Raw genomic sequence first — 56,900 nt, 5'->3', positions numbered from 1 at the left:
GCTTCAAAAATCTTGCTGATGGCATTGGCTACCTGCGGGGCGTCCATGATCGCCCCGTCCACCACCGTATCCTGCGCCAGGGCCTCGATGCCGAAACTCACCAGCTCATAGCCGGCTTTCGTGGATTTCAATTCCACGGCTTTGATGGAATTGGACCCGATGTCCAGTCCCACCAGCTGCTTGCTCCCTTTTCCGATGCCGAACAACATAGTGCGGCCTCTCTCCCCGATCGCCCGCGCCAGGCTAATGGCGCCGGGCGTGTACCTGGCTCATCTTGCGTTCCATCCAGCGGTCCAGGATCGTCTTCCTGAGTTTCCAACGATTTCCAAGCTTGAACGCGGGGATTTCGCCCTCGGTGATGTAACGGTACAGAGTATCCGGTGAGATCCCCAGATACTGCGACGCCTGCCGGACGTTCATCACTTCGCGCGACTCATTCACGGGAAACGCCACCCCAGGCGTTCAGCACTGCTTCGCCCGTACTCTTTACTTTGTCGGCCTTCCGGCGCACCCGCTCCTGCTTTGTGGCCCCCGCGGGCATTTGCCGTGCACCCCTTATGACATTCGCCAATAGCGGGCGTCAAGGGAATGATTGCCGTAGTTGTCCTAAGAATAGGGGTAATTGCAGGTAGTTGTGGGGGGATTGCCGCAAGCAATTCACAGATATTGGGTCATGAGGGACCTAGTACCACTACAGGTTGTATTTTTCCATAGACCCCCTACCTGCCCGCAGGGACGGTTATCCTTTGAAACCAAACGACATCCAAAGTGCCCGGATCCGCGCCTTCGTCGCTTCGTCCATGCGGATTTCGTCCGGCCACGGCCGCGCGAATCCTTCCGCCGCCCACTTGCGCGTGGCATCAATGCCCATCTTCGAGCCGTAGTCCTGCATCCGCGCCGCGTGGTCCAGCGTATCCACGGGACCCAGCACAAACTGCACATCGCGCTCGGGATCCAGCGCGCACAGGGCTTTCCAGGTGACCTCCCGGGCGTCGTGCACGTTCACGTCGTGGTCCACCACCACAATCACCTTGGTGAACATCGCTTGGCCCAGCGACCAGATGGCGTTCATGATCTTGCGCGCGTGCCCCGGGTAGGATTTGCGGATGGCCACGATCATCAGGTTGTGGAAGATGCCTTCGGCGGGCATGGCCACGTCCACGATCTCCGGGTACTGCATCTTCATTACCGGCAGGAAGATGCGCTCCACGGCGTAGCCCATCCAGTAGTCCTCTTGCGGCGGCGGGCCCACGATGGTAGTCAGGTAGACGGGGTCTATGCGGTGGGTGATGCACTCCACGTGGAAGACCGGGTAATCCCCTTCCAGTGAATAAAATCCGGTATGGTCGCCAAAGGGCCCTTCCACGCGCATCTCGTTCAAGCTGACGTAGCCTTCCAGGACGATCTCCGAGTTGGCTGGCACTTCCAGGTCGCAGGTTTCGCAGGCTACCATCTCCACCGGCTCGCGCCGCAGAAAGCCCGCGAACATCATTTCATCCATATCCGGCGGAATCGGCAGCATGCCCGCCAGCGCCGTGGAGGGGTCCGAGCCGATGGCCACCGCTACGGGAATGCGTCCCTGGGGATCCTTGGCCTGCGCCCGGCGGAAATGCTCGGCGCCGTGCTTCTGTGTCTGCCAGTGCATGCCCGTGGTGCGCTCGTCATATACCTGCATGCGGTACATGCCCACGTTGCGCTTGCCGTTTTCCGGATTCTTGGTGAATACCAGCGGAAAGGTGATAAAGCGCCCGCCATCCTGCGGCCAGCACTTCAGGATCGGGAATTCGTTGAGATTGACGTCCTTGCCGTGCTTGATTACTTCCTTGCACGGCCCGGACTTCACTGTCTTCGGGAAGAAGGACCCCAGCTCGGCCAGCTTCGGCAGCATCTTAAGCTTGTCAAAGAGTCCCTGCGGCGACTGCATATCCAGAAAGCCGCGGATACGCGCCGCAATCTCATCCAGCTTCTCCACCTCGAAAGCCAGCTCCATCCGCCGCAAGCTGCCGAAGGCATTGATCAGCACGGGATAGCGCGAGCCTTTGGGCTTCTCGAAAAGCAGCGCCGGGCCGTTGGCCCGCGTCACGCGGTCAGTGACCTCGGTGATCTCCAGGACCGGGTCCACCTCCACGGTGATGCGCTTCAGCTCTCCTGCCTTCTCCAGCTTGTGGACGAACTCCCGCAAATCGCGATAGGCCACGTCATCCTCTCCACATCCGGCCGCGCAGCGGTCGATCCTCAATTCCGCATAACGGGGGGCGCCCGGAACTGGAGACTGTAGCACGGACGAACGGCGGCAAGATATTCCAAGATGTTTGGCAGGGTGCTGGTTTTCGAACGCCTGGCACAGCCCATTCGAAAACCATTTAGTTATCTATTGACTTATAGTAACTCCACTGCTATCATTTGTCGTGTTTGCGGCAAACATTCCCGCTCAACCTGCGCGACACTCCGCCACCCCGCATCCGGCATGTCTGCGAATCCCGCCCGGACCTAAGTATGCGAATGATGCCCTCCTTCCCCCTTCTCACCCGCGCAACCCCTTTGCATTCTGCACTTCCACAAAATGCGCCCCTAACCCCTTTATCATCTGCAGTTCCAAAACAAAGGACTTAAAACTATTTAGAATCTGCAGTTACAAAAAACCCGAGGGGGTGGGGGTCATATCGTTAACTAACTCCTCCTCTGCCACTCCTCCCTCGCCACTTCCCTCCCGCTCCTGCTATCCTAAAAGCACAGCCATGAAGCGGGTTTACATGGATTACAACGCCACCACCCCGGTCGAGCCGGGGGTGCTCGAGGCGATGCTGCCCTACTTCTCCGCGGAGTACGGGAATGCCGCATCCATCCACAGCTTTGGGCAGAAGGCCCGGGCGGCGGTGGAGTCGGCGCGGGAAGCGGTGGCGGCGCTGATCGGCGCGCGCCCGCAGGAGATCGTCTTTACCAGCGGGGGGACAGAGTCGGACAATCACGCGATTTTTGGGATGGCACAGCCGCTTCTGGCGATGCGTTCGTCCTCTGCTTCTCTCGCTGATTTTTCTCCCCACATCGTGACGACCGCCATCGAGCACGAAGCGGTCCTGAACACCTGCCAGGCGCTGGAAAAGCAGGGCGTGGCGGTAACCTATCTGGCCGTGGATGGCGCGGGGCGCGTGGACCCCCCGGCGGTGCGCCGGGCGTTGCGGCCGGAGACGGCGCTGATCACGGTAATGCACGCCAACAATGAACTGGGCACCATTCAGCCGCTCGAAGAGATTGGCAAGATCGCAGCCGGGGGGGATGTGTACTTCCATACGGATGCGGTGCAGAGCGCGGGCAAGATTCCGGTGGACGTGGAGCGGCTGGGCGTGGACCTGCTCTCGCTTTCGGGGCACAAATTCTATGCGCCGAAGGGCGTGGGCGCGCTGTACATCCGGCGGGGGACGCGGCTGCGGCAGCTGCTTTACGGCGGGCGGCACCAGCACGGCTTCCGGCCGGGGACGGAAAACGTGCCGGGGATCGTGGGGCTGGGCAAAGCGGCGGAGATGGCGCGCGCGGCGCTGGCGGAAGACGCGCGGCGGGTGGGCGCGCTGCGCGACCGGCTGGAGCGCGGGCTACTGGAGCGGGTGCCGCAGGCGCGGGTGAATGGAGGCGGCGCGGCACGCACTCCGAATACCACGAACATCCTATTCCCCGGGGTGGAGGGCGAGGCGCTGGTGATTGCGCTGGACCTGAAGGGGCTGGCGTGCTCGACGGGGGCGGCGTGCTCTTCCGGGGCGCTGGAGCCGTCGCATGTGCTCACGGCGATCGGTTTGCCGGCCGAAGAGGCGCGGGCGAGTTTGCGCTTCAGCCTGGGGCGGCACACGACCGAGGCGGAGGTCGATTTCGCGCTTGAAGTGGTACCCGCGGCGGTGGCGCAGTTGCGGGAGTTGTCGCCACGGTATGGCAAATCCGGGCAAGCCCTGTAGCGCGGGGCGGCAGCCGCGCGGTTTTCCGATGGGGCCGGAGGAACGGAAACGGAATACGAGATGAAGACGTTCACACAAAACGGAGATGCGACCGGGCGGGCCGCAGGGGCGCGCGGCATGGTCGCGCTGGCCATGAGCGGGGGTGTGGACAGCTCGACGGTGGCGGCCCTGCTGTGCGGGCAGGGGCGGGCGGTGGTGGGGCTGACAATGCAGCTGTGGAACCAGCGGCGGCTGCCGGAACTGCAAGGCCCCGAAGTAGCAGGACCGGCGGCGGGGCGCTGCTGCTCGCTGGACGACGTGTATGACGCGAAGCGCGTGGCGCAGCATCTGGGGTTTCCGCACTACGTGGTGAATTTCGAGGAGCAGTTCGAGGAGCGCGTGGTGCGGCCGTTCGTGGCGGACTATCTCGCGGGGCGCACGCCGATCGCCTGCGCCAGGTGCAACACCGACGTGAAGTTCGCGCCGCTGCTGCGCATGGCGCGGCAGGTGGGTGCGGAGCGCCTGGCCACCGGGCACTACGTGCGGGTGCGGGAGAATCGCAAGACGGGGCGGTTCGAGCTGCTGCGCGCGAAGGATGAAAGCAAGGACCAGTCGTATTTTCTCTTTGGATTGACGCAGGAGCAGCTCTGCCGCAGCGAGTTCCCTCTCGGCGAGCTGACGAAGGAAGAGGTGCGCGAGCTGGCGCGGTGCGCGGCGCTGCCCGTGGCCGAAAAGGCGGAGAGCATGGAGCTGTGCTTCGTGCCCAACGGGAATTACGCGCAGTTCATCGAGGCGTATTCACGGGAGCGCGGCGCTCCGCTGGCCGCCGAAGAAGGCGAGATACGCACGCAGGGCGGCGAAGTTCTGGGACGGCACAGCGGGCTGCATCAGTTCACGGTGGGACAGCGCAAGGGGCTGGGCATCGCCACGGGCGAGGCGTTATACGTGATTGCGCTGGACACCGCAGCCAACCGGGTGATCGTGGGCGAGGACGCGGCGCTGCGCGAGACGGTGTGCGCCGTAGAGGGCGTGAACTGGATTGCCGGCGCAGCGCCGGAGCAGCCGCTGCGCGCGGAAGTGAAGATCCGCCACAAGCACGAAGCCGCGCCGGCGACCGTGGAGCCGCTGGGGGCGGCCGGCGCGCGGGTCACCTTCGATGCGCCGCAGCGGGCGATCACCCCGGGGCAGGCGGCGGTTTTCTACGCGGGCGAAGTAGTGCTGGGCGGCGGGTGGATCGCGCGGCAGGACTAGTCAGCTGAACGAAGAGAGATTCCTCGCTTCGCTCGGAATGACGTGTTCGTTTTTTTACAAACTGCCGGACAGCCGCCGGCGGGTCAGATGAAGAGTTCGTCTTCCTGGGGTTCCGGGGCTTCGGGGGGCGAGTCGCCGCGGCGGCGCGAACGGAAGAAATCCAGGCCGACCTTGACGCCCTGCACCACCGCGGAAACCTTCTGCATGGGGCCGAGGAAGCTGCGGCGGAACTGCGAGCCGGCATCCTCGAGGGTTTCCAGGGTGCCGGTGAGAATGCGGTCAAAGTGGTTGAGCTGGCCGCGCAGGTGGTCGGCGGTTTCCGTGAAGATGCGGTCCACCTTCTGCGCCTGGGTGCGCGCGAGATAGACGAAGTGCGCGGCGTCGGCCACCAGATCGGAAATGCGCGGCTGGGTATCTTCCAGCAGGATCTGCACGCGGGTGAGGATGGGCCCGATGCGCGTCTGCAGATCGGTGAGGATGCGCTGGGTCTGCTCCAGGCGGCGCTTAAGCTGAAAATAGAGGGCGGCCAGGATAACCGTCTGAAGAATAACGGCAACCGACATCGCCACCACGAACACGGCTAGCCAGGTTTGCATACGCACCCCACAGGCCCCGCTGCACGGCGGGCCCTATTCCGCTGAGCTGCTCGATCCCGAACGACTGTCACTAGGACCGCGAAACGGTCAACTGTCAGCGTGACCGCAAAGCGGTCAACTACGACTTGGACTTTTCGCGCTGGTAAGCCTCGCGCCCGGCTTCCACCGCCGCGCTCAGCGAATCCTTCTGCCGGGACGCCACTTCCTTGCCGCGCTCAAGGAGATCGTCGGCGCGCTCGCGCAATTCGCGGGCCTTGCGCTGCGCGTAGTCGCGGCCATCATCGGCGCGCTTGGCGAGATATTCGCGGGTTTCTTCACCCGACTTGGGGGCAAACAGAACGCCGACGAGAGCGCCGACGCCAAGCCCGACGAGAAAATAACTGACTTTGGAGCCTACGTTGTCTGCCATAAGAGCCTCCATGTGCAAGCTAGCACAGGGGTCTGGGTGGCGCAAGACGCGCTAACCGCTATTCCACAACAGAGTGGTTCTGGCTCTCCTGCAGATGCTGCAGGATTTTTTCGGCGCGCTTGCGTGGCAGCACGCGGCTCAAGGCGTCCAGGCCGGCGCGGCGCAGGTTGGCGACGCTGCCAAATTCGCGAAGGAGTTTCTGCGCGGTGCGCGGGCCGACGCCTGGTATTTCGCCGAGGGCACTGTGGGTCTGGCGCTGGCCGCGGCGCTGGCGGTGGAAAGCCACGGCGAAGCGGTGGGTTTCGTCGCGAATTTGCTGGACGAGGTGCAGAACGGGAGAGTGCCGATCGAGGACGATGGGCTCGTGCTCCCGGCCGTAGACGTAGAGGATTTCTTCTTTCTTGGCGATGCTGACCAGGGGCTGGTTGATGATCTGCAGGGATTCGAGGGCCTGCACGGCGGCGTGGAGCTGGCCGATACCACCATCGATCAGCACCAGGCCGGGGAGCGGCTGTTTCTCTTCCTGGAGGCGGCGATAGCGGCGGGAGACGGCTTCGCGCATGCTGGCGAAATCGTCGTTGAGGACGGGCGCGCCGTCCGGGCCGGGGACGCCGCGGATGATGAACTTGCGATAGCCGGATTTTTTCATGCGGCCGTTTTCCCAGACGACCATGGAAGCCACGGTGTCGGTGCCCTGAATGTGCGAGACGTCGAAGCTCTCGATGCGCTGGGGCGGCTCGGGAAGATCGAGAGCGCTCTGCAGGGCTTCGGCAATGGCGCGGGAAGTGGGTTTGAGCACGCGGAAGCGCTGCGTGAAGGAGTGCTGGGCGTTAGTTTCCACCAGGTCGAGGAAGGCGCGCTTGGGACCGCGTTGCGGCGCGAGGATTTCCACTTTGTGGCCGGCGCGCTCGGAGAGGGTCTCCTCGAGGAGCGCGCGGTCCTCGAAATCGGCGGGGACGTGGATGGCGCGGGGAAGATATTCGGCTTCGAGGTAAAGCTGCTTGAGGAGCGCGGGGACGAACTCGCGGGGGTCGAACTCGGCGAGATCCTCCCAGTAGAATTCGCGGCGGTCCACGACGCGGCCGCCGCGCAGGTGGAAGAGATTGGCGGCGACAAGGGGCGGCTCGGCGTAGCAGGCGAGAACGTCGGTATCGTCGCCCTGCGCGGCGGCGATGCGCTGACGCTCTTCGATGTCCTCGAGGGTGCGGAGAAGATCCCGATAGGCGGCGGCCTGCTCGAAGCGCTCTTCGCGGGAGGCGGCGGCCATGCGCGCTTCGAGACTTTTGATGAGGTCGTGGCGGCGGCCTTCGAGGAACATGCGGGTGTCGCGGGCGGCTTCGGAGTAGCGCTCGTCGCTGGTGAGGCCGGGGACGCAGGGGCCGAGGCAGCGCTGGATATAGTGCTGCAGACAGGGGCGCGGGTGAGGGCGGGTGAGGTCCACGGTGCAGGAGGGGACCTGGAAGCGTTTGTGGATGAAGTGGAGGATGCGCCGGGCGAGGCTGGACGGGAAATAGGGGCCGAAATAGAGCGAGCCGTCTTTTATGATGCGACGGGTGAAATAGACGCGGGGATATTTTTCGGCGGCGGTGAATTTGAGGTAGGGATAGGTCTTGTCATCGCGAAGAAGGACGTTGAACTTGGGGCGGTACTGCTTGATGAGATTGTGCTCGAGGGCCAGGGCTTCGCGCTCGTTGCCGACGACGATGGTTTCGAGGTCGGCAATTTCGCGGACGAGCGAGCCGGTCTTGGCGTCGGTCCAGCGGGATTCGAGGAAATAGGAGCGGACGCGGTTGCGGAGAGAGAGGGCCTTCCCGACATAGAGGACGGTTCCCGCGGCGTCCTTGAAGAGGTAGACGCCCGGGCTTTCGGGGAGACTGGCGGCTTTTTGCTGTGGATCCATGGAAAGTGGACCGGAAGGCGCGGAGAAAGCTGCGCGGGCCGGACATCTTCCATCATACTAGAGCGAATCGGATAGAAGGGAGGGAGCCGAATGAAGAAGGGGTTTGCAGGGCGCTGGGTGCTGACGCTGGCCGCAGTGGGGGCATTGGGCGCGCCGGGCGCGCGGGGCATGGCGCAGGAGCCGCAGGAATCGTCGTCGAAGAGGCCCCTGGAAGAGGGCGAAACGCGACCGAAGGCTGCGCCCCTGCCGGCGCGGCCAGCGGCGCCGGAGCAGCCGAAGTTCGATCCGCTGCGCGCGGAAAAGGACATTGAGGTGGGGCGATATTACATGCGCAAGGGGGACGTGGACGCGGCCATGGACCGCTTCCGGGACGCCATCGAGTCGCGGCCCAATTATGCCCTGCCCTACCTGCTACTGGGCGAGGCGCAGCAGAAGAAGGGGCTGAAGCGGGAGGCGGTGCGGTCGTTCACGCGGTATCTGGAAGTATTTCCGCACGCGGAAGACGCCGCGAAGGTGCGCAAACGGATCGGGAAACTCCAGAGTGAGCTGGAGAAGAAGCGCGGGAAAGCGGAGTAGCCCGGACAATTCACGCGCCTGCGATCACACTCTGCGGAATAGCCGCATGCCGCGGTCAGGAGGATTGCTTCGCCAGCGGTAATCACGGAAGTAGCGTGGAAATAGGCGCGCGGTTTGTTGGCGCTTCGGTCACACAATCTTGATTGCACTTTCGCGCGTTCCTTTGCGGGTTCACACTGTCATTTGGACCCTTCCCCTCCTCGACCTTTCGGCTTGGAGAACTACGCCATGGGCAAGAAATGGATTGACAGAGCCGCGGAGACCAACAAAGAGCTGCTGCTGATTTTCAGCATTATTGCATTTGCAGGGATCGTGAACCGCTTCGTCGCGGGCCAGCGGTTGATTCTGACTTTTTACTGTCTGCCAACGCTTTTTGCCGCCTACTATTTTGGGCGGCGGCGGGCCGTGCAAACGGCCATTGCCTCCATCCTGATCGTTTGCTGGATAGATGTTCTCAACCCTGCGACGCTGAGCAGCAATCTGCACGCCGAACTGGGCCACCTCATGGCTTTGTCGGATCTCACGATCTGGGGCAGTTTCCTCCTGATCACCGCGTATGCGGCGGGAACACTGCACGAAAAGGAAGAACGGGCACTGCGGGAAGTTCGAGATACGTACTACGGCGTTTTGCAAATTCTCAACCAGTTTATCTCCAACGACAAATACACGCAGAATCACTCGTTCCGCGTGTCCGTCTACGCCACCCAGATTGCCCAGAACATGGGCTTTTCCGGGGACCGGGTGGAGGACGTGCGCGCGGCCGCGCTCCTGCACGACATCGGGAAGCTGGAAACCAGCCGCGAAGTGCTCTACAAAGCGGCGCGGCTGACCGACGATGAAATGATAGAAATCAAGACCCATGTGGAGAAAGGAGTCGCCTTCCTCAGCCCGGTGGGCAGTTCGCTGCGGCGAATCTTACCGATCATCCTTGCGCACCACGACAAGTTTGACGGCACAGGCTACCACGCGACGCAGGGCGAGGACATCCCCCTGGAGGCGCGGATTATCAGTGTCGCCGATGTTTATGATTCGCTGATCAGTGACCGGCCGTACCGCAAAGGAATGTCGCCTTACGAGGCCCGCGATATCCTGCTGCAAGGATCGGGCAAAGACTTCGATCCTGCCGTCCTCAAGGCCTTTGACGCAGCCTTCCGCAACCAGCAGATGGAAGTTCCGGAAGTGCTGGCCTAGAAGAAGTCCGCCTTCCCGGGGGAAAGCATCCCCCTTGCTCTTCGTTCACCGGACTCTGTGATGCGTATCACTGAATCCGGGAGGGCAAAAGAGTTCCACTGTTAGGGGTTCCCTTCCCGCTCATACCGGCCGTTTTCGCCAAGAAACGATCGCCAAACAATCCACAAGGAGGCCGGAAGGGTCCTAACAAGGAGAACGAAGCATGCTACGGAAAACGCGACTACAAACAGCGGCAGTGAAAATCGGGACCGCAGCGGGGCGAGCCAATCACGCAGCCCACAAAGTGGCCAAGGCAGCAGAGGTGGCCAGAGAGGAACTGACGCAGCTGTCGAAGCGGGTCGAGAATCTGGCATACGACCTGAAGAAGGCCGGCACACGCCTGAGAAAAACCCTGCGCTGAACGGGCGGGAAGGGCTGTTGCGAACCGGTTATTTTCCGGAACGGGTCTTCCAGACGATCTGGCGGAGCATGCCCAGCCAGAGGCCGGCGTCGCGTGCGGGCAGATGGAGGCGGCGGACGAGGCGGCGCACTTTCTCCTCGGCGGAAGGCACGGGGCGCGGGGGCAAATAGCCGCTGGAGCGCAGAGCGTCGAGGAGCAGAGCGGTGATGCGCTCGAGCTCGCCGGCAGTGGCGAGCTTCTCTTTCTCGGGCTGGCGCGCGGCGCCGGAATGGCGCACGAGTTCGTACAGACAGAGGGCGACCGCCTGGCCCAGGTTCATCGAGGGATGCTCCTCGCGCGCCGGGATGCGCAGCAGCCAGTGGCAGTGGCTGAGGTCTTCGTTCCTGAGGCCCACTTTCTCCGAACCGAACAAAAGAGCGACGCGGCTGGAGGCGAGTTGCTTGCGAATGAGGCGCGCGCCGTCTTCCAGGCGGCGAAGGGAGTGCTGCAATTCGCGGCGGGTGACCGCGGTGGCGCCCACGACGAGGGAGCAATCGGCGACGGCTTCGGCCACGGTTTTGAACTCTTCGGCGGCGGCGAGCAGCGCGGAGGCGCCGACGGCGGAACGGGCTTCGCGAAAGGCGACTTCGTAGGGGTTGACCACGCGCAGACGAAGGAAGCCGAAGTTGCTCATGGCGCGGGCTGCGGCGCCGATGTTAAGAGGGTTGCGCGTGGCCACCAGGACGACGCGCAGACGGCCGAGTTCAGGCAGAGTCAACAAGGACGCCTATTCTACGACACGCTGGGAACCGGCGCTCATGCGGATGCCCGAGAAATCCCACGAACAGCTTTCCCGAGAGCTGCCCCCGGCCGATTGCCGCGGCGCAGAGGAAGCCAGCGATCAAGACGCCTCGTTTCTTCCTGGACCACGCCCCGCAGCGCGGCGGTGATTACGCCAACTCCTTTTGCGGACGCAAGACCTTTTCGCCGCCAGGCAATTCGGGGCCGATCTCTTCGAGGCGGCGCTTCCTGGGCTCGATGCCAAAGAAGAGAACAACCACAATCTGCACGATCAGAAGGCCGATCATCAGGCTGAGGACTCCGCCGACGCCGTGGGAGCGGAGCAAGGCGACGACGAGGAAGGGCGTGACGATGGTCGAGCCGCGCCCGAACGTATTGCAAATCCCGGTGGCGCGCAGGCGAACTTCGGTGGGGAAGAGTTCGGGAATATAAATGGCGAAGAGCAGCGTGACCAGCACATAGATGGGGATCATCAACAAGAAGCCGACGAGAAGCAGCAGGACAGGATCCTGGATGAAAGGATAGATACCGCCGAGCAGGATGGTGAGCAGGGACGCGCCGATGATGGTTGGCCTGCGCCCCCAGGAATCCGCCGTAAACGCGCCAATGGACGACCCGACAGGCGCGCCAATGGACATGATCAGGGAATAGCCGAAGGAAGTGGCGATGCTGCGGCCTTCCTGGACGAAGAACGTGGGCAGCCAGGTGACAAATCCATAGATCAAGGTGTTGGCGACGATGAGGGTAACGGCTCCCACGACCATGCGAGTGAAGAGCACGGGGCTAAACAGCGAAGCGAGGCTCCGCGATGGGGGAGCGGAAACGACTTGCACCGGCGGAGGAAGCGGGCCGCGCTGGAACGAGACTTCGCGCTCGATCGCTTGCAGGATGGCCTCCGCTTCTTCGGTTTTACCGACCGATTCGAGCCAACGGGGCGACTCCGGAAGTGACTTGCGCAAATACCAAACCACGAGAGCACCCAAGCCACCGATAACAAACATGACGCGCCAGCCGAAGCGCGGGATGAGCAGCGTGGCGACGAGCGCGGAGATGGGCAAGCTGGATACGACGGTGACGGAGAGGGCGCCCAGCCATCTGCCGCGGGCTTGCGGGGGGACAAACTCCGTCAGCGTTGAAAAGCCAACGACGATTTCGGCGCCAAGCCCCAGACCCATGATGCCGCGAAGCAGGATCAGCACGTGCATGGAGGGGACAAAAGCGGAAGCGAGGGAGGCGAGACCGAAGATGGCGAGATTGGCTTGATAGGTGAAGCGGCGGCCGTAGCGGTCTCCGAGGAAACCGGTCAGAAAGGACCCCAGCATCATGCCGAGAAAGGTCACGGAGACGAACTGGGCGCTCTGCTGGATGGTGGAGAAACCGCTTTTGAGGGTGGCGCCAAGAACGGTTGCGGCAACGTAGACGTCAAAACCATCGAAGAACATGCCGATGCCGATCAACGCCAGGATGCGGCGATGAAACGAAGAAGGCGGGAGGCGGTCGAGGCGCGCGGCGGCATTGGCCTGCAGAGCCAATTCAGTCTTGCCTCGCAAGCAGGGCCATGCTGCCCAGGGTCAGGGCTTCCACGGCGAGGCGGCAATTCTCGTCGAAAGAGTGCTGCTGGGCGATCTGGAAGAATTCCTTGCAGCGGCGGGTGGCAGCGGGGTCGAGGCGCAGGATGCGCCGGACGAGAGCGTCAGCGTTTAGGGCGAGACGTTTGGCCGGGCAGACTTGCGAGATGAGGCCGATTTGCAGCGCGTGTTGCGGGGTGATGGGATCGCCGAAGAGGACCAGGGGAAAGGCGAAGCGCGGCAGGGCGTACTCGCCGAGGTAGGCCATGATGGCGGCCGGGGCGAGCCCGTTGCGCATCTCGGGAAAACCCAGGGCCGCGTGCTGCGCGACAAGAACGAAGTCACAAACGATGGCCAGGCCGAAGCCGAAACCGAGGGCATCCCCCTGGACCTCCGCGACGCTGATCAAGGGGGAGGCACGGAGAGCGCGCTTGAGGCCGATGAGACGCGTTACTTCGTGCCGGATGGCCGCGGCGTCGCGGCCGGCGCGCTCGCGCCCGGTGCAGAAGACATTGCCGCGCGCGCGAATGCGCAGAACCCGGGCGGTGGGGCGAGCGGCTTCGGAGCCCAGCTCGGCCAGCATGGCGTCGAACATCGGACCAGTGACCTCATTGCCGCGCGCGGAATTGTCCAGGGTGAAGGTGAGGACATCGGCGGCGCGTTCGATCCGCACGCCGATTGGGGCCGTGGTGCGCGCCAAGGCGAGCGGTTTCTTGGATGACATGCGGGCACGGTATAGAAGGAATACGGGCCTGTCAACTCGCCGGGCGCAGCCGGGAATTACCACACGCCGGGAATGAGGGCCGGCACTTTGGCGCGATACCGCGCGAATTCGGCGCCGAACTGCGCGCGCAACAACTGCTCTTCCAAACGCACTCGCCAGATCGTTCCGGCGAGAAAGAGAACGATTCCCAGGAGCAAACCGAGCCCGTGGCTTACCACGAGACCCGTGGCAAGGAGCATGCCGAACATGCCCGTATAGATGGGATTGCGAACGAAACGGTAGGGGCCCGCGGTGATGAGTGCATGGCCTTCGATGAGGCGCGCCGCGATGGCCCATTGCCGCCCGAGCGTGCGCACACTGACCAGAACCAGGCTGACAGAAGACGCTGCCAACAGAACGGCAAGAATACCGAGGACGGGAGTCCAGGCGGGAGTGAAAAGAGGCGATGCGGGGTGGCGGTGCGCCGCCCCGACTGCGGCGTAGGCGATGGCCTGGAGGGCGATGGGCCCGAGGGCGCGCCGCTCGCGAATGCTTTCCTGCGGGGCGGGCGGGCGTTTGCGGAACAGGAATACGGCGGCGAAAGCGAACCAGCAGAAGATCACGGCGTAGAACGGAGTGAATGTCCAGTCGGAAAGCAAGGGATGATCTCCGAACGAAATTCGCAGCCTCGAACCGCTGGGCTGAGAATACGCCTGAATAGCCCGAAGGTTACAGGTGTTTGAGCGAACCGGATAGCGCTGGCTGCATTTCTTTCCTGTGCTGGAAGTGCCCGACGGGAAACAAACGGGTGTAAACTTACGGCTGCCGGGAGGCCGAAATGGACATCCCTGGTAAGGAATGCTGCATCAGAAGCATGGATGTAATTGAAATCGGATTCCAATCGAAGGGAGATCATCGAATGACACGCGTGAAGCTTTTGGCCGGACTTGCCTTGCTGCTTCTTCTTACTTTGCTGCTGCAGATTCCATTTGCCGGCGCCTCTCCTGCGGCGAGTGATGCCATCCTCAAGGCAAACGACATTGGCGCAAAACTTTTCCCCGAGAAAATCTTCTTCCATGGGCAGGTCACGTCCGTCCAGCTGCGCAATACCGGGGGAATCCGTTTTAGCGATGACGCCTACACTCTGGCGGGGGCGGTCGACGCCTCCGGCTATTCCAGCGGAATTCGCGAGAAATGGCAGGGGTATCTGATCAGCGAGGTTGCGCTGGAAATCGGCGGACAGAAGCTGCCGGCTGGTGCCTACGGCTTTGGTTTCCCGAAAGATGGCAAGTTTGTGGTGATGGATCTCGGTGCGCACGACCTGTTTCAGGTTGCTTCCTCCAAAGATGCAGAGATGAAGCGGCCGGTGCCTCTCCAGGTTGTGAGCGCGCCATCGGCGGGCGCGTACCGGCTCTACATGGGCCGCGATTTTGTCGAGTTTGCGCGCAGCAAGTAACGGTTCGCTCTGCTGAACGCAACGCGCGGGACGGGTAATCGTTGCCGATCGCACCATGCCGAGGCAGCCGGTGAACACGGCTGTGGCGGATGAAGAAGTCGAGTTCCCCCTAAAAATAGAGAAGATGCGGGCGAAGGGCGGAACAAACCGCTTGCGGCAGGAGGTCACATTTGGTCAGCGAGCAACCGGGAAGGAGGTCGAAGCCTCGCTCTGAGGCTGGGTTTGCGGAATTTGCTTGCTGCGGAGGAGTTCCACGATTTCGTGATAGAGGCGCGATCGAACTTCATGCCGTTCCTGAGCGCGCGTGATATAACGGACAATCACATTCACGCCAAGGTTTGTGGGCCGCACGCTGATTGACGGCGATGCCGAAAAAGAGCGTCCGGCAGGGGCAGGCACGACGCGCTGCCATTCCTGCTCGGCCAGCTGCATATTGGCCAGTGTCTCCGCGGCGACGCTTTTCTGAATCGCTTCGGCAATGGGATAGGGATCAGTACCTGGAGGGATGGGTACCTGAATTTCGTCCCAAAGCCACTGCCCGGAGGTTGAAAAGTTAAAGTAATGGCCTTCGATGGCAAAGCTGTTTGAGAAGTTCACCTTGCGGCCCGTGGGGTGGCCCGCGTCAGACCAATTTCCGGTCTCCAAGAGGACCGTGTGGAGCAGGCCGACCTCCAGCACTTCGCCGCCAATGCCGCTAATTTCCACCCAGTCACCCGGCCGGATGCCATTGCGTCCCATGAGTGCAAACCAACCGAAGAAGCCAATAATGAAATCCTTGAGAGCCACGGTTAGACCCGCACCGGCAAGAGCGACGACCGTCGCCAACTGATTTGGCGGCCCGAAGAGGACCAGCAAAATCAAGGCGATTCCGATGGCCTGCGTGGCGAAACGCGCCACGGTGCGGATGGTCAGCAGGCGTTTATTTTCTGGAGCGACCCGGGAAAGTATGGCCCGCAGCAAGGGGTCCGCTAAAAACACCAGAAGAAGGGCGGCGAGTATCCAGAGTGCCGACTCGAGCAGTCCGGTCACATAGACGCGCTCCTGTGCCTTGACCAAGCCACTCCAGTTCCCATAAATGATATCGAGTTGCTGGAGATCCTGAATCCGTTTGTCCAGCTCCGCCAGGTTTTTCTGTTCCTCCGCAACGCGCTTCAAGATGGAAAAAATCTCCGCTGAGTTCGACTGCTTGCTTGTTGCAGCGTCACTCACTTGCGGAGTGCCGGGTGCCGGCTGGCTGGTATCCGGCGCGCTATCCCCTGCCGCCGCTCGTTCGAACGCTTGATGTTTCCCGGCCAGCTCCGCCGAGCGGCGCTTCACTTCTTCCTTTGCCCGCGCCAGCTCCCGTTGTTTTGCCGACAGTTGCCGCCAAACGCGGAATTGCGCGATGACGCTTCGAGATTCGGGTTCTACGGTTTTTACCCGCGAGTCTCCAGGAACCAGCCCACCGGCGGCACTGCCCTCCAGACGCTGGCGCCACGCCTCGTGCTGTTCCAGCAACCGTTGAATGATGCTCCGCGGATCACCTCCGGCGCGGATAAGTTCCTGCCGGTTAGCACCGAGGTCCTCCTGGTCGACCTCCAAGACTGCTTGTTCGAGTTGAAGCTCCTGTTCGAGAGCTTCCCTGCGGTCTCCTTCCGCCTTGGGCAGAAGCTGCTGCAGACGGGCAATGTCAGCCTGCTCCGCTTTCACGCGGTCCTGGATTTCCTCTACGCGCGTCAAGATCGCACGGGCTGCCGGGGTCAGGGAAGGAGGATGCAAAGTCAGATTACGAAGTGCGGAGGTGAAGGTCAGATCCACTTCATGATCAGCCACTCGCACGGCCTCATGCGCGAAGTCCATTTCTTCCGAGGTCACGGCAAGCGCCGCCAGCCTTTGCGCCGTCACCAGGGGTTGTTCGTCCACAAGACCCGGCCGGCCGTTCAGCGTAGCATCGGCCGTATTCTGCTGCTTCGGGCCGGTGACCCAGTATCTGACCAATACGATTCCCACCATCGCCAGGGCCACGAGCGACAGCAAAACAATGGGGATCGTCCGATGCAAAGTTTTCATGGAGGTCTCGCAGCTTCAGCAAATCCCTACAGGACAGAAGCAACTTCCCCACATACAAGGAGCACGTCTCCCGCTCCGCCGCTTTATCTCAAGAAACAGAAGTAAATACTGTGACCCGTATCACAACTTCCTGCGCGGAGCGAGGCAGCGAAGAGCGCACTCTCGGAGTGGCACCCGGGACAGGGGGTTGCTCGTGCTGCAGCGGGCGGAGTCCCGACGGCTGTCCGGGGCCTGGCCGGGGCGAGGCAAGCTTCGCTCCTACAAGGTGACTCTCTTGAAAAAGGCGGGCTAGAGGCGGTCGAGGTAGCGGCGGGCGCGGACATAGGCGGGGAAGAGTTTTTCTTCGGCGCGGAAGGCGGGGGAGTGGGAGACGAGGCTGCAACCGGCGCGGCGGGTGGGATGCTTCACGTGGAGCATTTCGTGGTAGAGGACGTACTCGACGGCGCATGGGGGAACGCCGGGGCGGTCGAGGCGGCGATTGAGGAGGATCTGGTTGGGGCCGGGGTCGTAGCAGCCGAACTGGCGGCGCCAGGAGCGGGTGCTCCAGCCGAGATGGGGGCGGGCGAGGGCGGCGGAAAAATATTCGCGGTTCAGGCGCTCGAACATGGCATCGAGGTCGAAGACCAGGCCGCGGGGATGGGCGGCGCGGGGCACGACGCGCCGGCGGCGCATGCGGTGCATGCGGTCGCGGGTGCGGCCGGAGCGGGCGTAGTCGAGATACGGGGCGATGAGGGAAGCGGAGGGCTTCTTGCGGTAGAGACGGGCGAGCAGGAGCGCCGCGGCGCCTTCCAGGACCGCGCGGGGGGCGCGGGCCAGGAGATCAGAGAAGCGGACGAGGACGGTATCCTCGCGGCGGCGAATGGTGAGGACCAGACTGGAGTAGGGATAGAACTCGATGCGGAAGCGCGGGGGGCGGCCGTCACAGCCGAGGCGGGTGTAGAGGCGCAGGCAGAGGGCATCGCCGCCAGGGATAAGCTGCGAGCGCTGGCGCTGTTTCACGGCCGGTTCCTGCGGCGCACGGGGGGGGGCGCAATTTCTTTCTTGGCCTTTTCGGCGTCGCTCAGGGCGTCGTGGGTGCCTTCGATGGCGTCGTCGAGATTGTCCTTGTAGAGGTCGCGCTCGGCGCCGCTGGCGGCCAACTGCTCGAGAGTGGCCAGGAACTCCTTGGAGCGCGCGATCATCAGGTCAATTCCCTGCCGGATGTTCTGCTGCTTCTCCTTGCCAAGCTGGATGAGGTCGGCGGCGTCGTCCACGCAACTGACATAGGAATTCATCAGGGTGTTGAGGATTTCCGGATGGCGGTAGGGCGAAGGGTGGGCGAGCTCGTACTGGAATTTCTTCAGGCGGTCCTCGGCGAAGGAGAGAAAGAGCTTGATGCGCTCGTTGGGGGTCTCGGCGTCGCGAATCTTGTCGGCTTCCATGGCGGAGAGATAGTCCTTGATTTGTGTGACCGCAAAGCGGTCAACCTGCCGGGGCGCGGCAGCGCCCAGCAGGGGAAAGAGGATTCCCAGAAAAACAGAGAGAGCCAAGCTTCGCATAGGGATCATGGCAGCCTCACGGCGCGGGAGGTTTCTGGGGGACGGGCTGCTCGCCCGGCCGCCGCGGAAACAGCAGGCGCAGCAATTCCTCCTCGATCTCCTGCAAATCATTGCGCACGATGTGCAGGGGCGGCCGGTATGGCGGGGGCGCTACCAGGAGCGTCTCGTCCAGCTCGCGCAGGCCTCTGCGCACGTGCACTTCCATCCTCTTGTATTCGCCGGGATTCTTCTCCGCCTGGGGATGCTGGCGGCGCACGGCGGCGAGGGCCGCGCGCACGTTATCGCGATACTTTTCCAGGAGCAGGCCGACGGTCTGGTAATCCCCGGCATTGCCGGCACGGCGGGATTCGGCAAACTGGGCGTCGCCGAGCTTTTGCAAGAGCTTGGCTTTACGCCCGGAATGGGTCTCGCGGTCAAAGCGGGCTTGCAGCTCCGCGATCTTGGCCGCGGGAGCGGCTTGCTGCGCGGCGCCGGCGCCGCCAGCCAGTGCCAGCCAAGCAAAAACAACGGCCGCAAATGCGCGTCGCGAGGTCATGGAGTCAGCGCTTGTTCTCGAGCATGTGGCGCAAGACAGCGATGCGCTGCTGCGCCTGCCAGTCCTGATTGGAGTTCTGCCCCTTGTCGAGGCTCAGAAATTTCTGATAGGCCTCGATCGCCTGGGGCATCTTCCGGAGTTTATCGTAGCAGGTGGCGCGGACAAACCAAGCACCGGAGTTCAAATCCTGGCGGCGGGCGAGTTCGTCGAGGGCCGTCAGGGCCGCGGGGCAGTCGCCCTGGAGATAATAGGCGGAGCTCAGGTCCTTCCACGCCGTCAAGTCGCTGGCATCCGCGCGCAGGACGGCCAGGAGTTCGCGCTCGGCGGAGGGAAAATCGCGCTTTTGGAGATAGAGGCGGCCGAGGCCGGCGCGGAGGTCGCGCTGCTCGGGAGCGAGAGCGATGGCGCGCTGCAGGGTGGCGATGGCATCGTCCCAGCGGGATTGCGCGATCAGGATGTCGGCGCGGAGGCGCAGAAGGAGGACGTCCGGGGGCTGCGCGGCGTCCATGCGGTCGAGCTCCGCCAGCGCGGCGTCATATTCCTTCTGTTCGAAAAGAAAGCGCAAGACGCGGGCGCGGGCCGCGCGGTCGGCGGGCTGAAGCTGGAGATAGCCGCGGTAGGCCTCGACGGCCTCCGGCTTCTGCTGGGCGTCGAGCGCCTGGGCGAGGCCCAGGCGCGCCGGAGCGGAGTCCGGCTGGAGGGCCAGGGCTTCGCGGAAGTTTGCTTCGGCAGGCGCGAATTGATTGGCGCGGAGAAGGACGCGGGCGAGGGCCAGATGGGTTTCGAAATCGCGCGGGTCGAGTTTAGCGGCGCCTTCCAGTGCTTCCCGCGCGCCGGACAGATCGTTGGTGCGCTCCAGGGCCAGGCCCAGCAGAAAGCGCGGGCGGCTCTGCGCGGGAAGCAGTTCGACGGCTTTGCGGAGTGGAACGACAGCGGCGGCGGGGTCGCGGTCCAGGAGGAGCAGGCCGAGATTGAGGTGGGCTTCGGCGAGTTTGGGGTCGAGCGCGGCGGCGCGCTGGTATTCCGCGCGGGCGTCGTCCCAGCGCTGGAGGGCGGTGAAAACGTAGGCGAGCTGAAAATGGCCGTAGGCAAAGTCAGGCTGCTGGGCGACGACGTTCTGCAGCGGAGCCAGCGCGGCCGGGAAGTCCTGGCGTTCGATGGCGCGCTGCGCCTCATCGAGGAGATCGTTCAGGGGGTTGCGGAGTTTCTGGGTGGCAGCCGGGCGAGGCTTGCGCGGCGCGGGGGTCTGGGCGTGCGCGCTTGCCGCGCCGGACAGGAGCGCGAGAAGCGAGACGCGGAGGAGGCGTGCGGCGTTCATTATTTTCCGGCGCCGTTGCCGGCTTTGTCTCCGGGATTGGATGCGCCGTTGGACGGGCGCTTTGCCTGAGCGCTGGCCTGCAAGACCCGGGCGAGGTAGCGGCCGGTGTGCGACTGGGCGTTGCGCGCAACCTGCTCCGGGGTTCCGGTGGCAATAATGCGGCCACCCAGATCACCGCCCTCGGGGCCGAGGTCGACAAGCCAGTCGGCGCACTTGATGACGTCGAGGTTGTGCTCGATGACGAGGAGGGAGGCGCCGCTTTCGAGGAGCTTGCGAAAAGCGGCGAGGAGTTTCTGGATGTCGTCGAAGTGCAGGCCGGTAGTGGGTTCATCGAGGATATAGAGGATGCCCTGGTTTTCGGTGCGAGCGAGGTGCGCGGCGAGCTTCAGGCGCTGAGCTTCACCGCCGGAAAGGGTGGTAGCGGACTGTCCGAGGCGGAGGTAGCCGAGGCCGATTTCGTGGAGGATTTTGAGCTTGGAGATGACGCGGGGGACGTTGCCGAAGAAGGCCAGGGCCTCGCGGACGGTCATCTCCAGAACTTCGTGGATGTTCCGGCCGTGATAACGGACCTCGAGGACGCCGCTCTTGAAGCGGGTGCCGCGGCAGTCCTCGCAGACGAGCTCGACGTCCGCGAGAAACTGCATCTCGACGGTGACGGTGCCGTCGCCCTGGCAGGTTTCGCAGCGGCCGCCGGGGACGTTGAAGGAGAAATGGCCTGCGGAGTAGGCGCGGCGCTTGGCATCGGGAGTTTCGGCGAAGACCTCACGGATGGCGTCGAAGGCCTTGAGGTAGGTGGCCGGATTGGAGCGCGGGGTGCGGCCGATGGGCGACTGGTCCACGATGACCAGGTCCTGAAGGTGCTGGTCGCCTTCGATGCGCTCGCAGAATTCCTTGTTGCTGCCGCCGGTGCGCTTAGCCTGCAGGGCCTTGTAGAGAACGTCGTGCACGAGGGTGGACTTGCCGGAACCGGAGACACCAGTGACGACGGTGAGGGTCTGCAGGGGCAAGGCGAGATCGACGTTGCGCAGGTTGTGGAGACGGGCGCCAAAGAGGCGCAGGAATTTTCCGCCGGGCTTGTGGCGGTTGACGGGTACGGAGATGCGCAGCTCACCGCTGAGGTAGCGCCCGGTGAGCGATTGGGGGTCCTGCAGGAGCGCGGGGTAATCGCCGGCGAAGAGCAGGCGGCCGCCGAGTTCGCCGGCGCCGGGGCCGAGATCGAGGATGCAGTCGGCGGAGCGGATGGTGTCGGGATCGTGCTCGACGAGGAGGACGGTATTGCCGAGATCGCGCAGCGATTTGAGGATGTCGATGAGGCGCCGGGTGTCGCGGGGGTGCAGGCCGATGGAGGGCTCGTCGAGAACGTAAAGCGCGCCGACGAGATGCGAACCGAGGGAAGTGGCGAGCTGGATGCGCTGCGATTCGCCGCCGGAGAGGGTGGAGGTGAGGCGGTCGAGGTTGAGGTACTCGAGGCCGACTTCGTCGAGGAACTGCAGGCGGGTGCGGATCTCCTCGAGAATGCGCGCGGCGATTTTGGCCTGCTCCGCGCTGAGGGCCAGGGCGGCGAAGAAGGCGCGGGCTTCCTTTACGGTGAGCTTGCAGACCTCGGTGATGGACTTGCCGGCGACGCGGACGGCGCGGGCCTCGGGGCGCAGACGGGTGCCGCCGCATTCCAGGCAGGTGGCGTAGCCGCGGTAGCGGCTAAGGAAGACGCGCACGTGAAGCTTGTATTTCTTGCGCTCGAGGAGCTCGAAGAGGCCTTTCACGCCGGGGAAATCGTTTTTGGGATCGCCTTCGAGGACCAGGCGGCGCTGTTCGGCGGAGAGCTGGCGCCAGGGCAGGTAGGTGGGGATGCCGCGGGCGCGGAGCCAGCGTTTGGCGTCGGCGAGGAGGGCGCGGTAGCGGGGCTTGGTCCAGGGCTCGACGGCGCCGTCGTCGATGGATTTGCCGGGATCGGGGACGACCAGGTTGAGGTCGAAATCAACGGTGTTGCCGAAGCCCTGGCAGCGGGGGCAGGCGCCGTAGGGATTGTTGAAGGAGAAGAGGCGCGGCTCGGGCACCTGATAGACGATGCCGCAGGATTTGCACTCGAAGCGCTCGTTGAAGAGCAGGCGCTCGGCGGGATGGCCCGCGGGGTCGGGAAGAAATTCGAGGATGGCTTCGCCGTGGCCTTCGCGGTAGCAGATCTCGATGGAGTCGACGAGCCGGGAGCGGGATTCGGGATTGACGGCGAGGCGGTCGACCAGGGCGAAGACCGGCCGGGAGAAGTTGACGTCGAGGAGAGTCTCCGGGGTGGCGAACTCGTGGACGCGGCCGTCCTGGTAGAGGCGGTTGAAGCCGCGCTTCTGCAAGTCGAGGAGGGCCTGGCGCTCGGCTTCCCGGGCTGCGGCAGCGCGCTTTTTCGCGGAGATGCGGCCGCTGGGCGGGGCGGCGAAGCGCAGCGGGTAGAGAACGTAGAAGCGGCGGCCGGGAGTGAGAGCGAGGACGCGGTTGGCGATGTCCTCGGGGGCGTCGCGGCGGACCTGCACGCCGCATTTGGTGCAGAAGGTGGTGCCGCAGCGGGCGTAGAGGAGGCGCAGGTAGTCGTAAATTTCCGTGGCGGTGGCCACGGTGGAGCGGGGATTGCGGGTGGTGGTCTTCTGGCGGATGGCGACGGCCGGGGCGATGCCGGAGATTTCGTCCACATCGGGCTTTTCCATGCGCTCGAGAAACTGGCGGGCGTAGGCGGAGAGGGATTCGACGTAGCGGCGCTGGCCTTCGGCGTAGACGGTGTCAAAGGCCAGGCTGGACTTGCCGGAGCCGGATACGCCGGTGACCACGGTGATGGCGTTGTGGGGAATGTCCACGCTGACGTTCTTGAGATTATGGACGCGGGCGCCGCGGATGCGGATGGCTTCCTGTTCGGCCGAAACGGGCGTGAGTTCGTGTGTGGCCAAAGGGGTGTCCAGACAGAGAGCATCGCGCGCGCTGTCTAAACTCACAATTATACGGCTGCGCACGAAAGCGGGCAAATGCCTGCTGATCGGCGGCTGGACAGTGCGCTCCTGAGAGGAAGGCGGATTAGGGCTCGAGCTCGAGGTCGATCTGCCCAATGCCGCCTTCGACGGTGAGTTTGAGGGTGACGGGGGATTTGCCGTAGGCGTCGTTGACGTAGGCGCCGCCGTCGTTTTTCAAGCCGTGGGCGTCGATGGAGCCGAGGCCGCCGGAAGCGTGGACGATGACGCCGACGTTCCTGGGGAGCCGGATGGTGGCTGTGCCGACGCCACCGTGAATCTCGGCCTGCAGATCGCTCTTGCGCGCGCCGGACAGGTCGGCGCGCAATTCCCCGGCGCCCATGTCCACGCTGAGGCGGGTGAGGGGAACGTCGCGAAGTCGCAGGTCGCCGCTGCCGGCGCCCAATTGCAGGCGAAGGTCGAGCGGAACATCGTTACTGAAGCGGAGATCCCAGTCATTTTCGGTGCGCCCGAAGTGGACGCTCTCGCCGTGTTGGCGGATGCGCAGCTCGCCGGCGCCGCTGGAGACGTTGTAGCCGACGTGCGGGGCGCCCTGGTTTGCGGAGTAGCGGAAATCGGCGTCGAGGAGGCGGCTGGAGCCACCGCTCAAGCGCAGCTGGCCCGCGGGCATCTCGATATCGGCGCGGAGCGATTGCGCGCCCTGGCGCTCGAGGGCCTTCACGTCATGCACGTCATGCGCGAGCGCGCCGGTGTACTTGCCGCGGACAACGGCCGCGGCAAAGAGGATGAGGAGCAGGATCAGGGCCACGGAGGCGCCGGAAATGCGCGGGCCGGCCACAGCGTCGGGATGTTGGCGCAGCCAGAGGTAGTCCCACAGCTTGCCCAGGCCGAGGAAGACCAGGAGCAAGGGCCAGTACTGCGAAACCACAGGCCAGGGATCGGCTTCCGGGCGCAGGTTGAAGAACAAAAACAGCAGGCCCAAGGCGATCAGGACAATGGCGCCGCCGATGGACCGGCGCTGCAAACCATCACTTTGTCCCATGGCACACCCCCTTTTGTTCAAGAGATACGCAGCCCGGGTGGAAAATGTTCCCCCTTCAGGGCTGGCCGGGCGAGGCATTCTGGCGCGGGCGCCAGCGGAATTTTTTCTCCATGGCCAGCAGGCGCCAGTCAATGCGCGTGAAGGCATAGACCAGAAAGAGGAGCAGTATCTGGGAGACGACGAAATATGCGCCAAAGTAGGAGCCAGTGACGTAGGCATCCACGTTGAGCTTGCGCGCGGCACTGGCGGCGGTGGCGTTCCAGAAGGCATAGCTAACCAAGCGGCCGCAGAAGAAGGGTACGGCGATGAAGCGCCAGCCGAAGCGGGTGAGGCCGTAGCCGATGAAGAGATTGTTGGTGGGCATGGGGCTGAAGGCATAGAAGAGGAAGAGGCCCAGGGTGACGTGCTTGCGGCCTTCGATAGCCAAGCGAATGGAGTCGACGTTTTCGCGGGTGGCAGCGCTGAGCAGCCTTTGGCGGATGAGCAAACGGGACATCATGGCCAACACAAGGCGGCCGAAAGTCGCTGCGGCGGCACCCACCAGAGCGACCGCAAGAGGGTTGATGGCGGGGTATTTGATCCCGATGTAGGACATGGCCATCCAGGTGGGGGGCGCAAAGGCAGGGACCACATTCAGGAGGAAGACGACGGCGAAGATAAGCACGAGACTCAACATCGCTCTACTACGCTAACACACTGCAGGGGGCGGCGCGCGCGTTCCGGAAAGGCGCGGGCGAGGCGCCGGGACCGCGGAGAATGGCGGTGTGCTAAAGTGAATTTGAGGCCGGATGGGGGCGGGAGCAGAGCAAAAGGCCATGGCGAAATTCGAGCGCATCTTCTGGATCGTGCTGGACAGCGTGGGGATCGGGCCGCTGCCGGACGCCGCGGAATACGGGGATACCGGCCGCAGCACGCTCGGGCACATCGCCGAATCGCGGCCGCTGGCGCTGCCGCATTTGCTGCGCATGGGCCTGGGAAATATTGCGCCGTTGGCGCACCTGGCGCCGGCAAGCAAGCCGACGGCGGCCTTCGGCAAGGGAGCCACGCATTCGCCGGGAAAAGACACGACTACCGGGCAGTGGGAGATGGCTGGCGTGTGGCTGGAGCAGGCGTTTCCGGTCTATCCGCAGGGTTTCCCGCGAGAGGTGATGGAAGAGTTCGAGAGGCAGATCGGGCGGAAGACGATTGGGAACAAGCCGGCCTCGGGCACGGAGATCCTCAAGGAGCTGGGGGATGAGCACGTGCGCACGGGCTTTCCGATTGTGTACACGTCGGGAGACAGCGTTTTTCAGATCGCGGCGCACGAGGAGGTGATCCCCGTGGCCGAGCTGTACCGGATGTGCGCGATCGCGCGGAAGCTGCTGGACGGGCCGCATCGCGTGGGACGGGTGATCGCGCGGCCCTTTGCCGGGGCCAGCGGGGCGTACACGCGCACGGCGCGGCGGCACGACTACGCGGTGGACCCGCCGCGGCCCATGCTGCTGGACGTGCTGGCGGAGCGGGGCGTGCCGGTCTTCGGGGTGGGCAAGATCCACGACATCTATAACGGGCGCGGAGTGGACGACTACGTCACGACGAAGAGCAACGCGGACGGCATGGAAAAGCTGGGAGCGGCGCTGCGGGAACGGCCGGCGGGGCTGGTCTTCAGCAACCTGGTGGATTTCGACATGCTCTACGGGCACCGCAAGGACGTGGAAGGCTTCGCGCGCGCACTCGAGGAGTTCGACCTCTGGCTGGGCGGATTTCTGCAGGAGTTGCGCGGCTCGGACCTGCTGCTGCTGACCGCGGACCACGGCTGCGACCCCGATCCGCGCTGGGAGACCACCGACCATTCGCGGGAGTATGTGCCCATCCTGGCTTATTCGCCCGGGGTGGCGGGCGGAGTGGCGCTGGGAACGCGGGCGACGCTGGCGGACATGGGACAGAGCGTGGCGGAAAATTTCGGGGGGAAGATCGCGCACGGAATGAGTTTTCTGGGGGAGCTGGGAAGCGGCAAGCGCGCGTGAGCGGGCAAGAGGAATCTAATATTGAATAACACTTGGCCTCCGGGCTAAAGCCCCCCTCATTTCCCGCAGTCGCTATGTCGCGGCTCCCGACAGGAGTCGGGACAGGCGCCGCTCCGACCCCCTAAAGAAAATGAAAGATATTTCCAGGACACAGCACTAGTTGCCGGAGCTGCCCGCAGCGGGGTTGCCGGAGGAGGCGCTGCCGCCGGAAGCGGCACTGCCGGGGGCGTAGTAGCCATTGCGGGTGCGCGCGCTGAGCTTGCCGTGGCCGCGGGGGGGAATGACTTCCACCTGTACGGCGCGGAAAGTGCCGTCGCGCTTGGTATTGCTGGGGTAGTAGGCCAAGGTGTACTGGTTACGGATGTCGTGGGCCACGTCCTCGCAAATAGTGTGGACATCGGCGACGTTTTCCGGAAAGAAGGCCAGGCCGCCGGAAGCCTCGGCGATTTCCTTGAGGGCTTTGCGGGCGCGCTTGGCGGTTTTCTTGCTCTCCTGGCTGAGCAGGCCGATGGTGTAGATGACGACGTCCGTCTGCTGGATTTCGTGGACGGTTTTTTCCAGGGAGTTGCGGCTGGCGTTGTCTTCGCCGTCGGTGACGACGAGGAGGACCTTCTTGTCCTTGCTGCCCTTCTTGAGGTGGTCGAGCGAGCCGATGAGGGCGTCATAGAGGGCGGTGCTGCCGCGGGAATTGATGCGCTCGAGGGCTTCCTTGAGGTCGGGGATGCTGCTGGTGAAGTCCTTGTCGAGGTCGAGATAGAAATCGTCGTTGAAGTTGACGACGAAGGCTTCGTCCTGGGGGTTGCTGGTCTGCACCAGGGTGATGGCGGCTTCGTTGACGCGCGGGCGCTTGTCGCGCATGCTGCCGCTATTGTCGATGACCAGGCCCATGCTGACGGGGATATCCTCGCGCTTGAAGACGGAAAGCTTCTGCTGGACCTTGTCCTCCAGGACGCGGAAATTCTCTTCCTTGAGGCCGTCCACGAAGCGGCCGCGGTCGTCGAGCACCGTGGTGTGGAGCACGACGAGGTTGACGGTGCGGCGGATGCTGTAGCCCTCCTGCTTCTGCCCGGGTGCGGGAGCGGCAGGGCCCTGCCCCGGCGGGGGAGGCGGCGCGGACGGGGGAACGGGGAGCTGCGCGTTGGCCGCGGCAGCGGAGAAGACCAGGGCGAAGAGCGGCGCAAGAAAAAGGGCCAAGCGGCTCCGGCAAAAGGAGCGCTCAGTGGCTGGGAGCGTAGTATCCCGTCCTGGCGAAGACGCTGAGAGGCGGAAGCCCGCGCAGGGCGCGCAGCTTGACCTTGATCTTGCGCCAACGCGCGTCGTGCACTTTGTTGCTCGGCCGATATCCCAGAACATATTGGTTGCGCAGCTCCATTCCGATCTTGGCGGCGATGTCCGGAAGCTCATTCAGATTCTCGACCACAAAGACGCGGCCTCCGGTCATGTCCGTGACTTCCGAGAGTAGCGAGGGCCCGTTCAGCTCTTCCGGGGTCCGGCCGCGATAACCGAGCGGGTCGTAGACACCGATGGCGTAAAGCTGGCAATCGGATTCCCTCACCAGGCGCTTGATATCGCTCTCGTTGTACCTACTATGATTATCACCTCCGTCGGAGATGATGAGCAAGGCCCGTTTGGCGTTATGTGCACCCCTCATCTCGCTCAGTCCGAGATAGATGGCGTCGAGAAGCGCGGTGCGGCCCTTGGCGACGGTGAACATCATGCGGGTCTGCAAGTCTTCGATGCTGTTCGTGAAGACACTGGTGAGCTCGGCGTGCTCGTTGAAGCTGACCAGGAAAAATTCGTCCCGGGGGTTGGCCGTCTTGAAAAACTGGATGGCCGCCTCGCGGGACTTCGCGACCTTGTTGGCCATGCTGCCGCTCAGATCGAAGATCACGCCGATGGAGATGGGCACGTCCTCGGAGGAGAAATGGACGATCTCCTGCTCGACGTTGTCTTCGAAGACGCGGAAATTTTCCGCTTCCAGGCCGGTGACCAGGCGGCTGTAGGGATCGGTAACGGTGACGTTGACGAGCGCCAGGTCCACCTCGACTTTGAGGGCCCGGCCCGGCTTGAGAGGAATGCCGGGAGTGTCCTTCTTGAGGTCGCCGGGCGCGGAATCCTGCTGGGCTTGCGCGGAAAGTAGGGGGAGGCAGGCGAGCAGGAGGAGGCTCGTCCAGAACGAGGTGACGCGGAGCAGGCTCGCGCAACGTCTCATGGTTCCCCCATGGTCTCCGCACCGAGACGAGTGCGCGGACCAGCGCTGCATCTTAATTCTACCATTCGTCCCTTGGGAAGCAAGGCCCTCCCCGCAGGCGGACTGGAGAGTGTGTTAGCATCGGCGCTGGCGCGGGAAAGAGACGAGCGGAGCGGCATTGCTTATGGATAGTCCCCGGGTAGTGGCAGTGATTCCGGCACGGTATGCGGCGATGCGCCTGCCGGGCAAGCCGCTGGTGGCCCTGGCGGGCAAGCCAATGATCCAGCGGGTGTGGGAACGGGCACGGCTGGCGCAGCGGGTTTCGCGGGTGATTGTGGCCACCGACGACGAGCGCATCCGGAAGGCGGTGGAAGATTTCGGCGGAGAGGCGCGCATGACCCGCGCGGATCACCGCTCCGGGACGGAGCGCATCGCGGAAGTGGCGGCGCACGTGGAGGGCGATCTCTTCGTGAACGTGCAGGGGGACGAGCCGCTGCTGGATCCCGCCTCGGTGGACGCGGCGGTGGCGGCGCTGCTGGAAGAGCCGGCCGCAGCCATCGCCACGGTGGCCACGCCGGTGAAAGTGGCGGCCGACATCATGGACCCCAACGTGGTAAAGACGGTGCTGGATTTCGACGGGAACGCGCTCTACTTTTCGCGCGCGCCGATTCCCTGGGTGCGCGACGAACAGCACCGCGTGCACGCACGGCACCTGAAGCATCTCGGGCTGTACGTTTTTCAGCGCGCGGCCCTGCTGGAGTTTCCTACCCTGCCGCAGGGCGACCTGGAGAGAGTGGAGCAGCTGGAGCAGCTGCGCTGGATGGAGAACGGCTGGAAGATCCGCGTCGCGGAAGTGCCCACGGATTCGGTGAGCGTGGACGTGCCGGAAGACGTGGAGCGGGTGGAAAAGCTGCTCGCCAACCAAAACCGTCCGGCCTGACCAGCCCGGGCGGTTCGATTCCCTCTCGCGCCGCGCTCAGGGCTGGCGCGCGTTCGCGCCCACGAGGACGCGATCGGGATCCACGCCGACGAGGAACACGGTATTGGCGTCGACAACGTAGGCCGCAAAGTTGAACGTCGCCGGAGAGGTGGGCGGCGCGTTCGTGGTCACCGTGAAGGAGTTCCTGCCGGCCGGGTCGGAGCCGAGGGCCAGCGTTCCGGCAAAGGGAAAATTGAAGAACTGCTTCCCCGTAGCGAACTCATTGGCGTCCAGGGTGCCGCTGGCATTGCTGCCGGAGGCGGAGGTCAGCTGCAACTGCCCGGTGAAGTCCTCCTCGTCGCTGCGCACGCCGCTCCAGACGAAGGCGTAATTCCCCGCCAATACGGCGGAGATGATCGGGCTGGGCGTTTGCGCCAGGAGCGAGCCGTCGCTAGTGATCTGGGTGTCGGTTTCCTGGAAGACGGCCTGCGCCGGCGAAAGCAGATAAAAAATAAAGGAAAAAGTTCCGGCGTTGGAGTCGGTCCACGTGGCCGTGCCGCCGCCGAAACCGTTGGCATCCACCGTATAGCTTCCGGTGACCGTGCCTCCCGAAGTCGGCAGAGAAGTGAGCAGGCCATTGTTGTTCTCATCGAGAACGGTCGAGGTCAGGTTGCCGCCGCCGTCCGCGGTGAAACGGCCGGCGGTGGCCAGCGGCCCGGTCGTGCTCGAGCCACCCATCAAGAAAGCATAGCTGCCGTTCAGCGACGCGGCGCTGAAGGTCATATTCTGCTGCGCCAGGGCGTCGCCCACATACGCCGCGGGAAAATCCGTTCCCAGGCATTTCACGTGCGTGCGATCCACGATGTAGAAGGTGAAATTGTGCCCGGCAAAGTTTGCGGTGCCGCGGCCGGACTGCGCATTGGCGGGATCCATCTGGTAAAAAGCTCCGGCGGGAAAGGCCTGCTGCCCGGACAGCGTGCCTGCTTCATTGGAGTCATACAAGCCGTCTTGCACGCCGCCCGCGCCATCGGCGGTGAAGCGGCCGATGATGGATTCCGGATTCAGGGCGCTGCTGATGCCGGAGAAATCAAAGACGTAGCCTCCGGCGATCTGCGTGACGGAAAAAGCCGCGGGATTCTGGAGCTGGAGCCCGCCGCTGGCCGTCGCAGCACTGTCGGTTTGAATGAGGAAGCCCTGCGCGGGGGAAGCCAGCGCGATGCTGTAGTTGGTGACGCCCGTGCTGTTCGTAAGGCTGAGAGTGCCGCGGCCATCCGCATGGATCGAATAGCTCCCGCCCGTGAAAGACAAGGTCAGCACCCCGGTGCAGACATTGACGTCCTCGACGCCGCTGGTGATATTGCCATTCCCATCCGCGGTGATGCTCCCGATGCGCGCGAAGAGGCTGCCCACTCCGCCGCACGACTCGCGGCCGGTCATGGAAAAAGCGTACTGTCCCTTCAGGCTGGCGTTTGTGAAATTGCCGACAGGCGGAGGGGGAACGAAAATCGTGCCGCCGCTTCCGCCGCTACAGGCTGCGGCGAAGAGAGCGGCGAGGAGCGCCACGAGGAAGACCGGGTGCTTGCTCGACGGAGTCATCGGGCACCTGCCTGCTGCTGCGTCTGCGGCACGCCCAAGGCGCGGGCGCCGGCCAGCCCCAGCGGCGCGCCCAGGGCGGTCCGCAACACGAGCGCTTGCCCGCCCTTCTGGATCAACCGCGCGAGAAAGACGCTGCCCTGCCGCGTGCGGGATTGCACGCCGACGATCCGGATTACGTCACCGCTGGCCAGGGAAAAGTGATTGGCCTCCAGATAGGAAGCCGCGCCGAGAGGCACGTCCACCGCGCCGCCGGCCGTCTGCAGAACAACGTGGGCGCCCATGGGCGGCGTCGCAGCCGACGCCGTGTAACGCAAGACCTGGCCTTCGAGCACGGTCTCCCGCGCGGCGTTCCCGGCCAGGCCGCGCGGCGGGGCCTGCGGCCTCTGCGCCAGTTGCTGCGCGCCGGCCGTGCCGCCCAGAAACAACAAGATACCCGACAGGAATGCGGCTCTGCGGATGGAACTTTTCATGACATCCCCCTGCCCTTGCGGCTGCGACGTGCGTCTTGACGGACCGCACTGCGCCGGAACGCGCCGGCCCTGCGCCGGCACACTGGCAGACCACTCACTGTTACTAGGAACACCGCGGCAAGCGAAAGGTTGCAGGAATTCACCGCGGCACAGGGCATGGAGGACGGAAAGAGCGCATTTGACAGGCAGAGGAGTTGTGGCCATAATACGGCGTACTGCCACTCCCACGGAGGTTAGGCACGCCGCGTTTTGGGATGTAACCGGAGCGTGGCCGCACGGATGAAGCCAAAATATATTTTTGTAACTGGCGGTGTTGTTTCCTCCCTCGGAAAAGGAGTTGCCGCCTCCTCCATCGGTTGTCTCCTCGAAAGCCGCGGTTTCAAAGTCACCCTGCAGAAATGTGATCCGTACCTGAACGTAGATCCGGGCACGATGAGTCCGTACCAGCACGGCGAGGTGTTCGTCACCGAGGACGGCGCGGAGACGGACCTGGACCTGGGGCACTATGAACGGTTCACGCACGCCAAGCTGACGCGTGATAACAACTGGACCACCGGGCGGATTTACGAAACGATTCTGACCAAGGAGCGGCGCGGGGATTACCTGGGCAAGACCGTGCAGGTGATTCCGCACGTCACCGACGAGATCAAGGCGGTCATCAAGAAGGTGTCGGAAGGCGTGGACGTGGTGATCGTGGAGATTGGCGGGACGGTCGGGGACATCGAATCGCTGCCCTTTCTGGAAGCCATCCGGCAGTTGCGGCTGGAGCAGGGCGCGGACAACACGCTGTTTGTGCACGTGACCCTGGTGCCGTACATTGCGGCCGCAGGCGAACTGAAGACCAAGCCGACGCAGCACAGCGTGAAGGAGATGCTGGGCATCGGGATCCAGCCGGATATTTTGCTGTGCCGCAGCGACCACCACATTCCCGCGGAGCTGAAGAAGAAAATCGCGCTGTTCTGCAACGTGGCGGAAGCCTGCGTGATTTCGATGGAGGATGTGGACACCATCTACGCGGTTCCTGCGGAACTGAGCAAGGAAGGGCTGGACGCGCAGATCCTTCGCCTGCTGCGCCTGGAGGAGCGGCCCTCGGACATGAAACCGTGGGTGGACCTGGTGTACGGGATGCATCATCCGGCGGGCGAAGTGCGCATCGGCATCGTCGGCAAGTACGTGCAGCTGGAGGACGCCTACAAGAGCCTGCGCGAAGCGCTGCTGCACGGGGGGCTGGCGCACAACCACAGGACGGTTCTGGAATGGATCGAAGCGGAAGAGATTGACTCGCCGGCGACGGCGGCGGCGCGGCTGCGTCACGTGGACGGGATCCTGGTGCCCGGGGGCTTCGGCAAGCGCGGGATCCAGGGGATGGTCTACAGCATTCAGTATGCGCGGGAGAACAAGGTGCCCTTCTTCGGCATCTGCCTGGGGATGCAGTGCGCGACGATCGAGTACGCGCGGGACGTTGCCGGGCTGCCCGAGGCGGACAGCACCGAATTCGATCCGCAGACGCCGCACCGGGTGATCTACAAGCTGCGCGAACTGCTCGGAGTGGACGAAATGGGCGGGACGATGCGGCTGGGGGCGTGGCCGTGCCAGCTGACGCCCGGGTCGTTTGCGCACCGGGCCTACGGCCAGACGGAGATCAGCGAGCGGCACCGGCACCGCTACGAGTTCAACCGCGAGTACGAAAAAATCCTGACCGGGGCGGGGCTGCGCATCACCGGGCGCACGCCGGACGAGAATTACGTGGAGATCGTGGAGGTGGCCGATCACCCGTGGTTCCTGGGCTGCCAGTTCCATCCGGAATTCAAATCCAAGCCGCTGGAGCCGCATCCGCTGTTCGCGGCGTTCGTCGGCGCGGCCACCGAACAGCGCAAGCGCAAGGCGCGGACCGCCTCCGAGCCACAGCGGACCGCGGCGCTGGGCGTGGCCCCGCGCGCCGCGGTGTGAACCGCCGAAAACGTTTGTACCCGTTGCAAAACCCGCGCTGTCTGCGTAGCCTTTGAGGCCATGACCCCCGTGCACGAGATCGCGCTTGGCTCGCTCCGCCTCGGCGGCGGCCATCCCCTGTTTCTGATCGCCGGGCCGTGCGTGATCGAAAGCGAAGCGCACACCCGCCGGATGGCGGAGGAGTTGGCGCGCATCGCCGGGGAGTGCGGCGTTCCGCTGATCTTCAAGGCTTCCTACGACAAGGCCAACCGCTCGTCGGGAAAGTCCTATCGCGGGCCGGGGCTGCAGGAGGGCCTGCGCATCCTCGGCAAGATCAAGAGCGAGCTGCACCTGCCCATCCTTACGGACATTCACGAGTGCGCTCATGCGGCGCCCGCCGCGGAAGTCTGCGACATCCTGCAAATTCCCGCGTTTCTGGCGCGGCAGACCGACCTGCTGGTGGCCGCCGCGAAAACCGGGCGGATCGTCAACGTGAAGAAGGCGCAGTTTCTTTCGCCGTGGGAGATGGGCAACGTGGTGGAAAAAATCGCTGGGGCCGGCAACCAGAAAATCATGCTGACCGAGCGCGGGGCTTCCTTCGGCTACCAGAACCTGGTGGTGGATATGCGCACGTTCCCGATCCTGCGCAAACTGGGCTACCCGGTGGTGTTTGACGTGACGCACTCGGTGCAGATACCCGGCGGGCTGGGCCACGCAAGCGGGGGGCAGCCGGAGTTCATCGAGCCGCTGGCGCGCGCGGGGGTTGCCGCGGGGGTGGACGGGGTGTTCCTGGAAGTGCACGACAATCCGGCGCAGGCGCTCTCCGACGGAGCGAATGCCTTGCCGCTGGCGCTGTTCCCTGCCCTGCTGGCGCGGCTCAAAGAACTTTCCACACTGGTGCGGCGCTGGGGTGTCCTATGAGCCTGGAGACCGCGCGGCGCGTGCTGCGCATCGAAGCGCAAGCCATTCAGGACGTCCTGGGGCGGCTGGACACCAGCTTTGAGAAGGCCGTGGAACTGTTCTTCAACTGCCGCGGGCGCATCGTGGTCAGCGGCATGGGCAAGTCCGGGCTGATCGGGCGGAAGATTTCCGCGACGCTTTCCAGCACGGGCACGCCGTCGCTGTTCCTGCATCCGGCGGAAGCGATGCACGGGGACCTGGGAATGCTGGCGCGGGGCGACGCGATGCTGGCGATCTCCTACGGCGGGGAGACCGAAGAGCTGGTGGGGCTGCTGGAGACGCTGAAGCGGCTGGAGATAAAGCTGGTCACGCTCACCGGGAACATGCGCTCGACGCTGGCAGGTGCGAGCGACGCGGTGCTGGACTGCAGCGTGCGCGAGGAAGCTTGCTCGCTGAACCTGGCGCCAACGGCGAGCACCGCGGTGGCGATGGCGGTGGGGGACGCGCTGGCTGTGTCGCTCTTGGAGCGGCGCGGGTTCAGCCCCGACGATTTCGCGGCGCTGCATCCCGGGGGCCGGCTGGGCAAGAAGCTGCTGCGGGTGGAGCACCTGATGCACGGCGGGGTGGAACTGCCGCGCGTGGCGCGGGATGCGCGCATGCCGGACGTCATCTACGAGATGAGCAAGAAGGGCCTGGGCATGACCACGGTAGTGGAAGCGGACGGGCGGCTCGCAGGGGTAGTGACCGACGGAGATCTGCGGCGGCTGATGGCCACGCAGAAAGGCGCGGTGCTGGAGATGACCGCGGGAGCGTGCATGACCGGCAACCCGCAGACGATCGGGCCGCTGGCGCTGGCCGGCGAAGCGTTGAACGTGATGGAGAAGCGCAAGATCACGGCGGTGGTGGTGGTGGACGAGACGCACAAGGTGCTCGGGGTGGTGCACCTGCACGATCTGTGGACGCTGGAACTGATTTAGAAAAGAGATATAACCCAGAGGGCACGGAGAGAAGAGGAGAAGACTTTGGCGCGTGCGGCGAAGAAGATTCCGGCGAAACTGGCCAAGCGGGCTAAACAGATTCAGGTGTTGCTGATGGACGTGGACGGCACGCTGGCGCGCGGGGTCTGGCTGCTCTCGCGGCCGGACGGGACGGCGGTGGAACTCAAGGCCTTCGATCCCCACGACGGGCAGGGGCTAACGCTGGCGCGGACCGCCGGCCTGCGCACCGGGCTGATCACCGGCCGGGAAAGCGCCGCGGTGACGCGCCGCGCGCGGGAGATGAACATGGAGTTCGTCTACCAGAAGCAGTCGCACAAGATCGCCTGCTACGAGGAGATCCTGCAGAAGGCCGGAGTAACGGACGCCGCCGTAGCCTACGTCGGCGACGACCTGCCGGATATTCCGCTGCTGAAGCGGGTGGGGCTGGCGGTGGCGGTGGGCGACGCCGCAGCGGAGGTCAAACGCATCGCGCATTTCGTGACGAAAGCGCGGGGCGGCGAAGGGGCCATTCGCGAGGCGGTGGAATTGATTCTGAAGGCCCAGGGGAAATGGGAAGGCATGATCGACAAGGCGCGCGCGGCGCCTTATTGAAAAGCGAAACGAGATTCTTCGCCCGCCAACAACGCGGGCGAAGGGCCAGCGGTTCCTCGACTTCGCGGGCCTGCAAAAGCCGGCCCGCTCCGCTCGGAATGGCAGAATGCCGTTTGACTGGTTGCGAAAAACAGTGGCGAACGTCATTGCGGTCCAGGCCTTCCAACTGCCAGACCATGGAAGACGAGATGCCGGGCTCCCGACTCTGCCGGGATAAATTCCGCCTGGCGCTACGAAGCACAACCACGGAGGGACGCATGCCTACACCCGGGGCCGAATTTGGGGCGGGCAGAAAAATACTTGCAGGCAGAGCGGCTATCGTCAGCGGGGCGGCGTCCGGGATCGGGCGAGCCACGGCCCTGCTGCTGGCGCGCGAAGGCGCGGACGTCACGATCGCCGACCGCAATGAAAGGCAGGGCGCGGCGGTGGCGCAAGAGATCGCCGGCGCGGGCGGGCGCGCCACGTTTGAAAAGACGGACGTGTCGCAGGCGGCGGATTGCCGGCGGGTGGTGGAAGCGACGACCAAGCGCTGCGGGGGCTTGCACATCCTGGCCACTTGCGCGGGGATCATCCGGCGCTATTCAGTGGTGGAACTGGCGGAAGAGGACTGGGACGCGATGATGGCGGTCAACGCCAAGGGGGCGTTCCTGCTTTCCAAGTTTGCGGTGCCGGCGATGGCGCGGAGCGGCGGCGGCGCGATCGTGCATATCGCCTCGGACTGGGGGCTCAACGGCGGGAGAAAGGCGGCGGGATATTGCGCTTCGAAGGGCGCAGTGGTGCTGCTGACCAAGGCGATGGCCATCGACCATGCGGCGGAAGGGATCCGCGTGAACTGCATCTGTCCCGGGGACATCGATACGCCGATGCTGCGCGCGGAATCGCAGCAGCTGGGGCAGACGGACGAGGAGTTTGTGGCGGAAATGTCGCGGCGGCCGCTCGGAAGAGTCGGCAAGCCGGAGGAGATCGCGCAGGCGGTGCTGTACCTGGTGAGCGACGCGTCGTCCTTCGTGACCGGGATTGCGCACCTGGTGGATGGCGGGGCCAACGCCGGGTCCATGTGAACGGAATCTCCAGACAACTCACACTCTATAGGGCGTGTTTATAATTCCGGCGTGGCTCCTCCGCACAATAAACGCGCGACGTTCGGCGACCGCTCCAGAAAAATCGGCCTGGCGCGCGCGCTTTCGAAGCTGGGATATTGCTCGCGGACACAGGCGGGGGAGCTGATCCGCGCGGGGCGGGTGCGGCTGAATGGGGCGCTGCGCAAGGATCCGGAGACGGCGGTACGGCTGGGAAGCGACCGGATCGAAGTGGATGGCGCGGCGGTTAGCGCGGCGAAGAAGCTGTACCTGATGCTGAACAAGCCGCGGGGCATCGTGACCACGGCTTCCGACGAGAAGGGCCGCGACACGGTGTACGCCTGCCTGCGCGGGAATCTGCCGTGGGTGTCTCCGGTGGGGCGTCTGGACAAAGCCAGCGAGGGGCTTCTGCTGCTGACCAATGATTCGGAGTGGGCGGCGCGGGTTCTGGCCCCGGAGACCCATCTGGACAAGACCTACCACGTGCAGATCCGAGGCGTGGCGGATGCGCGGCTGTTGCTGGCGCTGGAGACCGGCGTGGCCACCGACGACGGCGATTTTCTTGGCGTGAAGCGCGCCGGCGTCCTGCGCGGCGGGGAGCGCAACACCTGGCTGGAGATTCTGCTCGACGAAGGCAAGAACCGGCAGATCCGGCGGATCTTCGAACAGCTGGAAATCGAAGTGCTGCGGCTGATCCGCGTGGCCATCGGGCCGGTGGTTCTGGGCGACCTGCCCAAGGGCGCCTTCCGCCCCCTGCGCGGCGACGAAAAACAGGCTCTCGACCAAGCCATGAAGCAATAGAAGAAGGGCCCGGCGCGAAAACCAGCGGCACCGGCTATCCACCCGTGTTTTCAGATAGCTGCGGCTTACTAGTAGAGGGCAGAGGCGCGGCAAATCGCTGGCAGGGTTCCCCGGGGGCCTATAAACTGAGTGCAAGTTCAGTGACTCGTCAGCAGCACCATGTCCCCGAGGAGACGCCCCAGGTGCAAGCCAAGAGGCCGCGCGCGCGCCGCTATTCCTTCGTCACCGCCATCGAAATCACCGATGTGCTGACGGAGGCCCAGTGGATAGAGCAGACCAGGAACCTGAGCCTTTTCGGGTGCCATGTAAACACGCCGAAGCCCCTGAAGGCGGGAACCAAGGTGCGCATCCGCATCGCGCACAACAGCGCTATCTTCTCCGCGCTGGGACGGGTGGCGAACGTGCGGCCCAATGCGCGCATGGGGATCGTCTTCACAGAGATCGAAGCCCACGACCAGACTATCCTGGAAAATTGGCTGGAAGAACTGCGCATCCGCTGAAAAATCCGCCACCGCAGCCCGCGCCACGCTCTGAGGTTATCGCCCGCAGAACCACAAAACAAAACCTACAAGGCTTGGGCTTTGTCTTCGCGCGTTGACCGCTCTGCGGCCACGCAAGACGCTGACCGCGCTGCGGTCACAGCGGACAGGGATTTCAAAATACTTTAATTTCCGGCAAACGTCCGGTACCCTGTTGACCGCTTAGCGGTCACGCAAGGCAATGCACCGCCCGACGCCGAAGGAGGAATAGCTATGGACCAACCCATCACGCTGCATCGCCGGGAGTTCCTCAAGACCACGACCGGGCTGTTGACGGGTTTGGTGGCCGCGGGAAGTTCGCTGGCGCTGCTCGCGCCGGGACGCGCGTGGGCCGTGGATCTGACGGCCCTCAGCAGCGCGGAGGCGGCCACGCTGATGGTCGTGGCCCGCACCATCATCCCGCACGACAAGCTGGATGACGCCGCCTACGCGCTGGTCATCCAGGCGGTGGACGGCGATGCGAGCAAGGACGAGAAGACGCGCCAGATGATCCAGGAAGGCATCGCCGGCCTGGGAGCAAACTTCGCGAGCAGCGCCGAAAGCGAGCGCGTCGAAGCTCTCAAGAAGATTGAAACCTCCGCATTTTTTCAAACCATGCGCCAGAAGACGCTGCAGGTTCTCTACTCCAACCCCATCGCCTATGCCTACTTTGGCTACGAGGGCGAAGCATTTTCCAAAGGCGGCTATCTCTTCCGCGGATTCAATGATCTGCGCTGGTTGCCGGAAGTGCCGCTGGCGGACAGCGGTCCGCTGCCGGTGTAGCAGGCAAGGAGTGGAGATTCGCGATGGCTCGCATAGATCTGAATGACGGTAGCGCGGTCGTAATCATCGGCTCGGGCGCCGGAGGCGGCACGCTGGCGCACGAACTGACGCGCCGGGGCATCCGGGTAGTGGTGCTCGAGGCCGGCAAGCGGCAGTCCCTGGCATCATTTTCGCAGGTCCCTGGAGAAGCCTTCCAGCAATTGACGTGGCTGGATACGAGGACGCAAAGCGGCACTTGGGGCGTGGCCCGCGACTTTCCAGGATTGCCCTCCTGGCACTGCAAGACCGTCGGGGGGACGACGGTGCACTGGACGGCCTCCACGCCGCGGCTGGAACCCTGGGAGCTGCGGGCCAAGAGCACCTATGGCCACGTTCCCGGCGCCTCGCTGATCGACTGGCCGATCTCCTATCCGGAACTGAAGAACTATTACCAGTTCGCGGAGCGCCGGCTGGGGGTGACGCGGCGCAACGGCATGCCCGGCTTGCCGGCCTCGAACAACTTCAAAGTGATGTATGCGGGAGCGAAGAAGCTCGGCTACAAGCGTGTGCACACCGGCCACATGGCCATCAATTCGCGCTCCCACGACGGACGCGGCTTCTGCATCCAGCAGGGCTTCTGTGTGCAGGGCTGCAAGATGGGAGCGAAGTGGAGCACGCTGTACACGGAGATCCCCAGCGCCGAAGCGACCGGAAAGCTGGATCTGCGGATTGAATGCCGGGCCATGCGCATTGAGCACGGGGCCAACAGCCGTGTCAACGCGGTCGTCTACCGGGATAGCCAGGGGCAGGAACAGCGGCAGAAGGCGCGCCTGGTGTGCGTGGCCGGCAATGGCATCGAGACGCCGCGTCTGCTGCTGCTCTCGGAATCCGCCAAGTTCCCCCAGGGTCTCGCGAATTCTTCGGACCAGGTGGGGCGCAACTACTGTCATCAGATCGTCGGCTATGTATGGGGGATCTTTGACAAGCCCGTCTATTCCTGGCGCGGAGCGACGGTGGCAGGGGTCGTGGAAGACGAAGTGCCTAATGACCCGCGGCGTGGCTTCGTGGGCGGGTACCGCATCGAACTGGTCGCGCTGGATCTGCCAACCATGCCGCAAGTGGGCCTGCCGTATGGCTGGGGCCGGGACTTCGCGTCCATCATGGAAGAGTACCGGAATATCGCCGGCCTGCTAATCAATGGCGAGGATATGCCGCGCGCGGAGAACCGCATCACGCTGAATCCCAAGGTTAAGGACGCTTTCGGTCTGCCGGTGCCGAATGTCCACGTAGACGAGCACCCCAACGATCAGGCCTTGCGCAAACATGCGCAGGGGCAAATGTCCAGGATGTACGCGGCCCTCGGTGCGAAACGCATCTTCCCCGGTCCGAGTCTTCCGGCGACGCATAACACCTGCACGGCGCGCATGAGCGCCGATTCGCGGGACGGAGTAACCAACGGCTGGGGCCAGACGCACGATATCCCGAATCTCTTCATCTCCGACGGCAGCATGATGAGCACGCCAGGTTCCGCGAATCCCACGCTAACCATCGTGGCCTTGGTCCTGCGGCAGGCGGAGTACATCAGCCGGCAAATGGCCGCGGGCAAGATCTGAGCGATCAGGCGCCGGAGACCCGCTTGTAACGGCGCGCCTTGGACTCATAGCGGGGAAGGCTGCCTTCGGCGACCCTTTCTACGTGTATGCGGATATTGAACTGGGCGCGAAAGGCGTCGGCCACGCCCTGCGCGGGATCTCCTGCCGACTCACCTGCGGCTTCGATCTTGAAATGCAAGTCGTCCATTCCGGCCAAGCGCCGGATTTCCACTTCATATTCGAGGACATAGGGCAGGCTGCGGATCAGGTTGTCAATGGCGCTAGGATAGAGATTCACCCCGCGCACGATCAGCATGTCGTCCGCGCGGCCAATCACTCCGCCCTGAATGTGCGCCAGGGTGCGTCCGCAGGGACAATGTGCCGTCCCCAGCTCCACAAGATCGCCTGTTCGATAGCGCAGGACGGGCATTCCGGCGCGCCGCAGCGTGGTGACCACAAGCTCGCCGCGCTCGCCTTCCCGGGCGGGGCGGCCGGTGGCCGGTTCGATGACCTCGAAGAAAAACTCCGTTTCGTTCAGGTGAATGGCCCCGTTCCGGGCCTCACAGGCGAAACCCCAGGCGCCGACTTCGGTTGCTCCCGCATGGTCATAGCAGGCCGCGCCCCACCCCTCCTCAATCGCGCGTTTGACGTTGGGCACGCTCGCGCCCGGCTCCCCGGCATGAATGGTGAGGCGAACCGCGGAAGAGCGCAGATCGAGCGAGTTCCGCCGGGCGACTTCGAGGAGGTGCAGCGCATACGTCGGTGTGCAGAGCAGGACCGTGCAATTATTGTCGAGGATGGACCGCAGGCGCAGTTCGGAACTGAGGCCGCCGCCGGCGATGGCCAGGGCCCCAATGCCCCTCGCGCCCTCGATGGCCGCCCAATGACTGACGTAAGGCCCGAAGGAATAGGCGCAATAGACGATATCGTCTTCCGTTGCGCCCGCGCCACGATAGACAGCGCCCCAGCAACGCAGCCAGGTCTCCCAGCTCTCGGGAGTGTCGAGCCACTTCAGCGGACGCCCGGTAGTACCCGAAGTCTGGTGGAGATAGCGGTAGTGGGAGAGTGGATAGCTTAAGAGACGCCCGAAGGGCGGATGCGCCGCCTGTTCGGCCACCAGATCGCTCTTGGTGGTAAACGGCAGGCTCTGGAGATCTTCGACACCGTGCACATCTTCCCGCCGAATTCCTGCGGCGCGGAATTTTTCCGCGTAGAATCCATTCCCTCCCATTTCCTGCAGGAGGAGACGCAGCTGCTCATTCTGCAGCTCTCGGAGCCGCTTGCGCTCCAGAGTTTCCAGTCTGCGATCGTAGTAGTGGAACTGAGTCATCGGGCCGCCCGTCTTAAGTTCATCCAAGTCCCCGGCGCGACGCGCGGTGGCCAGAAAGCTCCCGGAACACTTCGGAAGCAGCTCTCCTTGGAATGCAAGAGCGTCCGGCGTGCCATCTTCCTGGCCTCCTTCATGAGGGATCCTTCCAAGAGTGCTCCAGCCCTTTCACCAACTGCCAGATCGCGCGATTCAGGGGCACCGGGACACCCAGTTTTTCACCGCACTCCGCGATGGCCCCATTCACGAAGTCTACTTCGGTCTGCCGCCGGTCCAGGATATCCAATAACATGCTTACCTTTCTTTTTCCGGGCGCTCTCGCGCCTTCCGCGATCATTTCCCGGGCGTCACCATGCAAGGCGATGCCCAGCGTCCGCGCCACGGACTCTCCTTCGCGGAGCAGGGCCTCATACAGCGCGGCGGTGGGCGGAAAACGCGTTGCCGCACCATGGTGAAGGCCAGTGAGCGCACCGACAGGATTGACGGCGGCATTGAAAATCAGCTTCGTCCATTGCGCGCCGCGCGCATCGTGGAGGGGGACCACGCGCAGCCCGGAGCGATTCATGATCTCCGCGAGCTGCGCGACGCGGGCATAGGGAGTGCCCGTGGACTCGAAAGGGCCGATCCACAGGTCGCTATAGAATTCCAATTCCGCGTGGCCGGGCCCGAGCAGGTGCGCCGCCATGGTCGTCGCACCGCGGATCACCTGGTTCACGTGCTCGGCGATAATCTCTTCATTGCCCAGACCGTTCTGCACCGAACAGACGGCGCCGGAAACCCCGAAGATATGCGCCGTCTGCTCGATCGCCGCCCGGGTATGCAAGCTCTTGGTGGCCAGAATGCCAAAATCACAAAGGGGAATCTCGCGGGGCTGAGATGTGGCGTGGAGCCTGGCGGTGAATTCGGCCGCGCCGCTGATGCGCAATCCGCGCTCGCGCATCGCGCAGGTATGTTCCGCGGAGGTGTCGCAGGCATAGACCGCCACGTCGGGGAGGCGCGCCAAGTGCGCCCCGATGACGCTGCCAATCGCGCCACAGCCCACAATGCAGACCTTCACAGCCATAGCAGTTCCGTCAGATCCTTAAACTGCGGATCGCCCACACGGTGTAGAGAGGCAGAGACGATATCATCTCTCGGAATAGGGATTCAACCACGCGATAAAACCAGGCCGCAGCTTTGCCGCGGCTGTTTCCCCCGGCTTTGGGAAAAAATGGTATAACTTCCGCACCTCGCGACGCGAGATGCAGCGAATCCGGAGCCTAACGGTGAGCACGGTAAGGGAAGCCACATATCAGGTGTTGCGCGACTCGGGAATGACAGTGATCTTCGGCAACCCCGGGTCCACCGAAATACCGTTTCTGCGGGACATGCCCGCGGATTTCCGCTACGTCTTGGCGCTGCATGAGCGCTGCGCAGCCGGCATGGGGCTGGGATACGCCATGGCCCGGGGAAAAGCGGCGTTCGTGAACCTGCATTCGATCGCCAGCGCCGGCAACGGGCTCTCCGCACTGATTGATGCCTTCTACTGCCACGCTCCGTTGGTCGTGACCACTGGGCAGCAGGATCGCCGGCAAATCCTGGCGGAACCTTTTCTCGTGAGCCGGGCGGCGGAAGTGGTCAAACCCTACGTGAAATGGGCCTGCGAGCCGGTGCGGGCCGAGGACGTGCCGGCGGCCATTGCGCGGGGCTACTACCTGGCGATGCAACCACCCATGGGACCGGTATTCATCTCCATCCCCATGGACGACTGGAATCACGAATGCCCGGCAGTGGCGGTGCGGGAAATGAGCCAGACCGTCCTGGCCGACCCCGCCGCGCTCGACGCCGTGGCTCACGCGCTCAATGCCAGCCGGAATCCGGTCCTCGTCGCCGGCGCGCAGATTGAGGAAGACGGCGGATGGCAGGAAGTGCTTGCGCTTGCCGAGCACCTGCAAGCAGATGTGTACCAGGAGCCGATCGCGTCGCGGTGGACATTCCCGCGGACGCACCCGCTCTTTCAAGGCGGCCTCTTGCCCGCGCAACGGCCGCTGGCCGAGCAATTGGCCGCGTATGACACGGTGGTGGTCCTGGGCGCGCCCATTTTCCTGTATTACGCCTACGTGCCCGGCAATCCCATCAAGCCGGGAACCCGGCTCTTCCAAATCACCAACTCGCCGCTCGACGCTTCTGCGGCATTGGCGGGAAGCAGCGTCGTGGGAAATCTGGCCACGGCAGCGCAATACATTCGTACCCATACCAAGGCGCGGGAACGCAGCGTTGCTTCGCCGCGGAAGGAACCACCCGCGCCTCAGCCCAGCTATCCCATGACGCCCAGTTATTTGTTCAGCGTTCTGAACCGGATCATGCCGCGGGATACGGTGATTTGCGAAGAATGCCCGTCCTCGAAGGGGGACCTGGACCGCTATCTGCAGACGGATCAACCTGGGTCGTTCTACTCGGTGCGCACCGGCATCCTGGGCTTTGGCCTGCCCGCCGCCGTCGGTCTGCAACTCGCGCATCCGGACAGGAGAGTAGTCTGCCCCGTGGGTGACGGTTCCATCCAGTATTCGATCCAGGCGCTGTGGACCGCCGTGCAGTGCAATGCCCCGGTAATCTTTATCGTTCTGCGCAACGCCGACTATTCGGCATTGAAATCCTTTTGTGATTTCACGCAAGTGGGCCGCAATGTTCACGGCATGGATCTGCCGGGTATGGACATGGTCAAGCTGGCCCAGGGTTATGGGATGACGGCGCAGGAGGTGGACCGGCCGGAAGATCTCGAGGCCGTCCTGAAAGAGGCGTTCGCGTCGCAGGGGCCGCGCCTGATCAGCGTCAACGTGGCGAAGGCGGGACCTACTTGCATGGGGATGGATCAGTCGGTGAATCCCCCAAACTATCGCTGAAAGCCGGCACGCAGGGCGTGCGCAGGCGCTCCGCAAAGATTTCCTAAAGGGGACCCATGGTCAACAAGAAGGGGTTTTACGGCTGGAAGCTGGTTGCCGCTTTGTATTCCCTGGATTTCCTGAATATGGGCTTCCCGCTGTACGGCGGCGCCGTCATTCACACCTACATGGTGAAAGAGATTGCCATGAGCCGCAGCACGTTCGGCCTGGGTTTCACCCTGCTGAACCTGTTCATCGGGCTGCCCTCGATTGTGGTGGCAGCCGTCATCCTGCGCTGGGGCATCAAGGTGACGTTCGGGATCGGGTCCACGCTCATTCTCCTGGGCGCGGTTTGGCTGGCGTTCTTCGCGACTCGTCCCTGGCACTACCTGGTGAGTTTTGGGGTTTTGATCGGCACCGGCATCAGCTTCGGCACCATCGTACCGGCGGCCACGATCGTGACGCGCTGGTTCAAGCGCTACCGGGGAAGAGCCATGGCCATTACCCTGGGGGCCTCCGGCGCAGCAGGCTTTGTCGCCGCGCCGTTGATCAACCGGGTGCTGGCGGCGAATGGAGGCAACTGGCGGCAAGCCTGGCAGGTTGTGGCGGGGATCGCGGTGCTGTCCGCGATCATCGCCTTTCTTTTTGTAAAAGAAAGACCGGAAGATCTGGGACAACTCGTGGATGGGCTGCCGGAAGAGGCCCTCGGCGCGCACGGTTCCCCGGAGAATACATTGGTCACGAAGCATCCGTGGACCCCGTGGGAGGCTTATAAGACGCCGACCTACTGGTTGATTCTAACCGGCGGGATCGCCTGCCAATTTCCGTTTTTCTTTTTCACCGCGCATTGGATTCTGCACTTGAAGGGCGCGGGCATTTCCGCGGCGGATGCGGCTTGGGCCATGGGGCTGTTCACCCTGGCTGGGATCGGCGGGCGGTTGATCGGCGGGTGGCTGATGGACATAATGGCCGCGCGCTACGCGTTTATGATTGGTCTATGCTGCTATGTGGCCGGCTCGGTATTGGCCATGCGGGTCAACCCCTACGCGCTCAAGATCGCCTTCCTGGCCGCGATCTTTTATGGAATGGGCTTCGGGTGGACCTTTGTCTGCTCGAACACGATCACGGGCCACTTCTACGGCCCTGCGGCTTTTCCCAAGGTCAATGGAATGATGCTGCTCGTGACGGGCATGGTCTGTTCTCCCGCCGGAGTAATTGGCGGAAAACTATTCGACCGCTTCGGGAGCTATAAACTGGCGTTCGAACTCAATATCCTCCTCAGCCTGACCGGGATCATCGCCCTGGCTTTCGCGACCATGCCGCGGCCCGCCACGCGGATGAGCGATGCGCAAGCAGCGGCAGCGTAATTCCCTTCCTGTCAGGGCAAGAGCAATCGAATCATCGAGATTTCTGGAGCGGGCGATGGGAATCGAACCCACGTCCGAAGCTTGGGAAGCTTCTATACTGCCATTGTACGACGCCCGCTCTGGTACTTACCGTAGCAAAACCGGGACGGACTGACAAGCCGAGTTTGCTCGCCGGCGGAGGAAGAAAGGCGAAAAAAGCAACGCGAAATTCGTTGCGCAGCGCGCCCCGGAAGCGGGCGAGTTTCGCGGGCTGTTGGCGATTGCACAGCAGGACGCCAGCGGTATCTTGACGGAGCTGGAGCGCTCCATTAGCGTTAACGATTGCCGGGAAACAGCTCATCCGCCTGGAAAGTTCAGCGGGTCCCCGGAGCGGGAGCAGACGTGGCGCATCCGATCATAACGCTGACCACCGATTACGGCACCAGCGAACATCTTGTGGGCACGATCAAGGGCGCGATTCTGAACGTGAATCCGGACGCGACGATCGTGGACATCACGCACGCCGTGGCGCCCTTCGACGTGCTGGACGGGGCGCTGGCCATCGCCTCCGCTTACCGTTTCTTCCCTCCGCACTCCATTCACGTGGTGATCGTGGACCCCGGGGTGGGCACGGAGCGCCGGCCGCTGCTGGTGCGGGCTGCTTCGCAATACTTCATCGCGCCGGACAATGGCGTGCTCTCCATCGTCTACGAGCAAAACGACGACGTGGTCGTGCGCATGCTCACCGCCGAGCACTACTTTCTCCACCCCATCAGTCAGACGTTTCACGGACGCGACGTCTTCGCGCCGGTGGCCGGATGGCTCTCCAAGACCTGGCTGCCGGCCAGCATGGGCGACGAGATCACGGACTTCAAGCGCTTCTCCCTGCCCAAGCCCAAGACGGAGAACGGGCTGATGAAGGGCGTGATCCTGAAAGTGGATCACTTCGGCAACTTGATGACCAACCTCACGACCGCGGACCTTCCCGAAGGAATACTGAAGTCCGCCGCGGTGCAGATGAAGGTGAACGAGCGCGACGTCAAGCGCCTGGTGGCCAACTTCGCGCAGGGCGAACCGAACGAGCCGGTGGCCATCATCGGGTCGAGCGGATATATCGAAATCGCGGTGAACAAGAATAGCGCGGCGCGGGTGCTGGCGGCGGGCCGCGGCGCCGCGGTGACGCTGGCTATTTCGTAGGGCGCTCCTCAAAGGAGCAGGTATCCGCACGGTCCAGCGCGGATGCTTCAGAAGGTCCTCTCCCAATTACAAGAATCGAAGCGAGTGCTCTCACTCCGCAAACCCGTCCGAAGCACAGAGAACGCCCTGCGCTCGAACTGACGGTACCTGCTGCGTTGTCTCCCCAAATGGAGACGGCTTCTTGTCCGCATTTCTCTTGGGCTACCGGGCGAGGTCCAGGGATTGCAAGTGGGCGCGGGTGCGCGGGTCGAGCCAGTCCCGCCAGGCATCACCGAGAAGATTGAAGGCCAGAACCGCGGTCATCACCGCGAGCGCCGGAAAGACCACCATGTGCGGGGCGTCGAAGAGATGGCTGCGGGCGTCGTTGAGCATGGCGCCCCAGCTGGGTACGGGGGCGAGGACGCCCAGGCCCAGGAAACTCAGCGTGGATTCGGCGAGGATGGCTCCGGCCATGCCGATGGTGGCCTGAATGAGAATGGGCTGAAGGATATTGGGCAGGAGGTGGCGCAGGAGCAGGCGCGCATGCGAAGCGCCCAGCGAGCGCGCGGCCAGGACGTACTCGAGTTCTTTGACCTTCAGCACCTGGGCGCGCGCCAAACGGGCGTAGCCCGCCCAGCCCGTTATAACCAGCGCGAGGATGACCTTGCCGATGCCCGGGCCGAGAAAGGCCGCGAAGGCGATGGCCAGGAGCACGCCGGGAAAGGAAAGAAAGGCGTTGAGGAGGACGACGTTGACGATGCGGTCGAACCAGCCGCCGGCGTAACCGGATAGCATCCCGATGGCCAGGCCGGTCAGCCCGCATCCGCAGACGACGCAGACGGCGACGAAGAGCGAGATGCGCGCGCCGTAGAGAACGCGGGCAGTGATGTCCCGGCCAAGTTCGTCCGTGCCCATCCAGTGCCCTGCCCCGGGAGATTCCAGGCGCGCCGCAAGATTCTGCGCCGCGGGATCCGCCGGAGCGATCCACGGAGCGAGCAGCGCGGCGGCCAACAGCAGGGCGGCGGCGGCGAAGCCCAGACGGCCGAGCAGGCTGTGGCGAAGAAAGTTGCGCACTGCGGCCGGGGCGCTCATTGCAGGCGCACCCGGGGATCCACTACAGCGTAGAGCAAGTCGGTGAGCAGGTTCACGAAGACGTAGGAAACGGCGATGAGCAGGATGCAACCCTGCAGCAGCGGATAGTCGCGCGAGGAGATGGCCTGGACGGTGAGGCGGCCGATGCCCGGCCAGGCAAAGATGGATTCGGTGACGATGGCGCCGGCGAGCAGGGTGCCGAACTGCAGCCCAAGGATGGTGACGATGGGGATCAGGGCGTTGCGGAAGGCGTGGCGGAAGAGGACCGCGCGCGCCGGGAGCCCCTTGGCGCGTGCGGTGCGCACATAGTCGCTGGAAAGCTCTTCGATCATGGCGCCGCGCACCATGCGCGTGAGGATGGCGGCAAGGGCCGCGCCCAGTGTGGCGGCGGGGAGCACGAAAGAGAGCGGGCCGCCGCGCCCGGAGACGGGCAGCAGGCCCAGGGCGATGGAGAAGAGGAGGATGAGCAGGGGCCCCAGGGCGAAATTGGGCACGGCCAGGCCCAGCAGCGTGAAGAGCCCCACGGCGCGGTCCGCGGCGCGGCCGCGGCGGTGCGCGGCCAGCACGCCGGCGGGAATGGCGATGGCCGCGCAGATCAGCAGGGCCAGGAAGGCCAGCTCGAGAGTGGCCGGATAACGTTCAAAGAGGATGCGGCGCACGGGAGCCTGAAATTTAAGGGATTGGCCCAGATCGCCGTGCGCGAGCTGGCGCAGGTAGCGGGCATACTGCACGTGCAGCGGCTGGTCCAAGCCGAGCGAGTGGCGAAGCTGGGCGAGTTCGCCGGGCGCCGCGCCCTCGCCCAGCATCTGCTCGACGGGATCGCCGGGCACGATGTGGATGAGGAGGAAGACCATGGTCAGGACGAGCCACAGCGCGGGGAGTGCGAGGAGGAATCGCTGGAAGAGGTGGCGCGTCATCGGTCGCAGCCACTATAACGCAATCTCACAAATGCCAAAATCGAAGAGTTCCCCCTTCCGGCCGGGTCGGAATCGGCAATCGCTCTGAAAAACCATACGGAGCGTCAAGAACGCGTTGCGCTGGGGATAACCCTGTCCGGTGCGCCGGCCGCATTTTGCGGGACAGCTGGCACGGAGCAAGCAGCTTCTATCCTCCCGGCTGCGGCTTCTTTTCGGGCGCGGCAGAGGCGGCGGGCGGCGCTTCTTTTTCGGGAGCGCGCAGGCGGTGAATCTTGACGCGGGCGACGCGACGGCCATCCATTTCCATCACGGTGAAGAGGCGGCCGCCGTATTCGAAGCTTTCGCCGCCGCGGGGGATGAAGCCGAGCTGGGCCAGGACGAATCCGCCGACCGTGGCGTAGGCGGGATCTTCCGGCAGGGTGATGTTGTACTGGGCGTCGAGATCGCGGACGTTGGCCGCGCCGTCGAAGATCAGGGCGCCGTCAGCGAGGGTCAGGGGGCGCTCGACAACGTCGAACTCGTCGTGAATCTCTCCGACCATCTGTTCGAGGATATCTTCGAGGGTGACGAGGCCGAGGATGCTGCCGAATTCGTCGACCACCATGGCCAGGGCTGCGCGGTGCGCGCGCAGTTCCAGCAGCAGCTCGCTCACCGGCTTGGTTTCCGGGACGATGAGTAGCTCGCGAAGCACCTGGCGGAGGTCGAACTCCGCCGGGGGAAGATTTTCGGCGCGGCGGCGATCGCGGTCCAGGACGACCCAGAGCATGTCCTTGATGTGCACGAAACCGAGGACATGGTCTTCGGTGCCGCGATAGACGGGGAGGCGGGAACGCTGGGTGGTGGCGAAGACGCGCATGACTTCGTCCAGCGAGGCTTCGACCGGGACCATGTGCACATCCGGGCGCGGCACCATGATTTCGCGCACCTGAATCCGGCCAAGTTCCAGGGCATTGAGGATAAAGCGCTCCTCGCCGGGGGCCAGCAGCCCGCGCTCGCGGGCCTGCTGGATCTGGATCTGCAATTCTTCTGCGGAATGGGCCACGGTGTGGCTTAGGGGGGAAACGACGCCCAGGGACCTCACGACGCGGCTGGACATGCCGTCGAGGATGTCGATGGCCCAGCGGAAGGTGTGCAGGAAGCCGTTGAAGGGCCGGGCAATCAGCAGGGCCACGCGCTCGGCGCGCGCCAGGCTGATCGTCTTGGGGACCAACTCGCCAAGCACGACGTGCAGCATGCTGAGCAGGGCGAAGGAGAGGGCCAAGGCCAGACCGTGGGCCACGATCACCGTGCGCGTGCCCGGGGTGCCTTCCCAGATCTGCCGAAAGATGCGCGCCAGGGTGGATTCGCCGAGAGCGCCCAGCGCCAGGCTGGAGAGGGTGATGCCCACCTGCACCCCGGAGACAACGCGGTGCAGGTCGCCAAGCAGGTCGTGGACGACCCTGGCACGGGCGTCGCCCTTGGCCATGAGCTGGCGCACGCGCGACAGACGCACGGCGACGAGCGAAAACTCCGCCGCGGCGAAGAAGCCGTTCAGCCCGACCAGCGCCAGAAGCGCCAGAAGTCGTATGGCGACCATGGGTGTACCGGGTTCTCCTAATGCATTGTAGCAGCAGCGGCGGGCCTGCGCGCTCCTCCCCCGGGAAAAGCCCGGGCCGCGGCGAAACGTCACCGGAGAAGAACCGCGGGTTGCGTCCATGCGGAGGCTCTTCTACACTCGAATTGCATTTATTTCGCCTGAGAGTCCGCGTGCAACGATTCTTCCGCATTCTATTCTGGATCGCCGCCCTTGTGCTCGTCGCGGGGAGCGCGGTGGCGTGGCACTACGTCTACCGGCCGCTGCCACAGCTCGATGGCAGCGCGCCGCTGCCCGGGCTGGCGCAGAGCGTCACGGTGGATCGCGACGCCTGGGGGATTCCGCACATTCGCGCGGGATCGCTCAACGATCTGGCCGAGGCGCAGGGCTACGTCATGGCCCAGGACCGGTTGTGGCAGCTGGATCTGATGCGCCGGGTGGCGCGCGGAGAGCTCTCTGAAATCTTTGGCCCGTTGGCGCTGGGCGTGGACCGCCAGTACCGCACGCTGGGGCTGGCGCGCGCGGCCGAGCGCGACGCCGGGCAGCTCGATCCGGAATCGCGCGCCGCGCTGGAAGCCTATGCGCGCGGCGTGAATCGCTTTATCGAGCAGCACCGCGACCGTCTGCCGCTGGAGTTTTCCCTGCTGGGCTACCAACCGCGTCCCTGGCAGCCCGCCGACACGCTGGTCATCGTGGGCTACATGTATCAGGACCTCACGCACACCTGGGAAGCCGAGCTCAACCGCGCGAAAGTGACCGAGCGTGTGGGCGCGGAGCGCGCGCGGGAGCTCTTCTCCCAGGAATCGGAGCTGGACCGGTATGTAGTGGGCGAAGCGGGAAAGAGCGATCACGGGCAGCCCGGAGACAGCGACCAGGATGACGAAGACGAAATTCAGCCGGACAATGTGCTCAAAGCGGCGGCGCCTTCCCCGCCGCTGCGCTTCACCCCGGACACGCCGGATGTGGCGGCGGCGCTGTGGCCCTCGGTGCACTCCTGGCTCGCCGCGGCCGCCGAGGACATTCATCGCGGCCTGGGCAGCAACAACTGGGTGGTCAGCGGGGACTACACAGCCTCCGGGAAGCCGCTACTGGCCAACGACACGCACCTGCAATTGACTGTGCCGTCGATCTGGTACGAGATTCACCTGACCGCGCCGGGTTGGAACGTGCAAGGCTTCACCCTGCCCGGAGCGCCGCTGGTGATCATCGGGCACAACGCGCGCATCGCCTGGGGCTTCACCAACAATGGCGCGGACGTGCAGGACCTGTACGTCGAGACGTTCAACCCGGCCAATCCCGGGGAATACCGGGTGCACGGCAAATGGCAGGCGGCGCAGTTCGTGCCGGAGACCATCCGCGTGAAGGGCCAGGCGGACGAGAAATTCACCGTGGCGCTCACGCGCCATGGTCCGGTGGTGCGCCGCGAAGGCGGAAAAGCCTACGCGCTGCGCTGGACCGCGCTGGAACCCGGCGGGCTGGCCTATTCCTACCAGTGGCTGGGCCGGGCGCGGAACTGGGAAGAATTCCGCAACGAGCTCAAGCGCGTCTGGGGCCCCGCGCAGAACGCGGTGTATGCCGACGTGGACGGCAACATCGGCTACATCATGGCCGCGCGGGTGCCGGTGCGGAAGAAGGGCCGCGGCGAAGTGCCGGTGCCGGGCGATACCGACGACTATGAGTGGACCGGGTACATACCCTTTGATCAGCTTCCGCAAGTGTTCAATCCGGATGACGGGCTGATCGCGACGGCGAATGCGCGGGTGGTGGGACCGAAGTACAAACCGTATCTCACCGACCGCTGGGAACTGCCCTACCGCACGGCGCGGATCTACGACCTGCTGGCCGACAAAAGCGGGCTGCATGCCGAAGACATGCTGACGGTGCAGACGGACGTCTATAGCTATGCGCATCTGTTCCTCGCGCGGCAACTGGTGGCCGCGGGCCAGGTGGCGCAGCCGCACGATGCGCGGGCGCGCGAGCTGCTGGAGCGGCTGAAGGACTGGAGCGGGGAGGCCGGCGCGGACGAGCCGGAAGTTTCGTTTCTCGAAGCGGTGCGGGTGGAAACGCTGCGTCTGCTGCTGCAGCCCTATCTCGGCGAGGAGACCAAGCTCTACCAGTGGCGCAGCAGCGTCTTCGTGCAGAAGGTGCTGACGGAGCGGCCCGAGCGCTGGCTGCCCAAGCAGTACGGCAGCTACGACGAACTTCTGGCGGCCGCCGCGGACCGCGCCGTGGCGCGCCTGGAACGCGAATCGGGGAGCAAGCGGGTCTCGGGCTGGGCCTGGAAGCGCTTCAATTCCCTGCAGATGCTGCATCCCCTGGGACGCAAGGGGATCCTGCGCTGGCTGCTGAGCATCACCGGCCAGCCGCAGAACGGCACGCGCTACTCGATCCGCGCGGCCAGCCCCACGGACGGCCCCTCGATGCGCTTCACCGCCGACCTGAGCGACTGGGACGCATCGCTGATGCAGATTCCGGCGGGAGAGTCCGGGCAGCTGGGCAGCGCGCACTACAAGGACCAGTTCTCCTACTGGTTCGAGGGCAAGCCCATCACGGCGCCGTTCAGCCAGGCCGCCGAAGACGCGGCGCGGCGGCACACGCTGACGCTGAAGCCGGCGCCGTAAACTCGCGGGGCGGCCGGAAAAACGCGCAGGCCGCACAAAGCGATTGTTTCGCTTCTCCGCCGTGACTTAGAATGCTGTCTTGGTCCGGCAGTCGTGGTTTGCGATCCGGCGTATGCGCCGGGACGGCCGGCCGGAGTTTTTTTCCGCGCGCGCTGCCAGACGAAGTGCGGCCCGCGTAACGAGCGAATCGCGTGAATTCACCATCTCCGAAGAAGCCCGAGCCGCCGAAGAAGGCGGACTTCGAAAAGTCGCTGGCGCGCCTCGAAGAGGTCGTGCGGCGGCTGGAGAGTCCGCAACTCTCGCTCGATGAAGCGATGAAGCTCTTCGAAGAGGGCGTGGCGCTCTCCCAGGAGTGCCACAAACAACTCGAAGAGGCCGAAGGCCGCGTCGAGATTCTGCTGAAGAAGGCCGATGGCAAACTCGCCGCCGAGCCTTTTGCGCCGGAAGGCGAAGAGGCGTCGTGACGCCCCGCGGCGCAGCGTTCCGGAGGCCGGATCCCCTGCAATGAAACTCCCTGCCTTCTTTGAAGAAGACCGCCTGGCCGTCGAAGCGGCGCTCGAGCGCTTGCTTCCCGCGGCGACCACGCCGCCGCCCTCGATCCACCAGGCGATGCGCTACAGCGTCTTCGCCGGCGGAAAGCGTGTCCGGCCGGTCCTGTGCCTGGAGTCGGCGCGCATCTTTACCGCCGACGTGACGCCCGCGCTGCATCCGGCGTGCGCGCTGGAGTTCATCCACACCTATTCGCTGATCCACGACGACTTGCCGGCGCTGGACAACGACGACCTGCGCCGCGGCAAGCCCACCTGCCACAAGAAATTCGGCGAAGCGGCGGCGATCCTGGCAGGCGACGCTCTGCTCACGCTAGCCTTTCAGGCCATCGGCGAAACGCCCGTGGCGGCGGAGCGGCGCGTGGCCATTCTGCTGGAAGTCTCCACCGCCGCCGGCACCGTGAACGGCATGGTCGGCGGCCAGGTGGCGGATCTGGAAGCCGAGGGCAAAAAGGTCGGGCCGGAAATGCTCGAGTACATTCACCGCTCGAAGACCGCGGCGCTGATTCGCGCGGCGATCCTGGCGGGGGCGCACTGCGCGGGCGCCGCGCCAGAGGATGTCGCGCGGCTGCGGCGTTTCGGCGACGCCATCGGCTGGGCCTTCCAGGTGACCGACGACATTCTGGACGTCGAAGAGTCCTCCGCGGCGCTGGGCAAAACGGCGGGCAAGGACGTGGCGCAGCAGAAGGCCACCTACCCCGCGGTCTTCGGGCTGGAGCGCTCGCACCAGATCGCGCGCGAGCTGACCGAAAAGGCCATGAGCGAACTCGCGGCCTACGGCAAGCGCGCCGCGCGCCTGCGCGAGATCGCCGAATTCCTCGCCCTGCGCCGCGCCTGAGGCCCGGCTCCTCCCATGACCGCCAAGCCCGAACGCAAGCGGCTCGATCTCCTGCTGGTCGCGCGCGGGCTGGCCGAATCGCAGGCCAAGGCGCGGGCCATGATCCTGGCGGGGGAAGTCCTGGTGGACGGAGCGCGCGGCGAAAAAGCCGGACAACTGGTTGCGGCAGATGCGCGAATCGAAGTGCGCAGCCGGCAGCAGAAATATGCCAGCCGCGGCGGAATGAAGCTGGAAGGCGCGCTGGAAGATTTTGCGCTGGACCCGTCCGGCTGCGTCTGCGCCGACATCGGCTCTTCCACCGGCGGTTTCACCGACTGCCTGCTGCAGCGCGGCGCGCGCCGTGTGTATGCCGTGGATGTGACCACCAACCAGCTGGCGTGGAAATTGCAACAGGACCCGCGCGTGGTGCGCATTGAGCGCAATGCGCGGGAGCTTACTCGCGCGGACATCCCGGAAGAGGTGGACCTGGTGGTGGTGGACGTATCCTTCATCTCCGCCGCGCTGGTCCTGGCTCCGGCGGCGGCCGTGGCGCGGCCCGGCGCGGATTTGCTCGTCCTGGTCAAGCCGCAGTTTGAGCTGCGCCGCGAGCAGATCCCCGCTGGAGGCGTGGTGCGCGACGCGAAGCTGCACGAGGAAGCGGTGCAGCGCGTGCGGGAAGCCGCCCGCGCCGCCGGCTTGGAGGTCCTGGGCATGTCGCCCAGCCGCCTCCCCGGCGCGGAAGGCAATCAGGAATTTTTTCTGCATCTGCGCCGCCCTGCGGTAAAGTAGACTGCGGCACGCAGCGCAACCACGCTCATGAGCTTCCAGACCATCGGCATTCTCTCCCGCCCGCGCCGCGAGGACCTGATCGCGGTGGTGCCCGCGCTTCTGCAGTGGCTGGAGCAGCGCGGCATCCGCGTGCTGTGCGACGCGGAGACTTCCAGTTGCCTGGCCGCTCCGGGAAACGTGCGCACCCGCCAGCAGCTCGCCGAGGAAGCGCAGCTCCTGCTGGTTCTCGGCGGGGACGGCACGCTGCTGGCGGCGGCGCGCCTGGCCGCGCCGCGCGGGGTGCCCATTCTGCCCGTCAACCTCGGCAGCCTCGGCTTTCTGACCAGCTTCACCCGCGACGAGCTCTACCCCGCGCTCGAGGAAACGCTTGCCGGACGCCACGCCGTGAGCGAGCGCGTGCTGCTGCAGGCGGAGCTGCTGCGCGGCGGCCAGGTGGCCGAATCGCACCTGGCGCTGAACGACGCGGTCATCAACAAAGGCGTGCTGGCGCGGATGATCGAGCTGGAGCTGGAAATCGACGGCAACTTCGTCTGCCGCTACCGCGCCGACGGTTTGATCGTGGCCACGCCCACGGGCTCGACCGCCTATTCCCTTTCCGCCGGCGGACCGATCGTGCATCCCGGCGTCGGCGCCTTCGTGATCACCCCGATCTGCCCGCACACGCTGAGCGACCGCCCGCTGGTCGTGCAAGACTCTTCGCGCATCGAGATCTCCTTTCCGGGCAACAGCGAAGCCGTCTTCCTCACCATGGACGGCCAGACGGGCATCGAGATGCGCGCGAACGACCACATCCGCGTGACCAAAGCCCTCCCGCGCCTGAAGCTCATCCAGCCCCCGCGCAAGACCTACTTCGAAATTCTCCGCAGCAAACTGAAGTGGGGCGAAACGTAGCCGCCCGGGGAATCCCTCTTTTCCCCGACTATGTAGCGCCGGGCCTTTAGGCCGGCATCTTTCTACTCCGCCTTTGTAGAGGCCGGGTTTCAGTCCGGCCTCTTTGCTCGTCGGAACGGGAGAAAACTTCAAGTAATGGTTCAGGATTCTGGCGGACACCCCTACCCCCACCCCCGTGTTTTTTGCAAAGAGTGCGGTTGTAATTGAATTTGAAGGACTTAGCAGGTCACTCTTGTTTGAAGAGTGCGCAAGAGTATCAAAGGAAAGGATTTTAAGTCGTGTAGATTTCCGTTGATGCGAAAGAGTGTGTAAGTGATGATTCTGCAGGGGTTGCGGGAGAGGCTTTAGTGCTCGAATGTTTGGAAAGTGGTCACCGGGAAGAGTGTGAGACGGCGGGAGCGGTG

Annotated in this window: 52 protein-coding genes and 1 tRNA gene (1 of these 53 running past the window's edge); 25 read left to right on the top strand and 28 right to left on the bottom strand. The window is 64.4% G+C overall.

Features of this window, described 5'->3' with window-relative positions:
- The 3 genes from LAN61_08020 to LAN61_08010 form a co-directional block, all read right to left on the bottom strand.
- Positions 1 to 209: the beginning of a pilus assembly protein PilM gene (locus LAN61_08020; protein ID MBZ5540450.1), read on the bottom strand. It extends 844 nt beyond the left edge of the window; only the first 209 of its 1,053 coding nucleotides appear in the window; the start codon lies at positions 207 to 209; the stop codon falls past the left edge of the window.
- Between the two features lie 34 nt (positions 210 to 243).
- Positions 244 to 420: a helix-turn-helix domain-containing protein gene (locus LAN61_08015; protein ID MBZ5540449.1), complete on the bottom strand. Its 177-nt coding sequence runs from the start codon at positions 418 to 420 to the stop codon at positions 244 to 246.
- A 319-nt stretch (positions 421 to 739) separates the two neighbouring features.
- Positions 740 to 2,197 (bottom strand): menaquinone biosynthesis decarboxylase, encoded by a 1,458-nt coding sequence (locus LAN61_08010; GenBank protein MBZ5540448.1) that lies wholly within the window; start codon positions 2,195 to 2,197, stop codon positions 740 to 742.
- Between the two features lie 541 nt (positions 2,198 to 2,738).
- Between LAN61_08010 and nifS the strand changes: the two genes are divergently transcribed.
- Positions 2,739 to 3,944 carry a cysteine desulfurase NifS gene (gene nifS / locus LAN61_08005; protein ID MBZ5540447.1) on the top strand — a complete coding sequence of 402 codons (1,206 nt, stop codon included), beginning with the start codon at positions 2,739 to 2,741 and terminating at the stop codon, positions 3,942 to 3,944.
- 60 nt (positions 3,945 to 4,004) lie between these two features.
- On the top strand, positions 4,005 to 5,174 hold the full coding sequence (gene mnmA, locus LAN61_08000; GenBank protein ID MBZ5540446.1) for a tRNA 2-thiouridine(34) synthase MnmA: 1,170 nt from the start codon (positions 4,005 to 4,007) through the stop codon (positions 5,172 to 5,174).
- Positions 5,175 to 5,257: 83 nt separating this feature from the next.
- Here mnmA and LAN61_07995 read toward each other — a convergent pair whose 3' ends face one another.
- The 3 genes from LAN61_07995 to uvrC form a co-directional block, all read right to left on the bottom strand.
- A complete protein-coding gene (locus LAN61_07995; GenBank protein MBZ5540445.1) occupies positions 5,258 to 5,770 on the bottom strand; it encodes a hypothetical protein in 513 nt (170 codons plus the stop codon).
- A 118-nt stretch (positions 5,771 to 5,888) separates the two neighbouring features.
- Positions 5,889 to 6,179, bottom strand: coding sequence for a YtxH domain-containing protein (locus LAN61_07990; GenBank protein ID MBZ5540444.1), 291 nt, complete (start codon positions 6,177 to 6,179; stop codon positions 5,889 to 5,891).
- 58 nt (positions 6,180 to 6,237) lie between these two features.
- Positions 6,238 to 8,079, bottom strand: coding sequence for an excinuclease ABC subunit UvrC (gene uvrC / locus LAN61_07985; protein ID MBZ5540443.1), 1,842 nt, complete (start codon positions 8,077 to 8,079; stop codon positions 6,238 to 6,240).
- Between the two features lie 90 nt (positions 8,080 to 8,169).
- Between uvrC and LAN61_07980 the strand changes: the two genes are divergently transcribed.
- The 3 genes from LAN61_07980 (at position 8,170) to LAN61_07970 (ending at position 10,246) form a co-directional block, all read left to right on the top strand.
- Positions 8,170 to 8,655, top strand: a complete 486-nt coding sequence (locus tag LAN61_07980) for a tetratricopeptide repeat protein (GenBank protein ID MBZ5540442.1) — start codon at positions 8,170 to 8,172, stop codon at positions 8,653 to 8,655.
- Between the two features lie 228 nt (positions 8,656 to 8,883).
- Complete coding sequence (locus LAN61_07975; protein ID MBZ5540441.1) at positions 8,884 to 9,846, top strand: HD-GYP domain-containing protein; 963 nt, start codon at positions 8,884 to 8,886, stop codon at positions 9,844 to 9,846.
- Positions 9,847 to 10,048: 202 nt separating this feature from the next.
- Positions 10,049 to 10,246, top strand: coding sequence for a hypothetical protein (locus tag LAN61_07970; GenBank protein MBZ5540440.1), 198 nt, complete (start codon positions 10,049 to 10,051; stop codon positions 10,244 to 10,246).
- 28 nt (positions 10,247 to 10,274) lie between these two features.
- Here LAN61_07970 and LAN61_07965 read toward each other — a convergent pair whose 3' ends face one another.
- The 4 genes from LAN61_07965 to LAN61_07950 form a co-directional block, all read right to left on the bottom strand.
- Positions 10,275 to 10,997 carry a TrmJ/YjtD family RNA methyltransferase gene (locus tag LAN61_07965; GenBank protein MBZ5540439.1) on the bottom strand — a complete coding sequence of 241 codons (723 nt, stop codon included), beginning with the start codon at positions 10,995 to 10,997 and terminating at the stop codon, positions 10,275 to 10,277.
- A 178-nt stretch (positions 10,998 to 11,175) separates the two neighbouring features.
- Positions 11,176 to 12,468 (bottom strand): MFS transporter, encoded by a 1,293-nt coding sequence (locus tag LAN61_07960; GenBank protein ID MBZ5540438.1) that lies wholly within the window; start codon positions 12,466 to 12,468, stop codon positions 11,176 to 11,178.
- A gap of 91 nt (positions 12,469 to 12,559) precedes the next feature.
- Entirely contained in the window at positions 12,560 to 13,318 is a 759-nt protein-coding gene (locus tag LAN61_07955) for an enoyl-CoA hydratase/isomerase family protein (GenBank protein ID MBZ5540437.1), read from the bottom strand.
- Positions 13,319 to 13,374: 56 nt separating this feature from the next.
- On the bottom strand, positions 13,375 to 13,956 hold the full coding sequence (locus LAN61_07950; GenBank protein ID MBZ5540436.1) for an isoprenylcysteine carboxylmethyltransferase family protein: 582 nt from the start codon (positions 13,954 to 13,956) through the stop codon (positions 13,375 to 13,377).
- A gap of 260 nt (positions 13,957 to 14,216) precedes the next feature.
- On the opposite strand from LAN61_07950, the gene LAN61_07945 reads away from it, so the two are divergent.
- Positions 14,217 to 14,753, top strand: coding sequence for a hypothetical protein (locus tag LAN61_07945; protein ID MBZ5540435.1), 537 nt, complete (start codon positions 14,217 to 14,219; stop codon positions 14,751 to 14,753).
- Between the two features lie 174 nt (positions 14,754 to 14,927).
- Here LAN61_07945 and LAN61_07940 read toward each other — a convergent pair whose 3' ends face one another.
- The 8 genes from LAN61_07940 to LAN61_07905 all read right to left on the bottom strand — a co-directional run bounded on the left by LAN61_07940 (position 14,928) and on the right by LAN61_07905 (position 24,862).
- Positions 14,928 to 16,802: a mechanosensitive ion channel gene (locus LAN61_07940; protein ID MBZ5540434.1), complete on the bottom strand. Its 1,875-nt coding sequence runs from the start codon at positions 16,800 to 16,802 to the stop codon at positions 14,928 to 14,930.
- A 288-nt stretch (positions 16,803 to 17,090) separates the two neighbouring features.
- The gene (locus LAN61_07935) at positions 17,091 to 17,801 is read right to left on the bottom strand and encodes a M48 family metallopeptidase (protein ID MBZ5540433.1); all 711 of its coding nucleotides are present in this window, start codon (positions 17,799 to 17,801) and stop codon (positions 17,091 to 17,093) included.
- A complete protein-coding gene (locus LAN61_07930) occupies positions 17,798 to 18,349 on the bottom strand; it encodes a hypothetical protein (GenBank protein ID MBZ5540432.1) in 552 nt (183 codons plus the stop codon). The genes LAN61_07935 and LAN61_07930 overlap by 4 nt, the downstream gene beginning before the upstream one ends.
- A gap of 7 nt (positions 18,350 to 18,356) precedes the next feature.
- On the bottom strand, positions 18,357 to 18,875 hold the full coding sequence (locus LAN61_07925) for a hypothetical protein (protein MBZ5540431.1): 519 nt from the start codon (positions 18,873 to 18,875) through the stop codon (positions 18,357 to 18,359).
- Positions 18,876 to 18,879: 4 nt separating this feature from the next.
- Positions 18,880 to 20,193, bottom strand: coding sequence for a tetratricopeptide repeat protein (locus tag LAN61_07920; protein MBZ5540430.1), 1,314 nt, complete (start codon positions 20,191 to 20,193; stop codon positions 18,880 to 18,882).
- Positions 20,193 to 23,126 (bottom strand): excinuclease ABC subunit UvrA, encoded by a 2,934-nt coding sequence (gene uvrA / locus LAN61_07915; protein ID MBZ5540429.1) that lies wholly within the window; start codon positions 23,124 to 23,126, stop codon positions 20,193 to 20,195. Before uvrA ends, LAN61_07920 begins: the two co-directional genes overlap by 1 nt.
- A gap of 124 nt (positions 23,127 to 23,250) precedes the next feature.
- Positions 23,251 to 24,186, bottom strand: a complete 936-nt coding sequence (locus tag LAN61_07910; GenBank protein ID MBZ5540428.1) for a toast rack family protein — start codon at positions 24,184 to 24,186, stop codon at positions 23,251 to 23,253.
- 55 nt (positions 24,187 to 24,241) lie between these two features.
- On the bottom strand, positions 24,242 to 24,862 hold the full coding sequence (locus LAN61_07905) for a hypothetical protein (GenBank protein ID MBZ5540427.1): 621 nt from the start codon (positions 24,860 to 24,862) through the stop codon (positions 24,242 to 24,244).
- Positions 24,863 to 25,001: 139 nt separating this feature from the next.
- On the opposite strand from LAN61_07905, the gene LAN61_07900 reads away from it, so the two are divergent.
- Positions 25,002 to 26,192 carry a phosphopentomutase gene (locus LAN61_07900; GenBank protein MBZ5540426.1) on the top strand — a complete coding sequence of 397 codons (1,191 nt, stop codon included), beginning with the start codon at positions 25,002 to 25,004 and terminating at the stop codon, positions 26,190 to 26,192.
- A gap of 156 nt (positions 26,193 to 26,348) precedes the next feature.
- Here the strand turns inward: LAN61_07900 and LAN61_07895 are convergent, their stop codons facing one another.
- The gene (locus LAN61_07895; protein ID MBZ5540425.1) at positions 26,349 to 27,386 is read right to left on the bottom strand and encodes a VWA domain-containing protein; all 1,038 of its coding nucleotides are present in this window, start codon (positions 27,384 to 27,386) and stop codon (positions 26,349 to 26,351) included.
- Positions 27,387 to 27,408: 22 nt separating this feature from the next.
- Positions 27,409 to 28,404, bottom strand: a complete 996-nt coding sequence (locus LAN61_07890; GenBank protein MBZ5540424.1) for a VWA domain-containing protein — start codon at positions 28,402 to 28,404, stop codon at positions 27,409 to 27,411.
- A gap of 163 nt (positions 28,405 to 28,567) precedes the next feature.
- On the opposite strand from LAN61_07890, the gene kdsB reads away from it, so the two are divergent.
- Positions 28,568 to 29,323: a 3-deoxy-manno-octulosonate cytidylyltransferase gene (kdsB, locus tag LAN61_07885; protein ID MBZ5540423.1), complete on the top strand. Its 756-nt coding sequence runs from the start codon at positions 28,568 to 28,570 to the stop codon at positions 29,321 to 29,323.
- A 36-nt stretch (positions 29,324 to 29,359) separates the two neighbouring features.
- Here the strand turns inward: kdsB and LAN61_07880 are convergent, their stop codons facing one another.
- Both LAN61_07880 and LAN61_07875 read right to left on the bottom strand, forming a co-directional pair.
- Positions 29,360 to 30,898: a hypothetical protein gene (locus LAN61_07880; GenBank protein MBZ5540422.1), complete on the bottom strand. Its 1,539-nt coding sequence runs from the start codon at positions 30,896 to 30,898 to the stop codon at positions 29,360 to 29,362.
- Positions 30,895 to 31,368, bottom strand: a complete 474-nt coding sequence (locus LAN61_07875; protein ID MBZ5540421.1) for a hypothetical protein — start codon at positions 31,366 to 31,368, stop codon at positions 30,895 to 30,897. Before LAN61_07875 ends, LAN61_07880 begins: the two co-directional genes overlap by 4 nt.
- 279 nt (positions 31,369 to 31,647) lie before the next feature.
- Between LAN61_07875 and LAN61_07870 the strand changes: the two genes are divergently transcribed.
- The 9 genes from LAN61_07870 to LAN61_07830 all read left to right on the top strand — a co-directional run bounded on the left by LAN61_07870 (position 31,648) and on the right by LAN61_07830 (position 40,559).
- Positions 31,648 to 33,318, top strand: a complete 1,671-nt coding sequence (locus tag LAN61_07870; protein MBZ5540420.1) for a CTP synthase — start codon at positions 31,648 to 31,650, stop codon at positions 33,316 to 33,318.
- Positions 33,319 to 33,378: 60 nt separating this feature from the next.
- A complete protein-coding gene (gene kdsA, locus LAN61_07865; protein ID MBZ5540419.1) occupies positions 33,379 to 34,218 on the top strand; it encodes a 3-deoxy-8-phosphooctulonate synthase in 840 nt (279 codons plus the stop codon).
- Positions 34,215 to 35,174, top strand: a complete 960-nt coding sequence (locus LAN61_07860) for a KpsF/GutQ family sugar-phosphate isomerase (GenBank protein ID MBZ5540418.1) — start codon at positions 34,215 to 34,217, stop codon at positions 35,172 to 35,174. The genes kdsA and LAN61_07860 overlap by 4 nt, the downstream gene beginning before the upstream one ends.
- 114 nt (positions 35,175 to 35,288) lie before the next feature.
- The gene (locus LAN61_07855) at positions 35,289 to 35,786 is read left to right on the top strand and encodes an HAD hydrolase family protein (GenBank protein MBZ5540417.1); all 498 of its coding nucleotides are present in this window, start codon (positions 35,289 to 35,291) and stop codon (positions 35,784 to 35,786) included.
- 257 nt (positions 35,787 to 36,043) lie between these two features.
- Positions 36,044 to 36,847 (top strand): glucose 1-dehydrogenase, encoded by an 804-nt coding sequence (locus LAN61_07850; protein MBZ5540416.1) that lies wholly within the window; start codon positions 36,044 to 36,046, stop codon positions 36,845 to 36,847.
- Positions 36,848 to 36,955: 108 nt separating this feature from the next.
- A complete protein-coding gene (locus LAN61_07845; GenBank protein ID MBZ5540415.1) occupies positions 36,956 to 37,666 on the top strand; it encodes an rRNA pseudouridine synthase in 711 nt (236 codons plus the stop codon).
- A gap of 140 nt (positions 37,667 to 37,806) precedes the next feature.
- Complete coding sequence (locus LAN61_07840) at positions 37,807 to 38,166, top strand: PilZ domain-containing protein (GenBank protein MBZ5540414.1); 360 nt, start codon at positions 37,807 to 37,809, stop codon at positions 38,164 to 38,166.
- Positions 38,167 to 38,418: 252 nt separating this feature from the next.
- The gene (locus tag LAN61_07835; GenBank protein MBZ5540413.1) at positions 38,419 to 38,967 is read left to right on the top strand and encodes a gluconate 2-dehydrogenase subunit 3 family protein; all 549 of its coding nucleotides are present in this window, start codon (positions 38,419 to 38,421) and stop codon (positions 38,965 to 38,967) included.
- Positions 38,968 to 38,990: 23 nt separating this feature from the next.
- The gene (locus LAN61_07830; protein MBZ5540412.1) at positions 38,991 to 40,559 is read left to right on the top strand and encodes a GMC family oxidoreductase; all 1,569 of its coding nucleotides are present in this window, start codon (positions 38,991 to 38,993) and stop codon (positions 40,557 to 40,559) included.
- A gap of 4 nt (positions 40,560 to 40,563) precedes the next feature.
- On the opposite strand, the gene LAN61_07825 is transcribed toward LAN61_07830, so the two are convergent.
- Together LAN61_07825 and LAN61_07820 are read right to left on the bottom strand one after the other, a co-directional pair.
- A complete protein-coding gene (locus LAN61_07825; GenBank protein MBZ5540411.1) occupies positions 40,564 to 41,868 on the bottom strand; it encodes a phenylacetate--CoA ligase family protein in 1,305 nt (434 codons plus the stop codon).
- 130 nt (positions 41,869 to 41,998) lie between these two features.
- On the bottom strand, positions 41,999 to 42,928 hold the full coding sequence (locus LAN61_07820; protein MBZ5540410.1) for a 2-dehydropantoate 2-reductase: 930 nt from the start codon (positions 42,926 to 42,928) through the stop codon (positions 41,999 to 42,001).
- Positions 42,929 to 43,130: 202 nt separating this feature from the next.
- Between LAN61_07820 and mdlC the strand changes: the two genes are divergently transcribed.
- Positions 43,131 to 44,747, top strand: coding sequence for a benzoylformate decarboxylase (mdlC, locus tag LAN61_07815; GenBank protein MBZ5540409.1), 1,617 nt, complete (start codon positions 43,131 to 43,133; stop codon positions 44,745 to 44,747).
- 56 nt (positions 44,748 to 44,803) lie between these two features.
- On the top strand, positions 44,804 to 46,093 hold the full coding sequence (locus LAN61_07810; GenBank protein ID MBZ5540408.1) for an MFS transporter: 1,290 nt from the start codon (positions 44,804 to 44,806) through the stop codon (positions 46,091 to 46,093).
- 44 nt (positions 46,094 to 46,137) lie between these two features.
- Here the strand turns inward: LAN61_07810 and LAN61_07805 are convergent.
- A tRNA-Gly gene (locus LAN61_07805) sits at positions 46,138 to 46,211 on the bottom strand.
- A gap of 263 nt (positions 46,212 to 46,474) precedes the next feature.
- Here LAN61_07805 and LAN61_07800 point away from each other — a divergent pair.
- A complete protein-coding gene (locus LAN61_07800; GenBank protein MBZ5540407.1) occupies positions 46,475 to 47,269 on the top strand; it encodes an SAM-dependent chlorinase/fluorinase in 795 nt (264 codons plus the stop codon).
- A gap of 201 nt (positions 47,270 to 47,470) precedes the next feature.
- Here the strand turns inward: LAN61_07800 and LAN61_07795 are convergent, their stop codons facing one another.
- The 3 genes from LAN61_07795 to LAN61_07785 form a co-directional block, all read right to left on the bottom strand.
- Entirely contained in the window at positions 47,471 to 48,340 is an 870-nt protein-coding gene (locus LAN61_07795; GenBank protein MBZ5540406.1) for an ABC transporter permease, read from the bottom strand.
- Positions 48,337 to 49,257, bottom strand: a complete 921-nt coding sequence (locus tag LAN61_07790) for an ABC transporter permease (GenBank protein MBZ5540405.1) — start codon at positions 49,255 to 49,257, stop codon at positions 48,337 to 48,339. Before LAN61_07790 ends, LAN61_07795 begins: the two co-directional genes overlap by 4 nt.
- A gap of 187 nt (positions 49,258 to 49,444) precedes the next feature.
- The gene (locus LAN61_07785) at positions 49,445 to 50,833 is read right to left on the bottom strand and encodes a hemolysin family protein (protein ID MBZ5540404.1); all 1,389 of its coding nucleotides are present in this window, start codon (positions 50,831 to 50,833) and stop codon (positions 49,445 to 49,447) included.
- Positions 50,834 to 51,003: 170 nt separating this feature from the next.
- On the opposite strand from LAN61_07785, the gene LAN61_07780 reads away from it, so the two are divergent.
- From LAN61_07780 to LAN61_07760, 5 genes are all read left to right on the top strand, one after another.
- A complete protein-coding gene (locus LAN61_07780) occupies positions 51,004 to 53,451 on the top strand; it encodes a penicillin acylase family protein (protein ID MBZ5540403.1) in 2,448 nt (815 codons plus the stop codon).
- A gap of 191 nt (positions 53,452 to 53,642) precedes the next feature.
- Positions 53,643 to 53,915: an exodeoxyribonuclease VII small subunit gene (locus LAN61_07775; GenBank protein ID MBZ5540402.1), complete on the top strand. Its 273-nt coding sequence runs from the start codon at positions 53,643 to 53,645 to the stop codon at positions 53,913 to 53,915.
- Between the two features lie 40 nt (positions 53,916 to 53,955).
- Complete coding sequence (locus LAN61_07770; protein MBZ5540401.1) at positions 53,956 to 54,837, top strand: polyprenyl synthetase family protein; 882 nt, start codon at positions 53,956 to 53,958, stop codon at positions 54,835 to 54,837.
- A gap of 15 nt (positions 54,838 to 54,852) precedes the next feature.
- The gene (locus tag LAN61_07765; GenBank protein MBZ5540400.1) at positions 54,853 to 55,605 is read left to right on the top strand and encodes a TlyA family RNA methyltransferase; all 753 of its coding nucleotides are present in this window, start codon (positions 54,853 to 54,855) and stop codon (positions 55,603 to 55,605) included.
- A gap of 27 nt (positions 55,606 to 55,632) precedes the next feature.
- On the top strand, positions 55,633 to 56,496 hold the full coding sequence (locus LAN61_07760; protein ID MBZ5540399.1) for an NAD(+)/NADH kinase: 864 nt from the start codon (positions 55,633 to 55,635) through the stop codon (positions 56,494 to 56,496).
- Positions 56,497 to 56,900: the final 404 nt, after the last annotated feature.

This window comes from Terriglobia bacterium, from assembly GCA_020072785.1.
Classification (GTDB): domain Bacteria; phylum Acidobacteriota; class Terriglobia; order Acidiferrales; family UBA7541; genus Acidiferrum.
The sequence above is the reverse complement of the archived record's forward strand: the minus strand, read 5'-3'. Positions and strand labels throughout refer to the sequence as shown.

Bases quoted from the DNA above. Each gene is read 5' to 3' on its own strand.
- LAN61_08015 (MBZ5540449.1), bottom strand. From the start codon at position 420: ATGAACGTCCGGCAGGCGTCGCAGTATCTGGGGATCTCACCGGATACT.
- nifS (MBZ5540447.1), top strand. From the start codon at position 2,739: ATGAAGCGGGTTTACATGGATTACAACGCCACCACCCCGGTCGAGCCG.
- mnmA (MBZ5540446.1), top strand. From the start codon at position 4,005: ATGAAGACGTTCACACAAAACGGAGATGCGACCGGGCGGGCCGCAGGG.
- LAN61_07995 (MBZ5540445.1), bottom strand. From the start codon at position 5,770: ATGCAAACCTGGCTAGCCGTGTTCGTGGTGGCGATGTCGGTTGCCGTT.
- LAN61_07990 (MBZ5540444.1), bottom strand. From the start codon at position 6,179: ATGGCAGACAACGTAGGCTCCAAAGTCAGTTATTTTCTCGTCGGGCTT.
- uvrC (MBZ5540443.1), bottom strand. From the start codon at position 8,079: ATGGATCCACAGCAAAAAGCCGCCAGTCTCCCCGAAAGCCCGGGCGTC.
- LAN61_07980 (MBZ5540442.1), top strand. From the start codon at position 8,170: ATGAAGAAGGGGTTTGCAGGGCGCTGGGTGCTGACGCTGGCCGCAGTG.
- LAN61_07975 (MBZ5540441.1), top strand. From the start codon at position 8,884: ATGGGCAAGAAATGGATTGACAGAGCCGCGGAGACCAACAAAGAGCTG.
- LAN61_07970 (MBZ5540440.1), top strand. From the start codon at position 10,049: ATGCTACGGAAAACGCGACTACAAACAGCGGCAGTGAAAATCGGGACC.
- LAN61_07960 (MBZ5540438.1), bottom strand. From the start codon at position 12,468: ATGTTCTTCGATGGTTTTGACGTCTACGTTGCCGCAACCGTTCTTGGC.
- LAN61_07955 (MBZ5540437.1), bottom strand. From the start codon at position 13,318: ATGTCATCCAAGAAACCGCTCGCCTTGGCGCGCACCACGGCCCCAATC.
- LAN61_07945 (MBZ5540435.1), top strand. From the start codon at position 14,217: ATGACACGCGTGAAGCTTTTGGCCGGACTTGCCTTGCTGCTTCTTCTT.
- LAN61_07940 (MBZ5540434.1), bottom strand. From the start codon at position 16,802: ATGAAAACTTTGCATCGGACGATCCCCATTGTTTTGCTGTCGCTCGTG.
- LAN61_07930 (MBZ5540432.1), bottom strand. From the start codon at position 18,349: ATGATCCCTATGCGAAGCTTGGCTCTCTCTGTTTTTCTGGGAATCCTC.
- LAN61_07925 (MBZ5540431.1), bottom strand. From the start codon at position 18,875: ATGACCTCGCGACGCGCATTTGCGGCCGTTGTTTTTGCTTGGCTGGCA.
- LAN61_07920 (MBZ5540430.1), bottom strand. From the start codon at position 20,193: ATGAACGCCGCACGCCTCCTCCGCGTCTCGCTTCTCGCGCTCCTGTCC.
- LAN61_07910 (MBZ5540428.1), bottom strand. From the start codon at position 24,186: ATGGGACAAAGTGATGGTTTGCAGCGCCGGTCCATCGGCGGCGCCATT.
- LAN61_07905 (MBZ5540427.1), bottom strand. From the start codon at position 24,862: ATGTTGAGTCTCGTGCTTATCTTCGCCGTCGTCTTCCTCCTGAATGTG.
- LAN61_07900 (MBZ5540426.1), top strand. From the start codon at position 25,002: ATGGCGAAATTCGAGCGCATCTTCTGGATCGTGCTGGACAGCGTGGGG.
- LAN61_07890 (MBZ5540424.1), bottom strand. From the start codon at position 28,404: ATGAGACGTTGCGCGAGCCTGCTCCGCGTCACCTCGTTCTGGACGAGC.
- kdsB (MBZ5540423.1), top strand. From the start codon at position 28,568: ATGGATAGTCCCCGGGTAGTGGCAGTGATTCCGGCACGGTATGCGGCG.
- LAN61_07880 (MBZ5540422.1), bottom strand. From the start codon at position 30,898: ATGACTCCGTCGAGCAAGCACCCGGTCTTCCTCGTGGCGCTCCTCGCC.
- LAN61_07875 (MBZ5540421.1), bottom strand. From the start codon at position 31,368: ATGAAAAGTTCCATCCGCAGAGCCGCATTCCTGTCGGGTATCTTGTTG.
- LAN61_07870 (MBZ5540420.1), top strand. From the start codon at position 31,648: ATGAAGCCAAAATATATTTTTGTAACTGGCGGTGTTGTTTCCTCCCTC.
- kdsA (MBZ5540419.1), top strand. From the start codon at position 33,379: ATGACCCCCGTGCACGAGATCGCGCTTGGCTCGCTCCGCCTCGGCGGC.
- LAN61_07860 (MBZ5540418.1), top strand. From the start codon at position 34,215: ATGAGCCTGGAGACCGCGCGGCGCGTGCTGCGCATCGAAGCGCAAGCC.
- LAN61_07855 (MBZ5540417.1), top strand. From the start codon at position 35,289: ATGGACGTGGACGGCACGCTGGCGCGCGGGGTCTGGCTGCTCTCGCGG.
- LAN61_07850 (MBZ5540416.1), top strand. From the start codon at position 36,044: ATGCCTACACCCGGGGCCGAATTTGGGGCGGGCAGAAAAATACTTGCA.
- LAN61_07835 (MBZ5540413.1), top strand. From the start codon at position 38,419: ATGGACCAACCCATCACGCTGCATCGCCGGGAGTTCCTCAAGACCACG.
- LAN61_07830 (MBZ5540412.1), top strand. From the start codon at position 38,991: ATGGCTCGCATAGATCTGAATGACGGTAGCGCGGTCGTAATCATCGGC.
- LAN61_07825 (MBZ5540411.1), bottom strand. From the start codon at position 41,868: ATGACTCAGTTCCACTACTACGATCGCAGACTGGAAACTCTGGAGCGC.
- LAN61_07820 (MBZ5540410.1), bottom strand. From the start codon at position 42,928: ATGGCTGTGAAGGTCTGCATTGTGGGCTGTGGCGCGATTGGCAGCGTC.
- LAN61_07810 (MBZ5540408.1), top strand. From the start codon at position 44,804: ATGGTCAACAAGAAGGGGTTTTACGGCTGGAAGCTGGTTGCCGCTTTG.
- LAN61_07795 (MBZ5540406.1), bottom strand. From the start codon at position 48,340: ATGAGCGCCCCGGCCGCAGTGCGCAACTTTCTTCGCCACAGCCTGCTC.
- LAN61_07790 (MBZ5540405.1), bottom strand. From the start codon at position 49,257: ATGACGCGCCACCTCTTCCAGCGATTCCTCCTCGCACTCCCCGCGCTG.
- LAN61_07785 (MBZ5540404.1), bottom strand. From the start codon at position 50,833: ATGGTCGCCATACGACTTCTGGCGCTTCTGGCGCTGGTCGGGCTGAAC.
- LAN61_07770 (MBZ5540401.1), top strand. From the start codon at position 53,956: ATGAAACTCCCTGCCTTCTTTGAAGAAGACCGCCTGGCCGTCGAAGCG.
- LAN61_07765 (MBZ5540400.1), top strand. From the start codon at position 54,853: ATGACCGCCAAGCCCGAACGCAAGCGGCTCGATCTCCTGCTGGTCGCG.
- LAN61_07760 (MBZ5540399.1), top strand. From the start codon at position 55,633: ATGAGCTTCCAGACCATCGGCATTCTCTCCCGCCCGCGCCGCGAGGAC.